Below are 55,717 nucleotides of genomic sequence, written 5' to 3'. Positions count from 1 at the left end.
GGATTTCCTCCAGCAAGGCAGACTGGTCGACATCCGCGCCCTTCGCCTTCAGTTGCAAGTAGCGCCTCCGGGCGCGTTCCTCGGCCGAGGCGGTGAGGAAGATCTTCAGCGGCGCGTCGGGAAACACCACGGTGCCCATGTCGCGTCCGTCGGCCACCAGTCCCGGCGCCTCGCGAAACGCCCGCTGGCGCTGCAGCAGCGCATCGCGCACGGCCGGCAGCGCCGCGACCTGGGAAGCGCCGGCGCCGACCTGCTCTGTGCGGATCACGTCGGTCACTTCCTCGCCTTCGAGGATGATGCGCTGTCCATGGCTATCGTCGGCGGCGACGAACTGCACGTCGAGGTGCGCGGCAAGGAGCTTGAGCGCTTCCTCGTTGGTCAGGTCAACGCCATGGTTGACCGCGGCGAAGGCCAGCAGCCGGTACAGCGCCCCGGAGTCCAGCAGGTTCCAGCCCAGGCGCCGGGCAAGCAGCCCGGCGACCGTGCCCTTGCCGGCGCCACTGGGGCCATCGATGGCGAGCATCGGTACAGCGGCGTTCATCAGTTGTTCTCCACGGCCACCCGGATACCGGTCTGGGCACACAGGGCAAGGAAGTTGGGGAACGAGGTGGCGACGTTGGCGCAATCGTGGATGCGGATCGGCGCGCTCGCACGCAGCGAGGCGACGCTGAAGGACATGGCGATACGATGGTCGCCGTGCGCCCAGACTTCGCCGCCACCGATCGGGCCGCCCTCGATGACGATACCATCCGGGGTCGGTTCGGCCTTCACGCCCAGGGTCTTCAGACCGTCGGCCATCACCTGGATGCGATCAGACTCCTTGACCCGCAGCTCCTCCGCGCCACGCAGCACGGTACGCCCTTCGGCGCAGGCGGCGGCAACGAACAGCACCGGGAACTCATCGATGGCCAGCGGCACCAGGTCCTCGGGAATATCGATACCCTTCAGCCGCGCGGAGCGTACACGGATGTCGGCGACCGGTTCGCCACCCACCTCGCGCTGGTTTTCCAGGCTCAGGTCGCCGCCCATCAGGCGCAGGATCTCGATCACGCCGACGCGGGTCGGGTTGATGCCAACGTGCTGCAGCACCAGTTCCGAACCCTCGGCGATGCTGGCGGCGACCAGGAAGAAGGCTGCCGAGGAGATGTCGGCCGGCACTTCGATATGGGTGGCGCTCAGCTTGTGCCCGGACTCGACTCTGGCGGTGCTGCCCTCGACCTCCACCGGATAGCCGAAGCCACGCAGCATGCGCTCGGTATGGTCACGGGTCGGCGCCGGTTCGGTCACCGAGGTTGCGCCGGCGGCGTAGAGGCCGGCGAGCAGCAGGCAGGATTTGACCTGGGCGCTGGCCATCGGCATGTCGTAGTGCATGCCGGTCAGGCGCTGGCCGCCACGAATGGTCATCGGCGGACGGCCCTCCGGGGCCGTCTCGATCACCGCCCCCATTTCCCGCAGCGGCTTGGCCACGCGGTTCATCGGTCGCTTGGAGAGCGATGCATCGCCAGTCAGGGTGCTGTCGAACGGCTGCGCCGCCAGCAACCCGCTGAGCAGGCGCATGGAGGTGCCGGAGTTGCCCAGGTAGATCGGCCCCGGCGGCGCCTGCAGGCCGTGCAGGCCGACGCCATGGACGGTGACGCGGCCGTTCTGCGGCCCCTCGATCACCACGCCCATGTCGCGGAAGGCCTGGATGGTAGCCAGGGCGTCCTCGCCCTCGAGGAAGCCTTCCACCTCGGTGGTGCCTTCGGCCAGGGAGCCGAGCATGATCGAACGATGGGAGATCGACTTGTCGCCCGGTACCCGGATGGTTCCGGACAGGCTGCCGCCCGGCTGGGCCAGATAAATCAGGTCGTTGTTGTGCATGGCGTCCACATAGGCCCGACGGGCCAGGATTTTGCTGAAATGCTCACGGGCCACCCGGGCGCGCGTGAAAACGCCCAACAACTGGTGCCCGTCCCCAGTGTCGACGGCCTCGCGCAGCGCGTCGAGGTCGTCACGAAAAACATCCAGTGTACGCAGCACGGCCTCGCGATTGGCGAGAAAGATGTCGTGCCACATCACCGGGTCGCTGCCGGCGATCCTCGTGAAATCGCGGAAACCGCCGGCGGCATAGCGGAATATCTCCAGATTCTCGCTGCGCTTGGCCAGCGAATCGACCAGCGTGAAGGCCAGCAGGTGAGGCAGGTGGCTGGTGGCCGCCAGAACCTCGTCGTGATGCTCGACCTCCATGTGCTCGACGTCCGCGCCCAGCGCGCGCCACAGGCTGTCGACCAGGGCCAGCGCGGCCGGGTCGGTTTCCGCGGAGGGCGTGAGGATCACCTTGTGCCGGCGGAACAGCGTCGCCTTCGCCGCGGTCACTCCGCTCTGCTCGGAACCGGCGATCGGATGCCCCGGTACCAGGTACGGCGGCATCCCGCCGAAGGCGGCACGCGCGGCGCGCACGATATTGCCCTTGGCGCTGCCGACATCGGTCAGTATCGCCTTGCCCAGGTCGAGCCCGGCCAGCTCGCCCAGCAGTCGTTCCATCGCCAGGATCGGCACCGCCAACTGGATCACATCGGCACCGACACAGGCCCTGGCGAGATCCTCCTCGCAGCGATCGACCACACCGAGTTCCACCGCCAGGCGGCAGGACTCGGCATTGCGGTCGACACCGACCACTTCATGGAACAGCCCCTTGGCCCGCAGCCCCTTGGCGAAGGAGCCGCCGATCAGGCCCAGCCCCACCACCACCAGGCGGCCCAGCTTAGGGCTCGACTGTTGCAGCGGCGTGACCTCAGTCATGCGCCAGCACCTTGCCCAGCGCCTGGAGGAAACGATCGTTCTCTTCCGGCAACCCGATGGACACGCGCAGGAAGGTCGGCATCCCGTAACCAGCCACCGGACGCACGATCACGCCCTCGCGCAGCAGCGCCTGGTAGACCGGGCCGGCATCGCGAGCCAGATCCACGGCGATGAAGTTGCCCTTCGAGGGAATCCAGGACAGGCCCAGCGCATGGAAACCATCCTCCAGCTGTGCCATGCCGGCGTCATTGAGATGGCGACTCCGCGCCAGGTAGTCATGGTCGTCCAGCGCCGCGCAGGCAGCCGCCAGGGCCAGGCTGTTGACGTTGAACGGCTGGCGTACACGGTTGAGCACCTCGGCCACCGCCTCGCTGGAAAGCGCGTAGCCGACTCGCAGCGAAGCCAGGCCAAAGGCCTTGGAGAAGGTCCTCGAGACCAGCAGGTTGGGATGGCCTGCCAGGTAATCCAGACCATCGGGCAGTTCGTCGGCCCCGGCGTATTCGATATAGGCCTCGTCCAGCACCACCAGCACGTCCGCCGGCACCCGGGCAAGGAAACGCTCCAGGGCGTCCGCGCCGAACCAGGTCCCGGTCGGGTTGTTCGGGTTGGCCACGAACACCACGCGGGTCTGCCCATCGATGGCGGCGAGCATCGCCTCCAGGTCATGCCCCCAGGCGCGCGCCTTGACCGCCCGCCCCTCAGCACCCACGGCCTGGGTGGCGATCGGGTAGACGGCGAAGGCGTGCTCGCTGAACACTGCATTCAGACCAGGAGCCAGGTAGGCGCGGGCGACCAGATCGAGAATGTCGTTGGAACCGTTGCCCAGGGTCACCTGCCCGGGCTGCACACCGCAGCGCTCGGCCAGCTTGCGCTTGAGCTCGAAGCCGTTGCCATCCGGATAGCGCGTCAGCTCCGCCAGTTCGGCGCGGATCGCCTCCAGCGCTTTCGGACTGGCGCCGAGCGGGTTCTCGTTGCTCGCCAGTTTCACGATCGCCGCCGGGTCGATGCCGAGCTCGCGGGCCAGTTCGTCGACCGGCTTGCCAGGGACGTAGGGCGACAGTTTTTGCACCCCCGGCTGGGCCAGGGCAAGGAAATCGGACATGGGTATTCAGCCTCGACGCGGGACGGACCGTCCATCGACGGCCCGTCGCTTCGGAATGGCGGCGCTCAGAGCACCGCTTTCGGGTAGGAGCCCAGGACTTTCAGGGCGACGGCTTCCTGGCCGATCTTCTCCAGAACGTCCTTGATCAGCGGTTCTTTATGGTGACCGACGAAATCGATGAAGAACACGTAGGTCCATTTGCCGCTGCGCGACGGACGGGTCTCGATGCGCGTCAGGTCGATGCCATTGTTGTGGAACGGCACCAGCAGTTCGTGCAACGCGCCCGGCTTGTTGCGCATGGAGACGATGATCGAGGTCTTGTCGTCGCCGGTCGGCGGCACTTCCTGGTTGCCGATGATCAGGAAACGCGTGGAGTTGTCCGGGCGATCCTCGATCTTCTCGTGCAGCTTGCTCAGGTCGTACAGGCTGGCCGCCATGTCGCCGGCGATGGCCGCCGAATTCCACTCGCTTTTCACCCGCTTGGCCGCGTCGGCATTGCTCGGCACAGCCACCCGCTCGACGTTCGGATAGTGCGAGTCCAGCCATTTGCGGCATTGCGCGAGGGACTGGGCATGGGAATAGATGCGGGTGATGTTGTCGGTCTTGGTGGTTTCGCCGACCAGCAGGTGATGGTGGATGCGCAGCTCGACCTCGCCGCAGATCACCATGTCGTGCTCGAGGAAGCTGTCGAGGGTGTGGTTGACCGCGCCCTCGGTGGAGTTCTCCACCGGAACCACGCCGAAGTTCACCGCGCCGGCGGCGACCTCGCGGAACACCTCGTCGATCGCCGCCATCGGCGTGCTGATCACCGCATTGCCGAAATGCTTCAGCGCCGCGGCCTGGGTGAAGGTGCCTTCCGGACCGAGGAACGCCACCTTCAGGGGCTGCTCCAGGGCCAGGCAGGACGACATGATCTCGCGGAACAGCCGCGCGACCTCCTCGTTGTCCAGCGGCCCCTTGTTCAACTGCATGATGTGCTTGAGCACCCAGGCCTCGCGCTCGGGCCGGTAGAACACCGGCGCCTCGCCTTCACCCAGGGTCTGGGTCTTCACCCGCGCCACGTCCTGGGCGCAGCGGGCGCGCTCGCTGATCAGCTCGAGGAGCTTCTCGTCGAGGCTGTCGATGCGCAGGCGCAAGGCCTTGAGCTGGTCCTGGTCCGCCATCAGCCGCGCTCCTTCTCGAACTCGGCCATGTACGCCACCAGCGCCTCGACGGCGTCCAGGCCAAGGGCGTTGTAGATGGAAGCGCGCATGCCGCCGACCGAGCGGTGCCCCTTGAGGTTGAGCAGGCCGCGCGCCTCTGCGCCCTCCAGGAATGGCTTGTCGAGGCGCTCGTCGGCCAGGCGGAACGGCACGTTCATCCACGACCGGGCGCTCGGCTGGATCGGGTTGGTGTAGAAGTCGCTGGCGTCGATGGTCTTGTACAGCAGGTCCTTCTTCGCCCGGTTGCGCCGCTCCATGGCGGTAACGCCGCCCTGCTCCTTCAGCCATTCGAAGACCAGGCCGGACAGGTACCAGGAATAGGTCGCCGGGGTGTTGTACATGGAACCGTTGTCCGCGGCGATCTTGTAGTTGAGCATGGTCGGGCAGGCGCTGCGGGCGCGGCCGAGCAGGTCCTCGCGGACGATCACCACCACCAGCCCGGACGGGCCGATGTTCTTCTGCGCGCCGGCGTAGATCAGGCCGAAGCGAGACACGTCGAGCGGACGCGAAAGGATGTCCGAGGACATGTCGGTGACCAGCGGCACGCCGCCGGTCTCGGGAATCCAGTCGAATTCGAGACCGCCGATGGTCTCGTTGGAAGCGTAGTGCACATAGGCCGCATCCTTGGTCAGATTCCACTCGTTCTGACCCGGAATGGCGAAGTAATCGTACTCCTTGGCGCTGGCGGCGACGTTCACCCGACCATAGCGACGGGCTTCCTCGATGGCCTTCTTCGACCAGATGCCGGTATCGATGTAGTCGGCGACACCATCTTCCGGCAGCAGGTTCAGCGGAATCTCGGCGAACTGCTGGCTGGCGCCGCCCTGCAGGAACAGCACCTTGTAGTCGGAGGGAATGTCGAGCAGGTCACGCAGGTCCTGCTCGGCCTTGCTGGCGATGGCCACGTAGTCGTCGCTGCGATGGCTCATCTCCATGACCGAAAGGCCCTTGCCCCGCCAGTCGAGAAGCTCGGCCTGGGCACGTTGCAGAACTGCGTCGGGAAGCGCCGCGGGACCGGCGCAGAAATTGAAGGCTCGCTTGCTCACATCCACTCTCGCTATAGGTAGGGCGGATAGCCGTGAGTTATCCGCCGACGTCATCGGCCGGGCGGGCGCCAGCGCCCGCCCCGAACCTTACTCTTCGTTGCCTTCCGCTTCCGCGGCGGGTTCGGACTCAACCGACTCGCCCAGCGCTTCGGCGCCTTCCTCGCCCTCCGGCAGCTCCTCGTCATCGCCACCCGACGGCTCCTGGACCCGCTCCAGACCGACCAGTACCTCGTCGCTGGCGAGCTTGATCAGGGTCACGCCCTGGGTGTTGCGGCTGGACAGGGAGACTTCGTCGACTCGCGTCCGCACCAGGGTGCCCTGGTCGGAAATCAGCATGATCTCCTCGCCTTCCTGGACCTGCACCGCGGCGATCAGCGCGCCGTTGCGCTCGTTGGTGACCATCGCGATCACCCCCTGGCCGCCACGGCCGCGGCGCGGGAACTTGCTCAGCGGGGTGCGTTTGCCGAAGCCGCGCTCGGAGGCGGTGAGGATCTGCGCCCCGGACTCCGGAATCAGCATGGAGATCAGCTGCTGCCCCTTGCCCAGGCGCATGCCACGCACGCCGCGGGCATTGCGGCCCATGATGCGGACCACGCTCTCGGCGAAGCGGATCACCTTGCCGGCGCTGGAGAACAGCATGACTTCCTTGGCGCCATCGGTGATCGCGGCGGCGATCAGGGTGTCGCCCTCCTCCAGCTTCAGCGCGATCAGGCCGCTGCTGCGCGGCCGGCTGAACTGCACCAGCGGGGTCTTCTTCACGGTACCGAAGGCGGTGGCCATGAAGATATAGGCGCCGGTCGGCTCGGCCACCAGTTCGGCGGTCTCGCCTTCGACTTCCTCGATCTCGGCGGCCTCGACCACCTCGCCCTCGAGCACCGCGCCTTCGGCTTCGTCGAGGTCGTCATCGGCGCCGCCGTTCTGCTGCAGCGCCTCCAGGTCGATCTGCAACATCGCGGTGATCCGCTCGCCCTCGTCCAGCGGCAGCAGGTTCACCAGCGGCCGGCCACGCGCGGTACGCGAGGCTTCCGGAATCTCGAAGGTACGCAGCCAGTAGACCTTGCCCTTGCTGGAGAACAGCAGGAGGGTCGCATGGCTGTTGGCCACCAGCAGGTGTTCGATGTAGTCCTCGTCCTTCATCCCGGTGGCGGACTTGCCCTTGCCGCCGCGGCGCTGCGCCTGGTAGGCGGCCAACGGCTGGGACTTGGCGTAGCCGCCGTGGGAGATGGTCACCACGCGGTCTTCCTCGGTGATCAGGTCGGCGATGGTCAGGTCCACCTGCGACGCGACGATCTCGGTGCGACGGGCGTCGCCGAACTCGGCCTTGACCGCTTCCAGCTCCTCGCGGATCACTTCCATCAGGCGCGCCGGGTTGGTAAGGATGCGGATCAGCTCGCCGATCAGGTTGAGGATTTCCTGGTATTCGGAGAGCAGCTTCTCGTGCTCCAGGCCGGTCAGGCGGTGCAGGCGCAGCTCAAGGATCGCCTGGGCCTGCTCGGGCGACAGGTAGTACTTGCCGTCGCGCAGGCCGTACTGCGGATCCAGGTCCTCCGGACGGCAGGCGTCGGCGCCGGCACGCTCGACCATCGCTTCCACCGCGCTGGACTCCCAGGCAGTGGCGATCAGCCGCTCCTTGGCCTCGGCCGGGGTCGGCGAGCTCTTGATCAGTTCGATCACCGGGTCGATGTTCGACAGGGCGACCGCCTGGCCTTCCAGGATGTGCCCGCGCTCGCGGGCCTTGCGCAGCTCGTAGACGGTCCGCCGGGTCACCACTTCGCGGCGGTGGCGGACGAACACTTCGAGCATGTCCTTGAGGTTCAGCGTGCGCGGCTGGCCATCGACCAGGGCCACCACGTTGATGCCGAACACGCTCTGCAACTGGGTCTGGGCGTAAAGGTTGTTGAGGACCACCTCGCCCACCTCGCCGCGACGCAGCTCGATGACCACGCGCATGCCGTCCTTGTCGGACTCGTCGCGCAGCTCGGAAATGCCTTCGATCTTCTTCTCTTTCACCAGTTCGGCGATCTTCTCGATCAGCCGCGCCTTGTTCAGTTGGTAAGGCAGTTCGGTGATGATGATCTGCTCGCGGCCGCCGCCCTTCTCCATTTCCTCGACGACGGCGCGGGCGCGGATGTAGATGCGCCCGCGGCCGGTGCGGTAGGCCTCGATGATCCCGGCGCGGCCGTTGATGATGCCGGCGGTGGGGAAGTCCGGACCGGGGATGTACTGCATCAGCTCATCGACGGTCAGGTCGGGGTTGTCCATCAGCGCCAGGCAACCGTCGATCACTTCGCCGAGGTTGTGCGGCGGGATGTTGGTCGCCATGCCCACGGCGATACCGCTGGAACCGTTGACCAGCAGGTTGGGAATCTTGGTCGGCATGACCGCCGGGATCTGCTCGGTGCCATCGTAGTTGGGCACCCAGTCGACGGTTTCCTTTTCCAGGTCGGCCAGCAGTTCGTGGGCCAGCTTGGCCATGCGCACTTCGGTGTATCGCATGGCCGCGGCGTTGTCGCCGTCCACCGAGCCGAAGTTGCCCTGGCCGTCGACCAGCATGTAGCGCAGCGAGAACGGCTGCGCCATGCGCACGATGGTGTCGTAGACCGCGGTGTCGCCGTGCGGGTGGTACTTACCGATCACGTCGCCGACCACACGGGCGGATTTCTTGTAGGGCTTGTTCCAGTCGTTGCCCAGCTCGCTCATGGCATAAAGCACACGGCGGTGCACCGGCTTCAGGCCGTCACGTGCATCCGGCAGGGCCCGCCCGACGATCACGCTCATCGCGTAGTCGAGATAGGACTGTTTCAGCTCGTCTTCGATATTGACCGGGAGAATTTCTTTGGCCAGTTCGCCCATGAGAAGCCTGGTTCCTTTTTCTGGTGGAACTTCGCCGCCTCGATCCTGAGGCAAACGAAGTAGGTCGGCGCATGCCCGAGCAGCGCCAACTCACTACAAATCAACGACTTGAGTCAAGGATTCGCGCACTCTCGAGGCCCCTCCGCGGGGCGCTCGAATAACCGTCGGAGCTTACCACAGCCCACGCCCCAGCCCAAGGCAAAGGCCCTGCTGGGAACGACCTCCAGTCGCCTGGCTCAATGCAGGCGCTTGCGGCTCATCAGGGCGGCCATGCGCTCGGCGTCGGGACGCTCGACCACCCCGCGCTCGGTCACGATGGCATCGATAAGATCGGCGGGAGTCACATCGAATACCGGATTGTAGGCATCGACCTCGGCCGCCACCCGCCGCCCGCCGATCTCCAGCAGTTCGCGACCGTCGCGCTCCTCGATCGGAATGTCCTCGCCGCTTTCCAGGTTCATGTCGATGGTCGAGCTCGGCGCCACCACCATGAAACGCACGCCGTGGTGCATCGCGTTGACCGCCAGCTGGTAGGTGCCGATCTTGTTGGCCACGTCGCCATTGGCGGTGATGCGATCGGCGCCGACGATGACCCAGGTGATGTTCTCGGTCTTCATCAGGTGCGCGGCGGCCGAGTCCACGTTCAGGCTTACCGGAATGCCTTCGTTGGCCAGCTCCCAGGCGGTCAGCCGCGAGCCCTGCAGCCAGGGCCGGGTTTCGTCGGCATGGATGCGGTTGACCAGGCCTTCCAGGTGGGCGGCGCGGATCACCCCCAGCGCGGTGCCGAAGCCGCCGGTGGCCAGGGCGCCGGTATTGCAGTGGGTGAGGATGTTCTGCGGGCTGCTCTGCTGCTTGCGGATCAGCTCCATGCCCAGCTGGGCCATGGTCAGGTTGGCCTCGCGGTCGCTGTCATGGATGGAGATCGCCTCGGCCTCCAGCACCGCCAGCGGCCGATCCCCCTCCTTCATACGCTCCAGGCGCTCGCGCATGCGGTTCAGCGCCCAGAACAGGTTGACCGCGGTGGGCCGCGAGTCGGCCAGCAGGCGGAAGTCTTCCTCCAGCGCCGCGCGCCAATCGCCGCCCCGGGCCAGGCGCGCGCGGGCGCCGAGGACGATGCCGTAGGCCGCGCTGATGCCGATGGCCGGCGCACCGCGCACGACCATGTCGCGAATGGCCTTGGCCACCTCGGCCGCCGACCCGTGGTCGAGCCAGACCTCCTCCTGGGGCAGCAGGCGCTGATCCAGCAACCGCAGCGTACCGTCCCGCCACTCGATCGCCTTGACCCGCTCGGCCGCCAGCAGTCGCTCTCGCATGCACACACCTCTCGCTGAATCAGGGAAAAGCTGCGGATTATAACGAGCCCCAGCCGCGGGCGCTCGGGTATACTTCCGGCTTCCCGCTCTGCGCCCAGGATGCGCCGCCATGTCCAACGTCCGTAACCCCTTCGACCTTCTCCTGCTGCCGACCTGGATCGTCCCCGTGGAGCCCGCCGGAGTGGTGCTGCGCGACCACGCTCTGGGCATCCGCGACGGCCGGATCGCCCTGGTCGCGCCACGCGAGCAGGCCATGCGCCAGGGCGCCACGGAAATCCGCGAGCTGCCCGGCATGCTGCTCGCCCCCGGGCTGGTCAACGCCCACGGCCACGCGGCGATGAGCCTGTTTCGCGGACTCGCCGACGACCTGCCACTGATGACCTGGCTGCAGGAGCACATCTGGCCGGCCGAAGGCCAATGGGTCAGCGAGGACTTCATCCGCGACGGCACCGAACTGGCCATCGCCGAACAGGTGAAAAGCGGCATCACCTGCTTTTCCGACATGTACTTTTATCCACAGGCCATCTGCGGCGTGGTACACGACAGCGGGGTACGCGCCCAGGTGGCGATACCGGTGCTGGACTTCCCGATTCCCGGCGCCCGCGACAGCGCCGAGGCGATCCGCCAGGGCATGGCGCTGTTCGACGACCTCAAGCATCATCCGCGCATCCGCATCGCCTTCGGCCCGCACGCGCCCTATACGGTGAGCGACGACAAGCTGGAGCAGATCCTGGTGCTCACCGAGGAACTCGACGCCAGCATCCAGATGCACGTCCACGAGACCGCCTTCGAGGTCGAACAGGCCTTGGAGCGCAACGGCGAGCGGCCGCTGGCCCGCCTGCAGCGCCTCGGCCTGCTCGGCCCGCGCTTCCAGGCGGTGCACATGACCCAGGTGGACGACGACGACCTGGCGATGCTGGTGGAAACCAACAGCTCGGTGATCCACTGTCCGGAATCCAACCTCAAGCTGGCCAGCGGCTTCTGCCCGGTGGAGAAGCTCTGGCAGGCCGGCGTCAACGTGGCCATCGGTACCGACGGCGCGGCCAGCAACAACGACCTCGACCTGCTCGGCGAGACGCGCACCGCGGCGCTGCTGGCCAAGGCGGTGTACGGCCAGGCCACCGCCCTCGACGCCCACCGCGCGCTGCGCATGGCGACCCTGAACGGCGCTCGCGCCCTGGGCCTGGAGCGCCTGGTCGGCTCCCTGGAAACCGGCAAGGCCGCCGACCTGGTCGCCTTCGACCTCTCCGGCCTGGCCCAGCAGCCGGTCTACGACCCGGTTTCGCAACTCATCTACGCCAGCGGCCGCGACTGCGTCCGCCACGTCTGGGTCGGCGGCCGGCAACTGCTCGACGATGGCCGCCTGACCCGCCACGACGAGCAGCGCCTGGTCGCCCGGGCCCGCGAATGGGGGGCGAGGATCGCCGCCAGCGACAGGTCCTGAGCGGTGGCGGGAAGCCCCGCTGCGACAAACTGACATACAGAGGTGGCCCGCTCCCGGCCCCATCCCTCCGCCAAAGCTGGCAACATGAGGGATTCCGCCATGGCGGCCCCTCCCAGGTTTCATCTTTCAACGGGAACGATTATGAGCAACGTCGACCACGCCGAGATCGCCAAATTCGAGGCACTGGCCCACCGCTGGTGGGACCGCGAGAGCGAGTTCAAGCCCCTCCACGACATCAACCCGCTGCGCGTCAACTGGATCGACGAACGCGCCGGGCTGGCCGGCAAGACGGTGCTCGATGTCGGCTGCGGCGGCGGCATCCTCAGCGAAGCCATGGCCCAGCGCGGCGCCAGCGTCACCGGCATCGACATGGGCGAAGCGCCGCTGGCGGTGGCGCGCCTGCACCAGCTGGAGTCCGACGTTGCCGTCGACTACCACCAGATCACCGCCGAGCAACTGGCCGAGGAAAGGCCCGGCCAGTTCGACGTGGTCACCTGCCTGGAAATGCTCGAGCACGTGCCGGACCCGGCCTCGGTGATCCGTGCCTGCCATCGCCTGGTCAAGCCGGGCGGCCAGGTATTCTTCTCGACCATCAACCGCAACCCCAAGGCCTACCTGTTCGCGGTGATCGGCGCGGAATACATACTCCAGTTGCTGCCGCGCGGCACCCACGACTTCCGCAAGTTCATCCGCCCGTCGGAACTGGGCGCCTGGTCGCGCAATGCCGGCCTGGAGGTCAAGGACATCATCGGCCTGACCTACAACCCGCTGACCAAACACTACAAGCTGGCCAACGACGTCGACGTCAACTACATGATCCAGACCTTGCGGGAGGAGTGAGGCGCATGCGGCTCAAAGCGGTACTGTTCGACATGGATGGCACCCTGCTGGACACGGCACCGGACTTCATCGCCATCACCCAGGCCATGCGCATCGCCCACGGCCTGACGCCGGTGGACGAGCAACTGGTGCGCGACGTGGTCTCCGGCGGCGCCCGCGCGATGGTCGCCGCGGCCTTCGGCCTGGCGCTGGACAGCCCGGAGCTGGAACCGCTGCGCCAGGAGTTCCTCGAGCGCTACCAGGAGCATTGCGCGGTTCTCAGCCGGCCCTACGACGGCATTCCCGAGCTGCTCGCGGCGATCGAGAAGGCTGGACTGATCTGGGGCGTGGTGACCAACAAGCCGGTGCGCTTCGCCGAGCCGATCATGCGGCGCCTGGGCTATGCCGAGCGCTCGAAGGTGCTGGTCTGCCCGGACCACGTGAGCCGCAGCAAGCCCGACCCCGAGCCGCTGCTGCTGGCCTGCAGCCAGCTCGGCATCGACCCGTCGGGCGTGCTGTTCATCGGCGACGACCTGCGCGACATCGAGTCCGGCCGCGATGCCGGGACCAAGACCGCGGCGGTGCGCTACGGCTACATCCACCCCGAAGACAACCCCGCGCACTGGGGCGCCGACGTGATAGTCGATCACCCGCGCGAGCTGATCGAGGTTCTCGACCGCGCGCTCTGCGATTGCTGAGCCGCAGTACCACTGAAATACAACGGTCCGCCGCCGGGCGGATCATGCAACCAAAGGATTCGACATGTTCCAGTACTCCGCCCGCCCCGACCTGCTGAAAGACCGCGTGATCCTGGTCACCGGCGCCGGCCGCGGCATCGGCGCCGCCGCCGCCAAGACCTTCGCCGCCCATGGCGCCACCGTGCTGCTGCTGGGCAAGACCGAGGAGTACCTGAACGAGGTCTACGACGCCATCGAGGCCGCCGGCCATCCGCAGCCCGCGGTGATCCCGTTCAACCTGGAAACCGCCCAGCCGCACCAGTTCGAGGAGCTGGCGGCGACCCTGGAGAAAGAATTCGGCCGCATCGACGGCCTGCTGCACAACGCCTCGATTCTCGGCCCACGCTCGCCGATGCAGCAGATTTCCGGGGAAAACTTCATGCGCGTGATGCAAGTGAACGTCAATGCGATGTTCATGCTGACCACCGCCATGCTGCCGCTGATGAAGCTCTCCAGCGACGCCTCGATCATCTTCACCTCCAGCAGCGTGGGCCGTAAGGGCCGCGCCTACTGGGGCGCCTACTCGGTCTCCAAGTTCGCCACCGAAGGGCTGATGCAGACCCTCGCCGACGAACTCGACGGCACCAGCGCGATCCGCGCCAACAGCGTCAATCCGGGCGCCACCCGGACCAGCATGCGCGCCCTCGCCTACCCCGGGGAAAACCCGCTGAACAACCCCACCGGCGAGGAGATCATGCCGGTCTATCTGTACCTGATGGGCCCCGACAGCACCGGCGTCAACGGCCAGGCCTTCGACGCCCAGTGACGCCCTTCCGGTCCCGCCGCCCGGTGGGACCGCCTCTCCCCTTGCGCCTGAACAGCCACGCCGCCCATCCGGGAGTCGGGATTCTTTTGGCATATTTTTCCCACTGAGTGGGAAAGTGGTTTCATTTTCCGGGAAAGCCCCTTCACCCTGTGGGTCAAGGAGTTCCCATGACCAAGCATTCCCCCACCGATCGCCTGCTGCAGATCCTCATCGCCCTCGGCCAGGCGCCGGACGCCCTGTCGGCCAAGGAGCTGTCGCTGACCCTGGAGCAGCCGCTGAGCAGCACCTACCGGCACCTGAAGACCCTGCTGCGCTGGGGCCTGGCCGAGGAACAGGCCGGCCAGGGCCGCTACCTGCCCGGCCCGGCCTGCCTGCAACTGGCGAAGAAGTTCGATCGCGACGCCTCGCTGATCGGCCTCGCCCGTCCGGAGCTCAAGCGCCTGGCCGACCTGAGCCAGGAGAGCGTCGCGCTGATGGTCGCCAGCAACCAGCAGGCGATCTGCCTGGAACTGTTCGACAGCCCGCAGCCACTGCGCTGCTGCTACCAGAAGGGGCTCGCCCAGCCGTTGCTCCACGGCGCCTCGGCCAAGGCTCTGCTGGCGCACCTGGAAGATGCCCGGCGCGAAGAGCTGTATCTCGCCCAGGAAATGTCCGGGGAGCGTATCGCCGCATTGGAAGCGGAGCTCCAACGGATCCGCGACCAGGGCTATGCCGTCAGCCAGGGCGAGATCGACGAAGGCGTCTGGGGTATCAGCGTGCCACTTCTGGACAGCCGCCGGCGCCTGCATGGCGCCCTCAGCCTGATGGCCCCGGCCCTGCGCGCCCAGGCGCGCAGCGAGCGTCTGCGCCAATGGACCCTCGACGCCGCCGCGCGACTTTCCGCGCGGCTGGACTGACCGATAGACAGGAGTACCGATGCACCCCGCCCCTGACATGAGCCTCTGGCAAGGCCGGATCGACAGCCAGGAAGGCGCCGGCGCCCTGCGCTGGCACCAGTGGATACGCCCCTATGACGAGAGCGCCGGGGCAGCCAGCGTGCTGCTGGGTTTCGCCAGCGACGAGGGCGTGCGCCGCAACCAGGGACGCCAGGGCGCGCGCCAGGGCCCACCGGCCCTGCGCCGGGCCCTGGCCAACCTGGCCTGGCACGGTGAACAGGCGCTCTACGACGCCGGCGACATCGAGGCTGCCGAAGACCTGGAAGGCGCCCAGGAGCGTTATGCCCGGCGCGTCGCCGAGTTGCTCGGGCGCGGTCACCAGGTGGTCGGCCTGGGCGGCGGCCACGAGATCGCCTACGCCAGTTTCTCCGGCCTGGCCCGCCACCTGGGGCGGGACGGGGGGACGCCACGCATCGGCATCCTCAATTTCGACGCGCACTTCGACCTGCGCCATGCCGAACAGGCCAGTTCCGGCACGCCGTTCCGCCAGATCGCCGAGCACTGCGAGTCCAGCGGCTGGCCATTCGCCTATTGCTGCCTGGGCGTCAGCCGCCTGAGCAACACCGCCGCGCTGTTCGACCAGGCCCAGCGCCTGGGCGTGCGCTACCTGCTCGACCGCCAGGTGCAGCCGTGGAACCTGGAGCGCAGCGAGGCCTTCCTCGACAGCTTCCTGCAGTCCATCGAGCACCTCTACCTGACCGTCTGCCTCGACGTCCTGCCGGCCGCCCAGGCGCCCGGCGTCAGCGCACCCTCGGCGCACGGCGTGGAGATGTCGCTGGTCGAGCACCTGGTACGCCGCGCCAAGGCCAGCGGCAAGCTGCGCCTGGCCGACATCGCCGAACTAAATCCGCAATTCGACAACGACCAGCGCACCGCCCGGATCGCCGCGCGCCTGGTCGACGCCCTGGTCAACTGAAACGCCCCTTCGCCCACACAACAACAATAGAGCCACGCCATGCCGACAATGCACCTGGACGCCCTGTCCACCACCGCCCTCGCCCTGCTCCTGCTCGCCATCGGCAGCCAGCTGAAGAAACGCAGCCGCTGGCTGACCCGTCTCTGCGTGCCCTCGCCGGTGATCGCCGGCTTCGGCTTCGCCTTCCTGGTCTGGCTGCTCAGGGACCGCGGCTGGCTCGACATCGGCCTCGACACCAGCCTGCAGACACCCCTGATGGTGGCCTTCTTCACCACCGTCGGTCTCGGTGGCAGCCTCGGTCTGCTGCGCAAGGGCGGCAAGACCCTGCTGGTCTACCTGGCGGCATGCTGGGCGCTGGCGATCCTGCAGAACCTGATCGGCGTCGGCAGCGCCGGACTTTTCGGCCTGGATCCGCTGCTGGGAATCATGGCCGGCGCGGTGTCGCTGGAGGGCGGCTTCGGCGCGGCGGCGGCCTTCGGACCGGTGGCGGAAGGCCTCGGCGCCCAGGGCGCGACCACCGTGGCGCTGGCCTCGGCCACCTTCGGCATGGTCGCCGGCGGCCTGCTCGGCAGTCCGGTGGCGCGCTGGCTGATCGAGCGCAATCGCCTGCTGGTGCGGGCGGAAAGCGACAGCGAGCTGGAAGCCCTCGGCCAGCAGGAACAGCGCCAGCACGCGGTGACCGCGCTGGACGGCAACCTGCTGCTGCGCCTGCTGACCTGCGTGCTGCTGGTGATGGTGCTCGGTTTCTGGCTGGGCGACGCGCTGCAGGAACGCCTGGGCCTGGTGCTGCCCAGCTACGTCGGAGCGATGTTCATCGCCATCGTCCTGCGTAACCTCGACGACCGGCTCGGCTGGCTGCGCATACCCGACCACGCCATCGGCACCCTGGGCGACGTCTGCCTGGGCATCTTCCTGACCATGGCGATGATGAGTCTGAAGTTCTGGGAACTGGAGAACCTCGGCCTGCCACTGCTCGGCGTGCTGTTCATCCAGGTCGTGGCGCTGCTGCTCCTGACCATCTTCGTGCTGTTCCGCCTGCTCGGCCGCAACTACGACGCGGCAGTGCTCTGCGCCGGCTTCCTCGGCCATGGCCTGGGCGCGACGCCGAACGCTGTGGCCAACATGGGCGCGGTCTGCGAACACTACCGGGTGTTCTCGCGCAAGGCCTTCATCATCGTGCCGCTGTGCGGAGCGGTACTGATCGACCTGGTCGCGATTCCGGCGATCACCTGGTTCATCAACGCCTTCAGTTGAGCCGATAGCGGCGCTCCGCCAGCGGAGCGCCAGCTTTCCGACGAGCACCAAGACACAGAGACATCAAAGCGCCATTATTTCGTCGAAATACTTCATTTTTTCCTACAGAATAGGGAAACCATTCCTAAGGAATCCGGTCAGTGCCACTGAATTACCCGTTCTTCGGTTGGCTGGCACGAAACTCGCCTCAGCCCTACTGTCGCCGTCTTTCGCGCCAGAGGTCCCGCGCATGGCTCCTCCCAAACAATCCAATACCATCGATTTCGATGCCGCCAAGCAAAAGCGCGGCGCGCAGCCTGGCGCCGGCGGAGTTCCCCGCGCCGGCAACCTGATGGAGTTGCGCCAGCAACTGACCCAGCAGTTGCAGAGCAGCCTCGAGGCGGAACGCATCCTCGGCCTGTTCTTCGAGGAGGTCCGCCAGTTGATTCCGCTGGACGCCCTCGGCTACCGCCATCCAGGCTCCGACCTGCGCCTGGAATTCGGCAGCAGCGCCAAGCACTCGGTGAGCTACCGCCTGAGCCATGACAGCGACTACCTCGGCGAACTGATCTTCCGCCGCCGCCAGCGCCTCGGCGAAGAGGAACAGCGGCAACTGGAAAGCCTGCTCGGCACCCTGCTGTTCCCGCTGCGCAACGCCCTGCTCTACCGCGCGGCGATCCAGACCGCCCTGCGCGACGCCCTGACCGGCACCGGCAACCGCATCGCCATGGACCAGGCGCTCGGCCGCGAACTGGAACTGGCCCGGCGCAACCTGCAACCGCTCTCGGTGCTGATGCTGGATATCGACCACTTCAAGCGGGTCAACGACCACTACGGTCACGCCGTCGGCGACGAAGCCCTCAAGGCGGTGGCGGAAACCATCAAGGACCACCTGCGCAATGTCGACATGGTGTTCCGCTTCGGCGGCGAGGAATTCCTCGTCCTGCTGTCCAGCACGCCGCTGCAGGCTGCCTGCATGGTCGGCGAACGCCTGCGCCAGGCGGTGGAGGAACTGGACTACCGGCATGCCGGCGAAACGCTGAAGCTGTCGATCAGCCTCGGTTGTGCCGACCTGCGGCCCGGCGAAGGCAGCGACGACCTGCTGCGGCGGGTCGACGAGGCGCTCTACGAGGCCAAGCGCGACGGCCGCAATCGCCTGCGCTGCGCCTGACGCCCGCCGGCCGGCGGAAGCGCGACGCGTTCGGAGGCCGGACTTCCTATGGCTGCACCGGCTCGTCAGGAGCGCCATAGGCCTGGCGCAGGCGGACGCGCTTCTCCAGCAGCCAGCCGCTGGCTTCCTTGCCGTCCCGGGCCACGTACATGACGTTCAGCCACTCGCCGCCCGGCTTGTAGACAGTGACGAAGTCGCCGGGAACCACGAAGAACCCGGTGACGCAATCGGCGCGCGGCGCGCTGTGGAAATAGGCGCGGCCCTTGTCGATCACTTCGCCCTCCAGTGGCGGCCTGAAATTATCCTCGGGAGCGGACGTCGCCTCGGCGAGCTCCGCGCACCCCTGCACCGGCGTCGCCCACTCCCCGGCCAGCCCGACGAGGCTCCACAGCGTGCCAAGCACGATCACCGCGATCCTGTGCATGTCACCACCTCCCTGTTCTGCGGGCGACCATTAGACACCGATTCCCAGGCATGAAAAAGGCCCCAGCAGGGGCCTTTCCACGGCGCCTTCCGCTCAGCGGCGGAAGCCCGGACGCATGCCATCGCCGGCCGGCTTCGGCCGCCGCTTGACCTGCGGCTTGCGCGCCGCCGGCTTGTCGCCCGGCGCGCCGGCCGGACGCTCGTCGCGCGGCTTGCTCGGGCGCGGCTTGCGGTTGCTCTCGCGGGGCCGCTCGGCGACTGGCGTTCCCTGCTCGCGCCCCTTGCGCTCGGCGCCCGGCTGCGGACCGCGCGAGGAACGCGAGGCCGGCGTGCGGCGGCCGGCGTTGTCGCCATCCTCGCGCCGCGGCGCGCGCTTGCGCCCGGCTTCCGGACGTTCGCTACGAGCCAGCGGGCGCGCCTGCTTGCGCTGCTGGCGCTCGGCCTTCTCGCGCGCCTTGGTGGTCATGCCCGGCAGCGCCACCGGCTTGAGGCCGACTTCCTCGCTGAGGATATCGATCTCGCGCTGGTCCATTTCGCGATAGCGGCCCATGGTCAGCTCGGAGGTCAGGAACACCGGACCGAAACGCACCCGCTTCAGGCGGCTGACCACCAGCCCCTGGGATTCCCACAGGCGGCGCACCTCGCGGTTGCGGCCTTCCATCACCACGCAGTGGTACCAGTGGTTGAAGCCTTCGCCGCCCGGCGCCTGCTGGATATCGCTGAACTTGGCCGGGCCGTCCTCGAGCATCACGCCATCGAGCAGGCGCTCGATCATCTCTTCGGTGACCTCGCCGCGCACCCGTACCGCGTACTCGCGGTCCATCTCGTAGGAAGGATGCATCAGGCGGTTGGCCAGTTCGCCATCGGTGGTGAACAGCAGCAGGCCGGTGGTGTTGATGTCCAGGCGGCCGACGTTGATCCAGCGCCCGGTGCGCAGGCGCGGCAGGCGGTCGAAGATGGTCGGGCGGCCTTCCGGGTCGTCGCGGGTGCAGACCTCGCCTTCCGGCTTGTTGTAGATCAGCACGCGACGGACGTTCTCGGCGGCCTCTTCGCGGCGGATCAGGTGGCCATCGACGGTGATCGCATCGTGGCTGTCGACCCGCTGGCCGAGGCTGGCCACGCTGCCATTGACATTCACCCGGCCTTCGGCGATCCACACCTCTACGTCGCGCCGGGAACCGACGCCGAGACGAGCGAGGACTTTCTGCAATTTTTCCCCGACCGGTACGTGGGGATTCTCTGGGGTATCGTTCATCTGGGCACCTCCCGGTGTGGCTGGCAACGAATCGAAGGGCGCGCATCATACGCGCTTCGTCAGGACAAAGCACCGTCCCCGGGCGGAAACCCGGGCAATCCCGCTAGACTAGGCCGGGTTCACCCACCCCGCCACCCGGAGGCCCCGGTGCACGATGTCCCCCCCTTCAGCGGCGCCAAGCTGGCGCTGTTCTACGGCGACCGCCTGGTCGTCTACAAACGCGACGAAAAACCCGGCATCCCCTTCCCCGGCTACTGGGACTTTCCCGGCGGCGGCCGCGAAGGCCTGGAAACTCCCGCCGAATGCGCCCTGCGCGAACTGGAGGAAGAGTTCTCGATCCGCCTGGAGGAACCACGCATCGAATGGTTGCGACAGTATCCGAGCACCAGCGGCAGCGCGCCCTTCGCCTATTTCCTGGTGGCGCGCCTGGAGGACCGCGAGTTCGAGGCCATCCGTTTCGGCGACGAAGGACAATACTGGCGATTGATGGAGGTGAACGCCTACCTCGCGCATGCCATGGCCGTGCCCTACCTGCAGAGCCGGCTCGGCGACTATCTGCGGGAACGCCGGCGCATCGGCGAATAACGCCCGCGGCGTTACCCACCCTATGCCCGGGGCGATCCCGGACGGCATAAAAAAACCCGGCCGAAGCCGGGCATGCCCAGGCGGGCAGTCTCAGTGTCTGCGGTGCTCGGCGAAGCGCGCCAGGGCTTCGCGACTGAGGCGCTCGACCTGGGCCCAGTCGCCGCGGTCGACCACGGCCCTGGGCAGCATCCAGGTACCGCCGACGCACATCACGTTGGGTACCGCCAGGTAATCGGCGAGATTGTCCAGGCTGACTCCCCCGGTGGGGCAGAAGCGGATATCGGGGAACGGTCCCGAGAACGCCTTCAGCGCCGCCGGGCCGCCGCTGACCTCGGCGGGGAACAGCTTGAAGCGACGATAGCCGTGGCGATAGGCGAGCATGATCTCGGAAGCGCTGGCCACGCCGGGCAACAGCGGGACTTCGCTGTCCAGGGCGAAGCGCAGCAACTCGTCGGTGCAGCCCGGGGTGACCACGAAGCTCGCCCCGGCCTTTTCCGCGGCGGCGAAGGTCTGCGGGTCGAGCACGGTGCCGGCGCCGATGCGCAGGTGCGGGCGCTCCTCGCTGAGGCGACGGATGGCGGTCAACCCATGCGCCGTGCGCAGGGTGATCTCCAGGGCGGTCAGGCCACCGGCGGCGAGGGCGTCGGCCATCGGCAGGATGTCCGCCTCGCGGTCGATGGTGATCACCGGGAGGATGCGCGCCTCCCGGCACAGCGTGTCGATGCGGGCGGTCTTCTGTTCAAGGTCGTGCATGGCTACAGCTCCGCCACTCAGGGATACCAATGGATCGTCAGGGGCGCGCGGAGGAAGGCGCGAACCGGCATCTGCCGTTCGTCCTCGACCGCCAGCGCGGCGTTCAGGGTGGCCAGCTTGGACTGGCCCTGGATCGCCAGCAGCTGCACCTTCGCCGCCGCCAGCACGGCGCGTGGCAGGGTCAGGCGCTGGTGCGGTACGCTCGGCGCCCACATCGGCAGGCAACGGCGCGTACCCCGGGGATCCATCGCCAGGTCCAGGCCAGGGCTGTTCGGGAACAGCGAGGCGGTATGGCCGTCGTCGCCCATGCCGAGAACCAGCACGTCGATCGGCAATGGCAGCTCGTGCAGGTGGTGGTCGGCCAGCTCGGCCGCTTCCTCCAGGCTCGCCGCCGGCTGGTAGAGGCCGATGAAGCGCGCCTTCGCCGCCTCGCCACGGAGCAGGTGGCGGCGAACCAGGCCGGCGTTGCTGTCGGCGTGCGACTCCGGCACCCAGCGCTCGTCGGCCAGGCTGACGGTGATCCGCGACCAGTCCAGCGGCTCCTCGCTCAAGGCTTCGAGGAACGCCACCGGGCTGCGCCCGCCGGACACCACCAGCAGCGCCTGGCCCTGCTCGGCCAGCGCCGAACGCAGGTGATCGGCGACGCTCGCGGCCAGGCCACGGGCCTGTTCGCTGGCGCTGCTCCAGGCCTGCAGGCCGACGCCCGCCGGCAACTTCAACTCAGAAATCGCCATACCAACTCCTCCCATCGCGGGCCACCAGGGCCACCGAGGCCACCGGCCCCCAACTCCCCGCCGGATACGGCTTGGGCGCTTCGCTCAGGCGTTCCCAGCCGGCGATCAGCTGGTCGCACCACTTCCAGGCGAACTCCACCTCGTCCTTGCGCACGAACAGGTACTGGTTGCCCTGGGTGACCTCCAGCAGCAGACGCTCGTAGGCATCCGGAACCCGCGCCGCATGGTAGGTCTCGGAAAAACTCAGTTGCAGCGGGCCGGTGCGCAATTGCATGCCCTTGCCCAGGCCCTGGTCCTTGGTCATCACTTGCAGGGAGATACCTTCGTCCGGCTGCAGGCGGATGATCAGCCGGTTGCTGATCAGCGAGCGCTGCTCGGGGGCGAAGATGTAGTGCGGCGGCTCCTTGAAATGGATGACGATCTGCGACAGCTTCTGCGGCATGCGCTTGCCGGTACGCAGGTAGAACGGCACGCCGGACCAGCGCCAGTTGCGGATGTCCACGCGCAGGGCGACGAAGGTTTCCGCGTCGCTGTCGCGATTCGCATGTTCCTCCTCCAGGTAGCCCGGCACCGCCTTGCCGTCGCTGAAACCGGCGGTGTACTGCCCACGCACCACGCGCGAAGCCAGTTGTTCGGCGGGGATCGGCTCGAGGGCGCGGAGCACCTTGACCTTCTCGTCGCGGATGCTGTCCGCCGAAAGGTCGCTGGGCGGATCCATGGCGATCAGGCAGAGCAGTTGCAACAGGTGGTTCTGCACCATGTCGCGCAGTTGTCCGGCCTGGTCGAAGTAGCCCCAGCGGCCTTCGATGCCGACCTTCTCGGCCACGGTGATCTCCACGTGGGAGATGTGGTTCTGGTTCCACTGGGTCTCGAACAGGCTGTTGGCGAAGCGCAGGGCGATCAGGTTCTGCACCGTCTCCTTGCCCAGGTAATGGTCGATCCGGTAGATGCGGCTTTCCGGGAAGAACCGGGCGACCGCCTCGTTGACCTCGCGGGACGACTCCAGGTCATGCCCGATGGGCTTCTCCAGCACCACCCGGGTGCGTTCGGCGAGACCGGCGGCGGCGAGGTTCTCGCAGATGCCGCCGAACACCGAGGCCGGCGTGGCGAAGTAGGCGACCAGCGGCAGTTCGTCGTCCACCGCCTCGCGCAGGCCGAGATAGGCCTGCGGGTCGAGGAAATCCATGCTCAGGTAGTCGAGCCGCTCGCGGAACCGCTGCCAGACCGCGTCGTCCCACTCCTTCGCCGGCACCGCCAGACGCAGGCGCTGCTCCAGCGTCGCCAGGTGTTCGGCGGCAGAGCCTTCGTCGCGGGCCAGGGCCAGGACGCGGGTATCGCGGTGCAGCAGGTTCTCGCGATCGAGTTGGTAGAGCGCCGGGAACAGCTTGCGCAGGGCGAGATCGCCCAGCGCACCGAACAGCGCTAACGTGCAAGGCAGAACGCGGACATCAGGCATTTGTTGTTACCAACCAAATATTGAGTGATATTGAGCCATCCACTGCGCAATTAAGACAAATATGTAGTAATTAAACAACATATTTTTCCCAGCCCGCCACGCTGTTGGTCGCATGCCGGCCTGACGTTAGGATAGGCGCCGCCGCCGGCCCTTCCCCGCCGGGCCGACAGAACACGAGGAACCCGGATGAAAAACCTGCTGGAGCAGATCCAGAGCCGCCTGGACGAACTGAACAAGGCGGAGCGCAAAGTCGCCGAGGTCATCCTGCAGAATCCGCAGCAGGCCACCCGCTTCAGCATCGCCGCCCTGGCCCAGGCGGCGGCGGTCAGCGAACCGACGGTGAACCGCTTCTGCCGCTCCTTCGGCATGAGCGGCTATCCGGAACTGAAGATCCAGCTGGCCCAGAGCCTGGCCAGCGGCGCCGCCTTCGTGACCCAGGCGGTGGCCGAGGACGACGGGCCGGAAGCCTATACGCGGAAGATCTTCAGCAACACCATCGCCTCCCTCGACAGCGCCCACAAGCTGCTCGACCCACGCGTCATCGACCGCGCCGTGGACCTGTTGATCCAGGCCCGGCAGATCCACTTCTTCGGTCTCGGCGCCTCGGCCTCGGTAGCGCTCGACGCGCAGCACAAGTTCTTCCGCTTCAACCTGGCGGTGAGCGCCCAGGCCGACGTACTGATGCAACGGATGATCGCCTCGGTGGCGCATACCGGCGACCTGTTCGTGGTGATTTCCTATACCGGGCGTACCCGCGAACTGGTGGAAGTGGCGCACCTGGCGCGGGAGAACGGCGCCTCGGTGCTCGGCCTGACCGCCGCCGGCTCGCCGCTGGCCAGGGCCAGCACGCTGTGCCTGGACATCCCGTTGCCGGAAGACACCGACATCTATATGCCGATGACCTCGCGGATCATCCAGCTCACCGTGCTCGACGTACTGGCCACCGGCGTGACCCTGCGCCGCGGCGTGGACTTCCAGCCGCACCTGCGGCGGATCAAGGAAAGCCTGGTACCGACCCGCTACCCCCTCGACGAGGACAACTGACCGCCAGCCTATTGCAGGCCGGCGGCGAGACTCAGGCGCATGCGTTCGCCGGGCGCCAGGATCAGCCCGCCGGGACGGTAGCCGGCGGCGCCGATACAGAGGAAGCGTTCCGCTTCGCCCGGCTCGACCTGCTCCACCGGGCGGCTGCCGGGGTGCCAGATCACGCTGCCGGCGCTGACGTTCTTGTCGATCCGCAGGCGGCGGTTCCAGCCACCGTCCTCCAGCACCAGCGATCCGGGATGATAGAGCACCTGCTTGACCGCGCCGCGCGGTATCCAGGTTCCCGGAATCCGCGAAGCGCCGCGCTGGCCGCGAGCCGACTCCAGCTCCATGCCGTGCACCACCACCCGGCTCAGCGCGCCGACCCGCCAGTAGGGCTGCAGGGCGAAGCTGAACAGGCAGTCGTCGTCCTCCTCGTGGTAGCTGCACAGCTCCAGTTCCAGGCGCTGGCCAAGGCGCGCGTCGAGACGCACGTGCCAGTCCTCCAGGTCCAGCTGCCAGCTCACCACCACCTTGCTCTCGTCGGCGTAGGCGTCGAGCAGGCGCCATTCGCGTTGCCGCGCCCAGCCCTGCTGTGGCCATTCGCTGCCGTTGGGATGACTGCCGAACCACGGCCAGCAGACCGGGATGCCACCGCGCACCGGCGCGCTGCTGAGCGCCGGCCATTCGCCGGCGCACCACAGCAACGGGCGTTCGCCCTGCGGCTGGAAATGCAGGAGCTGCGCCCCTTGCCGACTGAATACGGCCTGGCACAGCGGATGGTCGATCAACAGCAGATCGCGACGTTGGAAGCGTACCCAGTCGAACGGTCGCTTGGCCCGCATGGAATGAAAGAAACGCTGCAGCGGATGCTCAAGCATGTCCGATTGTCCTACCCTCTCCCCTTCCCGGAAAGCCCGGGCGTGCATCCGTGTAGTTTTACTACATTTCGCCCGCAAGCCCCAAATGATCGGCGCAGGAAAAGCGTAGTCGGTTTGTAACAGACGCGGGGCGGTGGCCGTCGCCGGGAAAACGGCCCGCCCCGGCGAGCGGGCGGGCCCAGGCACGCTATCGAAGCGCGCAGCGGGACCCTCAGAACACCGTCTGGATCTTGATCCCCGCCACCAGCGCATTGTCGACCTCGTCGACCCCACCCGGGCGCTTGATGTACTGCAGGTTCGGCCGCACCGTCAGCCAGTCGGTCACGTGCACCCCGTAGTACAGCTCGGCGTTGTACTCGGTGTCCTGCAGCGGCTGGTACAGCGGGTTGTCGTAGTCGTCGATGCCGTTCACCTGGTTCACCAGGCGCTGGCGCTTCTTCACATCGTCGTTGACGTGGATGCGCGCGATGCCCAGGCCGATGTCGTCCTTCGGCCGCGCATCGAACGGGCCCTTGTAGACCACCCCGAGCTGCTGGTAGTTGTCCACCACGTTGGTCGCCTTGTCGTGGACGGTCAGGTTGGCGAACAGGTTCAACCCGCGCGACGTATCGCCGTTGTGCGACGTGACCTGCTGCTGCGCCACCACCCACCAGCCATGCTTGCTGCCGCGCGACTTGAAGTCGTTGCCGGTCAGCCCCTGCGGCTGGCCGTCGACGTCGTCGTACACGTCGTCGGCCTTCGCCGTGCTGTAGTAGTAGCCCAGCCGGTACTCGCCCGGCAGTTGCTCGGCGCCGACCTTCGGCTGCCAGATCAGCTCCACCGGCAGCAGCGCGCCCTTGGTCCCGCTGCCGCTCATCTTGAAGCCATTGCCGGTCTCCAGGTTCGACGGGTTCTGCTCGTAGGCGCCGACCTGCACGTACCAGTCCGGCGCGAAGTTGTACTTCACCCGCAGCGCCCACTGGCTGACCGGCCAGTTGTACCAGATGCTCCCCGCCCAGTTGCCCACCTGCGAGCCGCAGAAGGCCAGGTTCTGGAAATCGCAGGGGAAGCTGTTGAAGTCCTCGCCCTCGCCGAAACGGCCGAATTTCACATCCAGCGCGCCGTCGAAGTACTGCTGCTTGAGCCACAGCTGGGTCAGCCGCCAGGTCTGCCCGCGGCCCCAGACCTCCTGCACCGAGCTGATGTGGCCGGCGCGCGGGTCGCCGATGCGGTCGTTGGAGAGGTTCTTGCCGTTGCGCTCGGTGACCATGAACTGGAACTCGGTGGCCTTCCAGCCGAAGATCTTCTCCAGGTCCATGTGCACGCCCAGGGCGAACTGGTCGGTGTAGCGCCCGGTCTTGTCGTCGTCATAGCCGCCATCGAGGTTGGCCGCCGCCTCGCCGACGTACTCCAGCTTGAAATCGTAGCCCTTCTCCAGCAGCTCGGTGCGCTTGCCGCCCCAGTCGCCGAGCATCCATTTCGAATTCGGGTCGAAGGCCTCGGCGGCGTGCGCCGCGTTTCCCAAGCCCAGGGCTCCCAGAGCGAACAGGCAGCCCACTGTCCTGGCGGCCGGCCTGGTTTTCTTGTTCTTGTACATTTCCAGCGTCCTCGTGGTTGTGGTCTAGGCAGTACGAAAGGATTCAGGAGTTCTTCTGGCGATTGCCGTTCAGCGCGGTGACCTTTTCCGCCGCCGCGCCCGCCATGCGCAGGGCCACGCGCTCGCCGCTCCGCGCATCGAACAGCAGGACCCGCGCCGGATCGAAACGCAGGCTCATGCCGCTGCCCGGCTGCGGCGCGACGTCCGGCGCCAGGCGGCAACAGACCTTGACCTGGTTGACGGTGACGAAGACCAGGGTGTCCGGCCCGGTCGGTTCGAGTACCTCGACTTCGGTACGCAGGTCATGGGCGGCGCTGCCATCGCCCAGGGCGACCTGCTCCGGGCGTACGCCGAGGATCAGCTCGCGCCCTTCCTCCAGGTCGACCGCCAGCTCCAGCGGCAGTTCGATCCGATCCTGGCCACTGTCGAGCAGGCCGATCCAGCGTCCGTCCCGGCGCTGCACGCGCAACGGAATGAAGTTCATCGGCGGCGAACCGATGAAGCTGGCGACGAACAGGTTGGCCGGGTCGTTGTAGATCTGCTGCGGCGTGCCGAACTGCTGGATGACGCCGTCCTTCATCACCGCCACCTTGTCGCCGAGGGTCATGGCCTCGATCTGGTCGTGGGTGACATACACGGTCGTGGTCTTCAGCCGCTGGTGCATCAGCTTCAGCTCGGTGCGCATTTCCACCCGCAGCTTGGCATCGAGGTTCGACAGCGGCTCGTCGAACAGGTAGACCTTGGGCCGCCGTGCCAGCGCCCGGCCCATGGCCACCCGCTGCTGCTGGCCACCGGAGAGCTGCGAGGGCTTGCGTTCGAGCAGGTGCTCGATTTGCAACAACCTGGCCACCCGCGCCACCTCCTCGTCGATGGCGGCCTGGGGCATCTTGCGGATCTTCAGGCCGAAGGCGATGTTCTCGCGCACGCTCATGGTCGGGTACAGGGCATAGGACTGGAAGACCATGGCGATGTCGCGGTCCTTGGGGCTCATGCCGCTGATGTCCTGGCCGTCCACCAGGATCGCACCGCCGGTGATGCTCTCCAGCCCGGCGATGCAGTTCATCAGGGTCGACTTGCCGCAGCCCGAGGGCCCGACGAGGATCAGGAATTCGCCGGAGTCGATCTTCAGCCGGATGTCCCTGAGGGTGTCGGCCAGGCCGCTGCCGTAGCTCTTGTGCAGGTTGCGCAGTTCGAGGGTTGCCATGTTTCGTTCGTCTCCGGGGTCAGCGACCCGTCTCAGCCTTTCACCGCGCCGGCGGTGAGGCCGCGCACGAAGTACTTGCCGGCCAGTACGTAGACCACCAGCGTGGGCAGCGCGGCGATCATCGCCGCGGCCATGTCGACGTTGTATTCCTTGACCCCGGTGGTGATGTTCACCAGGTTGTTCAGGGCCACGGTGATCGGTTGCGAGTCGCCGCTGGCGAACACCACGCCGAACAGGAAGTCGTTCCAGATCTGGGTGAACTGCCAGATCAGGCAGACCATCACGATGGGCGTGGACATCGGCAGCAGGATGCGCAGGAAGATGGTGAAGAAACCGGCGCCATCCAGGCGCGCGGCCTTGACCAGGGCATCCGGGATCGCCACGAAATAGTTGCGGAAGAACAGCGTGGTGAAGGCCAGTCCGTAGATCACATGGACCAGCACCAGGCCACTGGTGGTATTGGCCAGGCCGAGCTTGCCGAGGGTGAAGGACATCGGCAGGAGGATCACCTGGAATGGCAGGAAGCAGCCGAACAGCAGCGCGCCGAAGAACAGCTGGGAGCCGCGGAAGCGCCACATCGACAGCACGTAGCCGTTCAACGCGCCGATGAAGGTGGAGATCAGCACGCCGGGCACGGTGATCAGCACCGAGTTCCAGAAGAACGCGCCGACGCTGTCCCAGGCCTTGAGCCAGCCGATGATGGTGAAGGTGTCGGGCAGCGACAGCAGGTTGCCGGTGCGGATGTCGTCGGGCGTCTTGAAGCTGGTCAGCAGCATCACCAGCAGCGGCACCAGGTAAAGCGCGCAGGCGCCCCAGAGGGTCAGGTGCACGGCCAGGCGGCTGACGCTGAAGGTCGGGTTCGGGGACGCGTCACGCATGGCGCTTGCCTCGCAGCTCGGAATACAGGTACGGCACCACGATCGCCAGCACCGCGCCGAGCATCAGCATCGCGCTCGCCGCGCCGAGCCCCATCTGGCCACGGGTGAAGGTATGCGCATACATGAACATCGCCGGCAGGTCGGAGGAATAGCCCGGCCCGCCAGCGGTCATCGCCGCCACCAGGTCGAAGCTCTTGATCGCGATATGGGCGAGGATCATCAGTGCGCTGAAGAACACCGGGCGCAGGCTCGGCAGGACGATGCGCAGGTAGATGGTCGGCAGGCTCGCGCCGTCGACCTGGGCGGCGCGCACGATGGCCGGGTCGACCCCGCGCAGGCCGGCGAGGAACAGCGCCATGACGAAGCCGGAGGCCTGCCACACGGCGGCGATGACCAGGCAGTAGACGACCCGCTCCGGGTCCACCAGCCAGTCGAAGCGGAAACCTTCCCAGCCCCAGTCGCGGAGCAGCTTGTCCAGGCCCAGGCCGGGATTGAGCAGCCATTTCCAGGCGGTGCCGGTGACGATCATCGACAGCGCCATGGGATACAGGTAGAGGGTGCGGATGAAGCCTTCGCGGCGGATGCGCTGGTCCAGCAGCACCGCCAGGAACACTCCGAGCACCAGGCAGATGGCGATGAACGAGCCGCCGAAGAGCAGCAGGTTCTTGCTCGCCACCCACCAGCGGTCGTTGTCCCACAGGCGCTGGTACTGGCTCAGCCCGGCCCACTTGTAGCTGGGCATGAAGCGCGAGTTGGTGAAGGACAGCAGCAGCGTCCAGCCGATGTAGCCATACATGCAGAACAGCACCACCACCACGCTTGGCGCCAGCACCAGCTTCGGCAGCCAGCCTTGCAGACGATCGAGCGGCGAGACGCGACGAGGCGCTACCGGAGCCGTGGGATGGACAGGGGAATTGATCGCCATGCGTTTTCTCGCGCGCGAAGGAACCCACCCGTGCCGCACGGCGGCACGGAGCCAGTCGGGAGGATCGAGCGGAGCCCTGGCCGGGCTCCGCGCCAGGGACTTACTGCGCCGCCGCCTCGATGGCGGCCGCCAGCTGCTGGGCGGCCTTCTGCGGATCCGCGGCGGGGTCGTTGAAGAAGTTGGTCACCACGTCGAAGATCGCCCCCTGCACATAGCTGGAGGCGGCCATGCTGTGGGCCATGCTGGGCACCAGGTTGCCGTCCTCGGAGGCCTGCTTGAAGTCCTTCATCGACTGCTGGGAGCAGCTGTCGAACGGCGTCATGTCGGCGTCCAGGCGGACCGGGATGGACCCCTTGTTGAGGTTGAAGTCCTTCTGGAAGGACGGGTCGAGCACGCTGCGCGCCAGGTCTTCCTGGGCCTTGCGGTTCTCCGCGTTGTTCAGCTTGAACATCACCAGCGAGTCGATGTTGTAGTCGAAGGCCTTCTGCGTGCCGGGGAACGGCAGGCACTGGTAGTCCTTGCCCGGCACCTTGCCGGCGGCAGTGAACTCGCTCTTCGCCCAGTCGCCCATGATCTGCATCCCGGCCTTGCCGTTGATCACCATCGCCGTGGCCGCGCTCCATTCGCGGCCGGCGGCGTCGGCGTCGACGTAGCCGCGGAGCTTCTTCAGCGCGGCGAACACCTCGACCATCTGCGCCCCGGTGAGGGTCGCCTTGTCCTGTTCGACGAAGGCCTTGCGGTAGCCCTCCGGGCCCATCTTGCTCAGCACCAGGTTCTCGAACACGGTGCCGTCCTGCCACGGCTGGCTGCCATGGGCCAGCGGCGTGAAGCCGGCGGCCTTGAGCTTGTCGGCGGCGGCGAACAGTTCGTCGAGGGTGGTCGGCGGGGTGGCGCCGGCCTTCTTGAACACTTCCGGGTTGATGTAGAGCCAGTTCACCCGATGTACGTTGATCGGCACTGCCACATAGTCGCCGTCGTACTTCATGATCTGCGCCACCTGCTTCGGCAGCAGGCTGTCCCACTTGCCTTCGGCGGCCACCGCGTTGAGGTCGGCGAGCAGGCCCAGTTCGCCCCACTCCTGGATATCCGGCCCCTTGATCTGCGCCGCGGCCGGCGGATTGCCGGACACCGCGCGGGTCTTCAGCACGGTCATCGCCGCCTCGCCGCCGCCGCCGGCAACGGCGAAATCCTTCCAGGTATGGCCTTTGGCCTCGACCAGCTTCTTCAGGGTTTCGGCGGCGCGCTTCTCACCGGCGGAGGTCCACCAGTGCAGCACTTCGACTTCGCCAGCCTGGGCCAGCAGCGGGGAGAGACAGAGCGAGGAAAGACAGATGACGGCAGAGAGGCGACGGATCGCATTCATGGGGAAAACCTTCTTCTTGTTATTCGGAGCAAGTCTGCGCTTGCAATGTTCCGAGTCTATTCAAGCGTTCCGCGTCGCGGGTAACGAAGCGATCCGGGTTTGTCACGGGATGGTTACATTGGGATTGAGGCAGAGCAGGAAGATCCAGGCTTGGACGCGGCAAGGCCGCTTCGCGATAGAAACCTTCTACAACACGAGCAGTAGGTTCCTTCGTGCCGTCCGCCTCTCCAGCCAGGCATCCCGCAACCTATCGGCCGGCGAATCCTCGTGCTGCCCGCCATCCAGCGCGATCACCAGCATCCGCTCATGGCAGCGGAAATCGACGATGTACGGCCCGAGAATCTTCTGTCGACGAAACTTCAGCCCGAGCAATCGTTGCCCGCGCAAACACAGCCATAACGCCCGCTCCGCCTCTGTCTGCCGCTGCCGCGGAACACGGCAAAACCCGCCCCGGGAAAACCTCATGCCTACCTGCCTCGTTCAAGCGCCCGGCAGGCCTGCCCATCACTCCAGCCCCAGGCGCGGCAAGCGCAGGCTTACCCGCAGGCCGCCCTCGCGACGGTTCTGCAAACTGACTTCGCCGCCATGGGTGTGCGCGATGTTGCGCGCGATGCCCAGCCCCAGCCCGTAGCCCTGGCCGCGCGGGGACAGGCGGAAGCGCGGCTCGAAGATCTGCTCCAGGCGCTGCTCGGGCACGCCGGGGCCGTCGTCGTCGACGTGCAGCACCACCGCTTCCGGCCCATCCTCCAGGCACAGGCGGGCGCGTTCGCCGTATTTCAGCGCATTGTCCAGCAGGTTGCCGATACAACGCTTGAGCGCCAGGGGCTTGCCCGGATAAGGCTCCGCGGCGCGGCCGACCACCTCCACCCGGCCGTCGGCCAGGTAGGGCTCGGCAATGTGCTGGAGCAACAGGTTGAGGTCGACCGGCTCGACGTTCTCGTGGATATCGGTGTCCTTCACGCACTGCAGCGCTCCCTTCACCAGCAGTTCCAGTTCGTCAAGGTCGCGACCGAACTTCTCCTGCAAGCGCTCGTCTTCCAGGAGTTCCACCCGCAGGCGCAGGCGGGTGATCGGCGTGCGCAGGTCGTGGGAAATGGCGCTGAACAACTGCCCGCGCTCGTTCAGGTAGCGGTCGATGCGCTCGTGCATGGTGTTGAAGGCGCGTGCCACCTCCACCAGTTCGCTGGCGCCGCGCTCCTCCAGCGGCACCGACGGACCGCCCAGGGCCAGATCGCGCGCGGCACGCGCCAGGCGCTTGAGCGGACGGCTCTGCCAATGCATCAGCAAACCGGTGAAAAGCAGCAGCAACAGGCTGGTGAAGACGATCGAGAGCACTTGCTGCGGTTGCAGTCCCTCGGGTTCCAGGCTGACGTACGGCGCCGGCATCAGGCTGGCGATGTACAGCCACTCGCTGTCGCCGATGCGGATCTGGGTGACCAGCACCGGCGGGTTCACCGGCTCCAGGGTCAACGCATAGTGCGCCCAGGAGCGCGGCAGTTCGTCGAGCTTCAGCGCACCGTTGAACAGGCGCAGTTCGTCGGGACTGATGAATTCGACCTGCAGCTCGACCTCCTTGCCCAGGCGCTGGTGCAGCACGTCCTGGACGATCTCCAGCACCGCCTGCTTGTTCGGCGTGTCCGGCAAGGCGCGCATCTCCAACGGCCGCTCGTTCAACGAGACGAAGAAGCGCGTGCCGCCCATGCTGCGCAACTGGTCGAGGACCAGCGGCCGGTAGCCGAGCGGCAGGGAGCGGAAGTAGCTGACGCTGGCCGCCATCGAATAGGCCAGGCTGCGCGAACTGGTAAGCAGGCCCTCGCGCTGGCTGGAACGCAGGTGCGACAGCCAGAACAGGCTGGAAAGCCCTTGCGCGACCAGCAACGCGAGCAGGGTCAGGAGCAGCATGCGACCGAGCAGCGAGCGCGGCACCGGCGACCAGCGCCGCCGTTCGCTCATGGCTGCAGGTGCGGCCGCACCTGTGCCGCCAGCAGGTAGCCGCTGCCGCGCACGGTCTGGATCAGCCGCGGCGCCTTGCCGGTGTCGCGCAGGCGCTGGCGCAGACGACTGACCGCCATGTCGACGATACGCTCCAGCGGCAGCACCTCGCGGCCACGGGTGGCACTGGCGATGGTATCGCGGTCGAGAATCTGCTGCGGATGATCGAGGAACAGCTTGAGCAGCGCGAAGTCGGCGCCGCTGAGGAAGAACTCCTCGCCGTCTTCATGGAACAGTCGATGGCTGACGGTATCCAGTCGCCAGTCCTCGAAGGCCAGCACGTCGCCGCCGCGTACCTGGGTGAACTGCGCGCGACGCAGCAGGGCCTTGATCCGCGCGAGCAACTCGCGCGGACTGAAGGGCTTGCCGAGGTAATCGTCGGCGCCCAGTTCCAGGCCGATCACCCGGTCGGCCTCGTCGGAACTGGCGGTGAGCATGATGATCGGCATGCAGGCCAGGCGCTGGTGCGAGCGGATCCAGCGGCACAGGCTGAAACCGTCCTCGTCCGGCAACATCACGTCGAGGATCGCCAGGATCGCCTCCTCCTCGCACAGCGCCTGGCGGAAGTCGGCGCCGCGCGAAACGCTGCGGACCTGGAAGCCGGCGCGGCTGAGGTAGGTTTCCAGCAGTTCGCGGATCTCCTGGTCATCGTCCACCAGCAGGATCGATCGTCCGTTCGCGCTCACGAGGCTCCTCCTTATGCGGTTGCTCTCACACCGGTTCGGCTCTCGGCGTCCAGGGCCTGCTGCAAGGCAACGCCGGCGCCGAGCAGGCCCGGATGCTCGGCGGTCATGATCCACACCGGCACGTCCTGCAGGTAGGCGCCGCTGGTCTTGCCGCGGCTGGCGAAGGCCCCGGCGAACCCACTGGCGAGGAAGCGTTCGCGGAAGCGCGGCACGATACCGCCGGTGATGTAGACGCCGCCGAGGGCGCCGACGGTGAGCGCGGCATTGCCGGCGACTCGCGCCAGCCACAGGAAGAAGTGTTCCAGCACCGCGTCGGCCTGGGCGTCGCCGGCCAGCGCCAGTGCGCCGACCTCCGCCGCACTGGTCGCGCGAACAGGAATCCCGTCGAGGGCGCAGCTGATCTCATAGAGGGCGAGCAGGCCGTTGCCGGACAGCACGCGCTCGGCGGAGACATGTCCGTAGCGCTCGCGCAGACTTTCCCAGACGGCGAAATCGCGCGCCGAGGTGACCGGCAGGTCGACATGCCCGCCCTCGCAGGGCAGCACCTCCCAGCGCCCCTCCCCCAGCGGCAGCAGGCTGCCGACGCCCAGGCCGGTACCGGGGCCGATGATCAGCCGCGCGCGGTCCGCCTGGGCGCTGCCGGGGCGGACCTGCACCAGTTCGTCCGCGCCCAGCCGCGAGGCGGCCCAGGCCATGGTGCTGAAGTCGTTGACCAGCAGCAGGTGATCCAGCCCCAGTTCCTCGCGAAACGCGGCGCGGTTGATCGACCAGTGGTTGTTGGTGAAGCGGAAATCGCCCGCGCCGACCGGACCGGCGCAGGCCAGGCAGACCGAGTCGATGTTCGCCAGCGACTCGCCGACCCGCGCCAGGTAGTCGCGCACGGCCAGTTCCGGCCGCGGGTAATCGGCGCAGGCGAGCACCGCGATGGATTCCAGGCGCTGCCCGCGCCAGAGCGCGAAGCGCGCATTGGTGCCGCCGATATCGCCGACCAGGGCGAGGCCAACGGAACTTCCGTTCTTGTCGTTATTCATCGTCGTTCGAACCGCAATGCCCCGCGCCAGGCGGGACGGTCGGCAGATCTTGCCGGAGAGACCTGCGCCAGCCAAGCGCCGGCGAAGGTCGACCTATCAGAACTAGCGCCAGCCGTTGAGGCTCTCGGTGAAGCTACAGGCACCCTCTTCCGCGCTGCTCATGGCGTTGCGCATGAAGGCGAACAGCTCGCGGCCGCAGCCGAGATTGCCGTCCTGCGGCGCCGGCTCCAGGCTACGCGCCTGCCACTCGGCCTCATCAATCAGCACCCGCAATTCGCCGCTCACTCCGTCGACCCGCACCCGGTCGCCGTCGCGCAGGCGCGCCAGGGGACCGCCGGCGATGGCTTCCGGACTCACATGGATGGCCGCCGGCACCTTGCCCGAAGCCCCGGACATGCGTCCGTCGGTGACCAGCGCCACCTTGAAGCCACGATCCTGCAGGACTCCGAGGAACGGCGTGAGCTTGTGCAGCTCCGGCATGCCGTTGGCGCGCGGGCCCTGGAAACGCACCACGGCGACCAGGTCGCGCTCCAGCTCGCCGGCCTTGAAGGCCGCGGCCAGGCTGGCCTGGTCGTGGAAGATCCGCACCGGCGCCTCGACCACCTGGTGTTCCGGCGCCACCGCCGAGACCTTCATCACGCCGCGACCGAGATTGCCTTCCATCAGGCGCAGGCCGCCCTCGGCCGAGAACGGTTTGTCCAGTGGACGCAGGATCGCCTCGTCGAGGCTCTGCTCCGGGCCTTCGCGCCAGACCAGCCGGCCGTCCTCGAGGAACGGCTCACGGGTATAGCGGCGCAGGCCGGGGCCGGCGACCGTCTGCACGTCTTCGTGGAGCAGACCGCCGTCGAGCAGCTGGCGAATCAGGAAGGACATGCCGCCGGCCGCCTGGAAGTGGTTGATGTCGGCCTGGCCGTTCGGATAGATGCGCGCCAGGGTCGGCACCACATGGGACAGCTCGGACATGTCCTGCCAGGTCAGCTGGATGCCGGCCGCCTGGGCGATCGCCAGCAGGTGCAGGGTGTGGTTGGTCGAGCCGCCGGTGGCGAGCAGCGCCACCACCGAGTTGACGATGGCCTTCTCGTCGACGATTTCCGCCATCGGCACGTAGTTACCGTTCTCCGGGGTCAGCCGGCTGGCCTGGCGCGCCGCTTCGCGGGTGAGTTCGTCGCGCAGCGGGGTGTTCGGGTTGACGAAGGAGGCACCGGGCAGGTGCAGGCCCATCACTTCCACCAGCAACTGGTTGGTATTGGCGGTGCCATAGAAGGTGCAGGTGCCGGGTGCATGGTAGGAGGCCATTTCCGAGGCCAGCAGCTCTTCGCGAGTGGCCTTGCCCTCGGCGAACAGCTGGCGCACCGCGGCCTTTTCCTTGTTGGAGATGCCGGTCGGCATCGGCCCGGCCGGGACGAACACGGTGGGCAGGTGGCCGAAGCGCAGCGAGCCGATCAGCAGGCCCGGCACGATCTTGTCACAGACGCCCAGGCACAGCGCCGCATCGAACATGTTGTGCGACAGCGCGATGGCGGTGGACATGGCGATCACGTCGCGGCTGGCCAGCGACAGTTCCATGCCCGGCTCGCCCTGGGTCACCCCGTCGCACATGGCCGGCACGCCACCGGCGAACTGGCCGACCGAGCCGATCTCGTGCAGCGCCTCCTTGATCAGCCCCGGAAAGCGCTCGAACGGCTGGTGCGCCGAGAGCATGTCGTTGTAGGCGGAAACGATGGCCACGTTGGCCTGGTTCATCAGCCGCAGGGTCTGCTTGTCGCTTTCGCCGCAGGCCGCGACCCCGTGGGCGAGGTTGCCGCACGGCAGGGTGCCGCGGTGCGGCCCCTTGCTGGCCGCCGCCCGGACCATCTCGAGATAGCGCTGGCGAGTGGCCGCGCTACGGGCCTGGATGCGGCGGGTGACTTCGAGCACACGAGGGTGCATGGCAGATTCTCCTACAGACTATCAATTGTTGTTTTTACAACATAATCATCGGTTGAAGGATGTTTACTTTTCTTTCTGGACGAAATGTAATGGTTTTTACCACAACAATAGAAAAGAGACGACCTCATTATGACTATCCGCCTGGCCATCAACGGCTTCGGCCGCATCGGCCGAAACGTTCTTCGCGCCCTGTATACCGGCCACTACCGCGAGCAGTTGCAGGTGGTGGCGATCAATGACCTCGGCGACGCCGCGGTCAACGCCCACCTGTTCCAGCACGACAGCGTTCATGGACGCTTTCCCGGCGAGGTCGAGCACGATGCCGAAAGCCTGCGGGTGATGGGCGACCGCATCGCCGTCAGCGCCATCCGCAACCCGGCGGAACTGCCCTGGAAGAGCCTCGGCGTGGACATCGTGCTCGAGTGCACGGGGCTCTTCACCAGCCGCGACAAAGCCGCCGCCCACCTGCAGGCCGGCGCCGGCAAGGTGCTGATCTCGGCGCCGGGCAAGGGCGTCGACGCCACCGTGGTCTACGGCGTCAACCACCAAGTGCTGCGCGCCTCCCATCGGATCGTCTCCAACGCCTCCTGCACCACCAACTGCCTGGCACCGGTGGCCCAGGTACTGCATCGCGAGCTGGGCATCGAGCACGGCCTGATGACCACCATCCACGCCTATACCAACGACCAGAACCTCTCCGACGTGTACCACCCGGACCTGTATCGCGCCCGTTCGGCGACCCAGTCGATGATCCCCACCAAGACCGGCGCCGCCGAGGCGGTCGGCCTGGTCCTGCCGGAACTCGCCGGCAAGCTCACCGGGCTGGCGGTGCGGGTGCCGGTGATCAACGTGTCGCTGGTCGATCTCACCGTACAGGTGGCCCGGGATACCAGCGTAGACGAGGTCAACCGCCTGTTGCGCGAGGCCAGCGAGGGCTCTCCGGTGCTCGGCTACAACACCCTGCCGCTGGTGTCGGTGGATTTCAACCACGACCCGCGCTCGTCGATCTTCGACGCCAACCACACCAAGGTCAGCGGTCGGCTGGTCAAGGCGATGGCCTGGTACGACAACGAGTGGGGCTTCTCCAACCGCATGCTGGACAGCGCCCTGGCGCTGGCCGCCGCCCGCGACTGACGCGCCTCAGCGGAACTTGCGCCGACCGCGCGCCTGCAACGCCAGCAGGCGCAGGTCGGCTTCGGCGAGGATCAGCCGCTGCTCGGCCTTGTCCGCGCGCTTCCAGACGCGGATTTCCTGGCGCGTGCGACCGCAGCCACGGCACACGTCGGCGTCGAACTCACAGATATTGATGCAAGGACTCTTCAAGCGTTCCCCCTTTTTCGGCGCGGACCGGATGCGCTCCTCGCCCACCACTTCACGCCAGGCGGCGGGCCGGCGTCCAGGCGGAAATGCCTATCGGGCCGATCGAGCGGCCCGAATCCTCACTCGGCCCCGGCGTCGCGCAGGCTTTCGTAGGCCGGCGCGGCATAGATGCCGGCCTCGACGCAGAGCGCCATGACCCGCGGCAGGTCCTGGGTATAGACCAGCACCGCCTGCAGCTCGTCGTCCAGCGGCTCGCTGAAATCCACCAGCACGTAGCCGCCCTTTTCCGGATACATGCTGCTCAGTTGCACCTGGATACGGTTGAGGGCGACCAGCGGCTCGGTCTTGAGCAACTGCTTCGGCTTGATGTTGAACGCCACGTCCTTGCCGAAGGAGGCGACGATCCGGGCGAACAGCTCGGCATAGGTGTCGGCCTGGAACAGCACGATGTCCGGCAGGCTACCGACCACCACCCATTCACCGAGCGGGATCGGGAAGCTGTCGTCGTAGTTGATGTCCGGGTTGGCGGCGAGGAACGCCTCGGGGTCGGCGTAGGCCCGGGCCGCCTCGTCGGCGATCCGCTGGATTTCCTCGGCGCCCATGCAGCCGGTGCTGATGAGGGTGATCAGTTCGTTCAGGGTGTCTTTCATGGGCGGGTTCCAGGGTCGATGAAACGGAGCGGACCGGCCTCGACGGCGCGTCCGGGAGAATTCTACAGGGCGGAACGACGCTCAGCGGCGCGGCCAGTCGTCGGAATCCAGCGCCTCGCGCTCTTCGCGCATGGCCTCGGCCAGGGCACGCTCCTCGTCGTCAGCGTCCATGACGGGCGGAGCAGGCGGCGGTACTGCGGCGGGCCCGGCCTGCGCCGCCGGCTCGGGTGCTTCGGCGGACGCCTGCGAGGAGTCCGGCGGGTCGAGCAGGTCGTCGAAATCGGTCTTCAGGCCCTGCTCCATCTCGTCCAGCTCCAGCAGCAGGCTGCGGAAGCTGGTTTCTTCGCGCGGTTTCTCCGGCGCGCCGGTCTCGCCCTCGATTTCCTCGAGGCTTTCCCCGGCCTCGGCGATGGCGCGGTCGGCCAGGGCCTGGATCGAGGCGGGAATCGCATCCTCGTCGAGGTCGTCGCGCGGTGGCGGCGATACGGCTTCCAGGACCGGTTCCGGTTCGGGCTCCATCTCGCGCAACGCCGACAGCGGCGGCAGTTCGTCGAGGCTCTTCAGGTTGAAATAGTCGAGGAACGCCTTGGTGGTCGCCAGCATCGCCGGACGCCCCGGCACCTCGCGGTAGCCGACGATGCGGATCCACTCGCGTTCCATCAGGGTCTTGACGATCTGGGTGTTCACCGCGACGCCACGGATCTCCTCGATCTCGCCGCGAGTGATCGGCTGGCGGTAGGCGATCAGCACCAGGGTTTCCAGCAAGGCCCGCGAATAGCGTTGCGGACGCTCCTCCCAGAGCCGGCCGACCCAGGGCGAGAAGCGCTCGCGGATCTGCAGGCGGTAGCCGGACGCCACTTCCTTCAGCTCGAACGCCCGTCCCGTGCAGGACAACGCGAGGATCGCCAGGGCGTCGCGGAACTGCCCCGGCTCCGGCCGCTCGGCCTCGTCGAACAGCTCGGCCAGGCGCTCCAGCGAGAGCGGCTTGCCGGCGGCGAGGAGGATGCCTTCGAGCAGGGTGGCGAGTTCGTGGGGATCGGACAGGTTCATCGTCGCAACGGATACCGGAGCCAGGAGAAGTGGAAAGATAGTGGAGCCAGGCGCGCACAGCTTAACAGGACGCGCGCCGGGACGAAGCCGGCGCGACGGAAAAGCCCGTCGGGCGCCCGGCGACGGCAGCGAATGCGGTCACTCGAAATCGTCCTCCAGGGCCTCTTCCAGCGCCTCGCCCTCTTCCGCCCCGGCGGCCACCCGCAGGCGCACGTGGATGGCTCCGAAGGCCTCGTTCTGTACCAGCTCCACCAGTTGTTCCTTGACCAGTTCGAGGATCGCCATGAAGGTCACCACCACGCCGAGCTTGCCCTCCTCCAGGGTGAACAGCTGGATGAACGGCACGAAGGCGCCGCCTTTCAGGCGCTCCAGCACTTCGCTCATGCGCTCGCGGGTGGACAACACCTCGCGGGTCACCTGGTGGCTCTCGAACAGGTCGGCGCGACGCAGCATCTCGCCCATCACCAGCATCAGTTCCTGCAGCGCCAGCTCCGGCAGCAGCTTGCGCGCCCGCGCCTCGGGCGCCGCCACCAGCGGCACCAGCACGTCGCGGCCGACCCGGGGCAGCTCGTCGAGGTCTTCCGCGGCCTTCTTGAACCGCTCGTACTCCTGCAGGCGGCGGATCAGCTCGGCGCGCGGGTCCTCCTCTTCCTCCTCGGCCTCCGCCGAGCGTGGCAGCAGCATGCGCGACTTGATCTCCGCGAGCATCGCCGCCATCACCAGGTACTCGGCGGCCAGTTCCAGGCGCACCGCCTTCATCAGCTCGACGTAGCCCATGTACTGGCGGGTGATTTCCGCCACCGGTATGTCGAGGATGTCGATGTTCTGCTTGCGGATCAGGTACAGCAGCAGGTCGAGCGGGCCTTCGAAGGCCTCGAGGAAGACCTCCAGCGCGTCCGGCGGGATATAGAGGTCCTGCGGCAGTTCGGTGACCGCCTCGCCGTAGACCAGCGCCAGTTGCACCGGCACCCGCTCGGCGGCGGGCCCGGTTACGGGGGAGTCGGCGTTGGCCGGGAGATCGTCCTGCATGGGTCGGCTCATGGTGTACGGAATTCGGACGGCGCTCAGGCCGGCTGCATGAACGGCGCCGGATCGCCACAACCCACGCGGATCACTTCCGGATCCGTGTCGGTCAGGCTGATCACGGTGGAGGCCTCGCCGCCGCCGTAGCCGCCGTCCACGATCAGGTCGACCTGGTGTTCCAGGACCTGGCGCATTTCATAGGGATCGTTCAGCGGCTCGCTGCTGCCGGGCATGATCAGGCTCACGCTCATCAGCGGCTCGCCCAGCTCCTCCAGCAGCGCCCGGGCGATCGGGCAGTTCGGCACGCGCAGGCCGATGGTGCGGCGCTTGGGGTGCAGGAGCATGCGCGGCACTTCGCGGGTGGCGCTGAGGATGAAGGTGTAGGGACCGGGGGTGTGCGCCTTGAGCAGGCGGAACAGCCCGGTGTCGACCTTGGCATAGACGCCCAGCTCGGAAAGGTCGCGGCAGACCAGGGTGAAGTTGTGCTTGTCGTCCAGCTGGCGAATGCGGCGGATGCGATCCACCGCGGTCTTCTCGCCGATGCGGCAGCCCAGGGCGTAGGACGAATCGGTGGGGTAGACGATCACCCCGCCCTGGCGGACGATCTCCACGGCCTGCTTGACCAGCCGTGGCTGAGGATTTTCCGGATGGATCTGGAAGAACTGGCTCATTCGGCCCCCTTGGCTTCGGAATGACGTTCGGTATCGCGAAAATGCCTGGCGAAACGCGGCCACATGACCGGCAGGTCCTCGGGGACCGCACGGTACATGCCCAGCTCGGACCAATCGCCCGGCGCGTGGAAGTCGCTACCGGCGGTGACCATCAGGCCGAACTCGCGGGCCAGGATCGACAGGGTACCGACCTGCTCGGCCGGCTGCACGCCGTTGACCACCTCGATGGCGTGCCCGCCGGCCTGGAGGAAGTCGGCGACCAGGCGGCGACGCTTGGTGCGGGTGAAATCATAATGGTACGGATGCGCCAGGCTGATCCAGGCGCGCGCCTCGCGCAGGCAACCGACCACCTCCTCCAGGGTCGGCCAGTGCTGCTTGACGTCGCCCAGCTTGCCGGCACCCAGCCACTTGCGGAACGCCTCGGCCCGATCCTTGACCCAGCCGCCCTGGACCAGGAACTCGGCGAAATGCGGTCGCGCCGGCGCGTTGCCGCTGTCGCCCAGGGCCCGCTGGATCGCCCGCGCGCCGTGCAGGGCGCCGGGCATGCCCTTGGCCGCCAGGCGCCGGTCGATTTCCTCGGCGCGCGCCCAGCGCCCCTGGTGCAGGGCCTCGGTGGCCCGGCGCAGGGGCTCGGCCTCCAGAGCGAAGCCATAACCGAGCACGTGGATGGTGGCACCGCCCCAGGTACAGGACAGTTCGACGCCGTTGACCAGCTCGATACCGAGCCGGGTCGCCGCCGCATGGGCTTCCGGCAGGCCCTCCAGGGTGTCGTGGTCGGTCAGCGCCAGCAGCCCGACGCCCTTCTCATGGGCTCGCTGCACCAGGGCGGCGGGCGCGAGAACGCCGTCGGAGGCGGTACTGTGACAATGCAGATCGACACGCATGGCTGAATCCTGATTCCAATGAATAACGATGAAGCAGCGCCGGTTCGCTGCCTCGCGGTATCGAGACGTACCGTTCATGGGTTCGTGGAGCCCGCTCCACCTGGCGAACGCGCGGGCGCGGCGGGCCTGACGCATTCGGAAAGACAGGATGACTGTTTCAGAACATCCAGAGGTTGCTATTATGCCGCTTCAACCGTGTCCTGACTGCCACCATGAAGCAATTCATCGATTTCATCCCCCTGATCCTGTTCTTCATCGTCTACAAGATAGACCCTCAGAACGTCGAGTTCGCCGGGTTCAATCTGAGTGGCATCTACGGCGCGACCGCGACCCTGATCCTCGCCTCGGTGATCGTCTACGGCGCTCTCTGGCTCAAGCATCGCCACCTGGAAAAGAGCCAGTGGTTCACCCTCGGCGCCTGCCTGGTGCTCGGCGGCCTGACCCTGGCCTTCCATGAGGACACCTTCCTCAAGTGGAAGGCGCCCCTGGTCAACTGGCTGTTCGCCCTGGCCTTCGCCGGCAGTCACTTCATCGGCGACAAGCCGATGATCCAGCGCATCATGGGCCACGCCATCCAGTTGCCGCAGGGCCTCTGGGTACGCCTGAACATCGCCTGGGTGGTGTTCTTCCTGGTGTGCGGCTTCGCCAACCTGTACGTGGTCTTCACCTATCCGAGCTTCTGGGTGGACTTCAAGGTATTCGGCAGCCTCGGCATGACCTTGCTGTTCCTGATCGGCCAGGGCATCTTCCTGGCTCGCCACCTGCACGACGCCGATACCGGCGAAAAGCCCAAGGACTGACATGCTCTACGCGATCATCGCCCGTGACATCCCCGCCTCCCAGGAACGCCGCCTGGCCAGCCGTCCGGCCCACCTGGCGCGCCTCGAACAGCTGAAGGAAGAAGGCCGCCTGGTGCTCGCCGGCCCGCATCCGGCGATCGACAGCAACGACCCGGGCGCCGCCGGCTTCACCGGCAGCCTGATCGTCGCCGAGTTCGACTCGCTGGCCGCCGCGCAGAGCTGGGCCGAGGCCGACCCCTACCGGGCCGCCGGGGTGTACGCCGAGGTGGTGGTCAAGCCGTTCAAGAAAGTCCTGCCCTGAGGCAACCGGCCGAGCGCCGCCGCCGCGAGGCCCGGCGCCAGCCGCAACGCGGCCAACCGGCCTGACGGTTTGCGGTGACCCGGGCAGACAGTGCGATCCGTCGCTTCATCGGTACAAGGAGTCACGATGCGTCCCTCGACTGCCCAATGCCTGCTGCTGAGCCTGGGCCTGGCGGCCTCCCTGGCCCAGGCCGAAGACCCCGTCGCTCCGCCCACCGCGCCGGTCGCGCCGCAGGCCACGCCGTCCGTCGCCACAAGCCCGGTCGAACTGGAACGACGCCTGGCGGAAACGGAACGCCAGCGCGACGAACTGGTCAGTCGTATGCGCCAGGAGAACCGCCAACTGCGCGAGCAGCTGCGGATGGCCCGGGCGCAGCAACAACCGCCGCTGCTCAGCGAAGAACAGACCTGGTATGTCGCCGGCGCCGCCACCGCCCTGCTCGCGTTCGTTCTCGGCGCCCTGAGCCGAGGCCGCCGGCGACAGCGACGCGAATGGATCAATTGAGCGACACCCGATGAGCGAACTGCTGTTGATCGACGATGACCGGGAGCTCTGCGAGCTGCTCGGTACCTGGCTGGTCCAGGAAGGGTTCTGCGTGCGCGCCAGCCACGACGGCGCGCAGGCCCGCCGCGCCCTCGCCGAGCAGACCCCGGACGCCGTGGTGCTCGACGTCATGCTGCCCGACGGTAGCGGCCTGGAACTGCTCAAGCAACTGCGCGGCGATCATCCCGACCTGCCGGTGCTGATGCTGTCCGCCCGCGGCGAACCGCTGGACCGCATTCTCGGCCTGGAGCTGGGCGCCGACGACTACCTGGCCAAGCCCTGCGACCCGCGCGAGCTGACCGCGCGCCTGCGTGCCGTGCTGCGGCGCAGCCATCCGGTGCAGCCGAGCGCGCAGATGCAGCTGGGCGACCTGTCGCTGAACCTGACCCGCGGCGTGGCGCAGATCGACGGCCAGGAAATCAGCCTGACGCTCTCCGAGAGCCGCATCCTCGAAGCGCTCCTGCGCCAGCCCGGCGAGCCGCTGGACAAGCAGGCCCTGGCGCAACTGGCGCTGGGCCGCAAGCTGACCCTCTACGACCGCAGCCTGGACATGCACGTCAGCAACCTGCGCAAGAAGCTCGGCAGCCACCCCGACGGCAGCCCGCGCATCCTCGCCCTGCGCGGCCGCGGCTACTACTACAGCCACTGAGCGGGTTTCGTCAGCCTGACGGCAGCCGCTCTTTACCCAAGCTTTACCCAGGGTTGACCGCGCTTGACCTTGACCTCCCTAGACTGGGCTCATCCGGTAAATGGCCGGACCCAGAAAGGAGAAACACCATGCGCAAGACGCTAACCGCCCTGTTCATCGCCGCCGCCCTGCCGACCTTCGCCATGGCCGCGCCCGCCGCCAACGACCTGCCGCCCCCGCCGATGGAAGGCGGCCACATGATGGGCCAGCACGGTCCCCGGCATGGCGGACCGATGAAGGAACTGAACCTGACCCGCGAGCAGCGCCAGCAGATGGGCAAGCTGATGGGCGAGCAGATGAAGGCCCGCCACGAGATCACCCAGCGCTACCTGGCCAAGCTGCCGGCGGCCGAGCAGAAGGCCCTCAAGGACGAACTCAAGGCCAGCCACGAGAAGACCCAGAAGGACATCCGCGCCCTGCTCACCCCCGAGCAGCAGAAGAAGTTCGACGAACTGCAGAAGAAGCGCGAGCAGCGCAAGGCAGAGTGGGCCGAATTCCAGCAATGGAAGGCCGACAAGAAGTCCAACTGACGTCCGAGCCACCGCTACCGGGTTCTCCGGTAGCGGTCTTCCGTCCAGCCGGAATCGCATATCCTAGGGGTTTACCCACGCGGCCGGCCCGACATGCGATTCAACAGGAAAACCATGCGTTCACTCTTCTGGCGAATCCTCGCCGCCTTCTGGCTGGCCCTGCTGCTGGTCGCCGGGCTGTCCATCCTGCTGGGTCGTGCGCTGAACCAGGACACCTGGATCATCGCCCGCCATCCTGGCCTGAAGGATCTCGCCGAACAGTGGACCGCCCTCTACGAAGAACAGGGCAGCTACGCGGCCCAGGGCTTGCTGGAGCAACGCCGCCGTGACTACGGGATTTCCATCCAGGTGCTCGATGAAAGCGGCCAGCGCCTGGTCGACGGCACCTACCTGCCGCGCCCGCACCATCGCCCGCCGCGCACCAGCGACCGCAACCTGCCACGCTTCCCCTGGCGCCAGTTGAGCCAGGAATACGTCAGCCCGCAGAGCAACCATACCTACCTGTTCATCTATCGCATCCCGCACCCGGAGCTGGAGGCCTGGCACCGCGGCAGCCTGCTCTGGCCGCTCAGCGCGCTGGGCATCGCGCTGGTGGTGCTGACCCTGTTCAGCCTGCTGCTGACGCTGTCCATCACCCGTCCGCTGAACCGCCTGCGGCGTGCCGTGCACGACCTCGGCCAGACCGCCTACCAGAAGGACAGCCTGGCCCGCCTGGCGCGGCGCGGCGATGAACTGGGCACCCTGGCGCGCGATTTCAACCGCATGGGCGAACGCCTGCAAAGCCTGATCGGCAGCCAGCGTCAGTTGCTCCGCGACGTCTCCCACGAACTGCGCTCGCCGCTGGCGCGCCTGCGCATCGCCCTGGCCCTGGCCGAACGCGCCGAACCGGAAGCGCGGGCACAGATGTGGCCGCGCCTGGAACAGGAATGCGACCGCCTGGAAGCGCTGATCGGCGAGATCCTCGCCCTCGCCCGGCTCGACGCCGAGCCCGGCGCCAGCCAGCGGATCGACCTGCTGCCCTTGCTTCAGCGCCTGCGCGAGGACGCCCTGCTGCTGGCGCCGGAACAGGACATCCGCCTGGAAGTGGCCGACGACCTGAGCATCGACGGCTGGCCTGACATGTTCGAACGCGCGGTGGACAACCTGCTGCGCAACGCCGTGCGCTTCAACCCCGTCGGCCAACCGCTGGAAGTGCGTGCCAGCAGCGCCGGCGACTACCTGCGCCTGAGCGTCCGCGACCATGGACCGGGGATTGCCGCCGAGCTGCAGGAACAATTGGGCGAACCCTTCTTCCGCGCCCCCAACCAGAGCAGCCCGGGTCACGGCCTCGGCCTGGCCATCGCCCGCCGCGCCATCGAGCGCCACGGCGGGCACCTGCGCCTGGGCAACCATCCCGACGGCGGCTTCATCGCCACCCTCAGCCTGCCGCTACGGCGCAAGGCGACCGAATGACGCCGCGCCCGGACGCGCGGCAATTCCCCAGGAGCATCCGGCATGACTCTTCCCGCTTCGTTGTTCCTCGATGAACTCCCTCTCGCCCAGGCCATCGCGCCGCCGCCGGAACCTCCCGGCGACGAGCCGCAATCGCTGGTTCTGGCGGTCGAACTGGGGCAGGTCGCCCAGCAACTGCGGCAACGCTGGACGCGTCTGGAACTGAGCCTGCCGGAGCGCGGCACCTGGCCACTGGAAAGCTGGCGCCCGGCCTTGCACGAAGCGCTCTACAGCCTGCTCGGCGGCGCCGCACAGGCGCGCCCGTGGCAGCGCATCACGCTGAGCCCGCTACTGGACGCCCGCCGTGGCCGCCTGCGCCTGGACATCCTCGGCCAGGCGGAAGAAGGCCAGCGCTGGCTGCCCGCGGCCGTCGAGGCGGCCCGACGCCTGGCAGGCTGGCAGGGCGGCCGCCTGCTCTGGCACGTCCGGGGCGCGCGCTGGTGCGTGCGCCTGCTGTTGCCACTCAGCCCGGCCAGTTGTTGACGAAGGCTGCCGGATCGAGCTGCGGCGGGGTGCGCAACTCGCCCAACGGCGTGCCCAGGTAGACGAAACCGATGATCCGTTCCTGTTCGTTGAGTCCCAGGCCGGCATGCACCACCGGATCGGTGGCCATCTCGCCGGTCCGCCACATCGCCCCCAGTCCCTGGGCATAGGCACCCAGCACCAGGCCATGGGCGGCGCAGCCGGCGGCCAGCAGTTGCTCGCCGTGCGGCACCTTCGGATGGTCCTGCAGGCAGGCGACCGCCACCAGCAGCAGCGGTGCCCGCAGCGGCATGTTGCGGGCCTTGGCCAGCGCCTCTTCGGTGGCGTCCGGCTGGCGGGTCGCCAGGGCGCGGGCGTACAGGTCGCCGAGAGCCTTGCGGCCTTCGCCCTGCACCACGATGAAGCGCCACGGCCGCAGCTGGCCATGGTCAGGCGCGCGCAGGGCAACCCGCAGCAGCCGGTCGAGCTGCTCCGGCGAGGGCGCGGGGTCGCTCAGGCGGGCGTGGGAAACGCGATTGAGCAAGGCGTCGAGGGCCTCCATGGACGAACTCCTGTCGAAGACGAAATCGCCATTGTAGACGCAATCGCCGGGCCCCCGCCCAGTATCAGGCGACCCGCCCCGGCGCCAGGTGCGGTTGCAGCGGTGGCGTCAGCGGCGGCAGGCCGTAGGCGGCGCGCGCGGCGTCGCAAGCGGGGTTCGGCTGGCCGTTGGCCCAGGCCGCCTCGAACTCGCGGCAGGTGCTGGAGCGCTGCTCGTAGACGGTGCAGCGCACGCCACAACCGACCTCGCCGAGCAGGCCGACGCAGCGCACCGGCCTGCTCTCGGTGCCGCTCATGGCGACCATCTGCGGGTTGACCTGGACGGTCAGCTCATCGGGCACGACGCCGCCCGCGGAACGGCATTCCCCCCAGTAGAAGGACACACGGAAATGCGCACAGCAGGCGCCGCAGGTAAGACACGGATTGTCAGTGGACATGGTTGGCAGAACACCAGAGAAACCGGCGAGCGCCGGCGGGCGAAGCGAGATTCTAGCGATTTCGCGGCGGCTGTGAAGAGGGGCGCAGCGGCGGATTTACTCTGCGCGGACGGCTGGTAGAATGACCGGTCCGCCACCGCCCAGAGCCCCACGATCCATGGCCTTGCCGACCCTACGCACCCTCGGTTTCATCATCGGCATCTTCCTGATCACTCTGGCCGCCAGCATGCTGGTCCCGATCCTCACCATGCTCGCCTTCGACCGTACCGAAGGCATCCAGGCCTTCATCTGGTCCAGCGTCGCCACCTTCGTCAGCGGCCTCGGCCTGGTCCTTCCCGGTCGCCCCGAGCACGTCCACCTGCGTCCACGGGACATGTACATGCTGACGGTGTCGAGCTGGGTGCTGGTATGCATCTTCGCCGCCCTGCCGTTCGTCCTGCAGCAGCACATCAGCTACACCGACGCGTTCTTCGAGAGCATGTCGGGCATCACCGCCACCGGCTCCACCGTACTCAGCGGGCTGGACGACATGTCGCCGGGCATCCTCATCTGGCGCTCGCTGCTGCACTGGCTCGGCGGCATCGGCTTCATCGCCATGGCGGTGGCGATCCTGCCGATGCTGCGGATCGGCGGCATGCGCCTGTTCCAGACCGAGTCCTCGGACCGCTCGGAAAAGGTCATGCCGCGCTCGCACATGGTCGCCAAGTACATCGTCGCCACCTATGTCGGCATCACCCTCCTCGGCAGCCTGGCCTTCTGGGGCGCCGGCATGAGCCCGTTCGACGCGGTCAACCACGCCATGTCGGCGATTTCCACCGGCGGTTTCTCCACCTCCGACCAGTCCCTGGCCAAGTGGAAGCAGCCGGCGGTGCACTGGACCGCGGTAGCGGTGATGATCCTCGGCAGCCTGCCGTTCGCGCTCTACGTCGCCACCCTGCGCGGCCACCGCCGGGCGCTGATCAAGGATCAGCAGGTGCGCGGCCTGCTCGGCCTGCTGCTGGTGACGTGGCTGCTGATGGGCACCTGGTACGCGCTGACCTCCAGGCTGCCCTGGATGGACGCCTTCCGCATCGTCGCGGTGAACGTCACCTCGGTGGTCACCACCACCGGCTTCGCCCTTGGCGACTACAGCATGTGGGGCCACTTCTCGATCATGCTGTTCTTCTACCTCGGCTTCATCGGCGGCTGTTCCGGCTCCACCGCCGGCGGCATCAAGATCTTCCGCTTCCAGGTCGCCTACACCCTGCTCAAGGCCAACCTCTACCAGCTGATCCACCCGCGCGCGGTGCTCAAGCAGAACTACAACGGCCACCGCCTGGACGAGGAGATCGTCCGCTCGATCCTGACCTTCTCGTTCTTCTTCGCCATCGTCGTCTGCCTGCTCGCCCTCGGCCTGTCGCTGATCGGCCTGGACTGGATGACCGCGCTCACCGGCGCCGCCAGCACCGTGGCCGGCGTAGGGCCGGGGATGGGGCCGATCATCGGCCCCTCGGGCAACTTCGCCAGCCTGCCGGACGCCGCCAAGTGGCTGCTGGCCGCCGGCATGCTGCTCGGCCGCCTGGAAATCATCACCGTGCTGGTCCTGCTGACCCCTGCGTTCTGGCGCCACTGAGCGGCGGACCCTGGCCGCAATGTCTCTACTCAGGGACTGAAAAGCCGGTGTAAGCTTCTGCACCATGACGACTCAGCCGCAACCCGGCCACGTGAGCCTGGATAGCTCCACCCAGCCCGCCCGCGTCAGAGCCATAGGTGATTGGACGCTCGCCCACTACACGGCCCTGGAGCGCGAGGTGACGCGCCTGCGCAGCCAGGTGGCGGGCGACGCCAGCTTCGACCTCAGCCAGCTCGGCGCCCTGGATACCGCCGGTGCCGCGCTGCTCGCCGAGCTGCTCGGCGCCGAACGCCTGGCCGACCTCGCCGAGCTGGAGCCTGGCCTGCCGCGTGAGCGCCAGGCCCTGCTGAAGACCGTCGGCCACGCCCTGCACGATTTCTGCGAACCGGAAAAACCCAAGCCGCCGACCACCGCCATCGAACTGCTGGCGCGCATCGGCTGTGCCATGGAGACCTTCTGGCTGCACCTCAAGGCGCTCCTCGGCTTCATCGGCCTGACCCTGGAAACCCTGCTCCGCAGCCTGGTCCGCCCGGCCAGCTGGCGGGTCACGCCGCTGGTGGCGAACATCGAGAAGAGCGGTCTGGACGCGGTGCCGATCATCGCCCTGCTGACCTTCCTGGTCGGCGCGGTGATCGCCTTCCTCGGCGCCACGGTGCTGGCCAACTTCGGCGCGACCATCTACACGGTCAACCTGGTGGTGTTCTCCTTCCTCCGCGAATTCGCCGTGCTGCTCACCGCGATCCTCATGGCCGGCCGCACCGCCAGCGCCTTCACCGCGCAGATCGGTTCGATGAAGGCCAACGAGGAGATCGACGCGATCCGCGCCCTCGGCCTCAACCCCATCGAACTGCTGGTGCTGCCGCGGGTGCTGGCGCTGCTGGTGTCGCTGCCGATGCTGACCTTCGTCGGCATGCTCTGCGGCATCGTCGGCGGCATGACGGTCTGCGCCTGGTCCCTGGACATCCCGCCGGCGATGTTCCTGTCGATCATGGAGGACGGCATCGGCGTCCAGCATTTCCTGGTCGGCATCAGCAAGGCCCCGCTGTTCGCCTTCCTGATCGCCGTGATCGGCTGCCTGGAAGGCTTCAAGGTCAGCGGCAGCGCGCAGTCGGTGGGCGAGCACACGACCACCAGCGTGGTCCACTCGATCTTCGTGGTGATCCTGCTCGACGCCCTCGCCGCGCTGTTCTTCATGGAGATGGGCTGGTGAGCCAGGACAACCCGCAGGCGATCATCCAGGTGCGCGACCTGTGCAACCGTTTCGGCGCCCAGACCGTGCACGAGCACCTCGACCTCGACGTCCGCCGCGGCGAGATCCTCGGCGTGGTCGGCGGCTCCGGCACCGGCAAGTCGGTGCTGCTGCGCAGCATCGTCGGCCTGCGCCGGCCGACCTCGGGCAGCGTGCGGGTGTTCGGCGAAGACCTGCTGCAACTGCCGGAAGAGCGCCGTTCGCTGGTCGAGCGGCGCTTCGGCGTGCTGTTCCAGCAGGGCGCGCTGTTCTCCTCGCTGACCGTGGTCGAGAACGTCGCCCTGCCGCTGATCGAGAACGCCGGCCTGCCGCGCGCCGACGCCGAGCACCTGGCCCAGGTCAAGCTGGCCCTCGCCGGGCTGCCGGCCAATGCCGGCGACAAGTATCCGGCCTCGCTTTCCGGCGGCATGATCAAGCGCGCCGCCCTGGCCCGAGCCCTGGCGCTGGACCCGGACATCCTGTTCCTCGACGAGCCCACCGCCGGCCTCGACCCGATCGGCGCGGCCGCCTTCGACAACCTGATCCGCACCCTGCGCGACGCCCTGGGACTGACCGTGTTCCTGGTCACCCACGACCTCGACACCCTGTACACCATCTGCGACCGGGTCGCCGTGCTGTCGCAGAAGAAGGTCCTGGTGGTCGATACCCTGGAGCGGGTCGCCGCCACCGACGACGCCTGGGTCCGCGAGTATTTCCACGGGCCGCGCGGGCGCGCCGCCCACCAAGCCGCCGCCGTGCTGGAGAACCACTGAGATGGAAACCCGAGCCCACCATGTGTTGATCGGCCTGTTCAGCGTGATCGTGATCGGCGCCGCCCTGCTCTTCGGCCTGTGGCTGGCCAAGTCAGGCTCCGAGGGCAAGTTCAACTACTACGACATCGTCTTCAACGAGGCGGTCAGCGGCCTGTCCCAGGGCAGTTCGGTGCAGTACAGCGGGATCAAGGTCGGCGACGTCGCCTTCCTCCGCCTCGACCCGCAGGACCCGCGCAAGGTCTGGGCGCGCATCCGGGTGGTGGCCAGCGCGCCGATCAAGCAGGACACCACGGCCAAGCTGGCGCTCACCGGGATCACCGGCACCTCGATCATCCAGCTCAGCAGCGGCACGCCCTCCAGCCCGATGCTGGAAGGCAAGGACGGGAAGATCCCGGTGATCGTCGCCACGCCCTCGCCACTGACCCAGTTGCTGAGCAACGGCGAGGACCTGATGGGCAATATCAACCAGCTCATCGCGCGTTTCAGCAACCTGCTTTCCGAAGAGAACAGCGCCCGCATCAGCCGCACCCTGGATCATCTCGACCAGGCCACCGGCGCGCTTTCCGCCGAGCGCGAGAACGTCAGCGCGGTGATGCAGCAACTGGCCCAGGCCAGCAAGCAGGCCAACGCCGCCCTGGCCCAGGCCAGCGAACTGATGCGCAACGCCAATGGTCTGCTCAACGAGCAGGGCAAAGGGATGCTGGAGAATGCCAGCAAGACCATGGCCTCGCTGGAACGCACCAGTGCCACCCTCGACCAGTTGATCAGCGAAAACCGCCATTCGCTGGACGGCGGTATCCAGGGCATCGCCGAGCTCGGTCCGGCGGTCAGCGAACTGCGCGACACCCTGGCGGCGCTGCGCGGGATCAGCCGGCGCCTGGAAGAAAACCCGGCGAACTACCTGCTGGGCCGGGAAAAAACCAAGGAGTTCACCCCATGATGGTCGCCCTTCGCCCGCTGCGTCGCCTGTCCCTGGCCGCCGGCCTGGTCGTGTTCGCCACTCTCGGCGCCTGTTCGATCCTGCCGGAGGCGCAGGTCCTGCAGGTCTACCTGTTGCCGGTGCACAACCCGCCGGCCAGCGCCGCCGCGCGGCCGGTCGACTGGTCGCTGCGGATCGCCCGGCCGCGCACCAGCCTGGTGCTGGAGAGCCCGCGCATCGCGGTGCGCCCACAGGGCGACGAGATCAGCGTGTACCAGGGCGCGCGCTGGAGCGACCCGGCGCCGGCGCTGCTGCGCGATCGCCTGATGCAGGCGTTCCAGGCCGACGGCCGGGTCCGTGGCCTGAGCAGCGACGACAGCAACCTGCAGGCCGATTTCGAACTGGGCGGCGACCTGCGCGCATTCCAGACCGAATACCCGAACGGCCAGGCCACCGCGCTGATCCGCTACGACGCGCGACTGGTGCGCAGCGACGACAAGCGGGTGATCGCCAGCCGGCGCTTCGAGGTACGCCAGCCGGTGGATGGCAGGAAGGTTCCGGAAGTGGTCAGCGCCTTCGGCAAGGCCGCCGATACGCTATCGGCCCAGGTCCTCGACTGGACCCTGCGCCAGGCCGCTGCACAACCCTCCGCGCAGCCCTGAACCGCGTGGACTGGCCGGCTACCCCGGCCCGTCCTGCCAGCGCGCGCGGTATTCGCTGGGCGTGCAACCGAACCAGCGGCGGAACGCCCGGAAGAAATTGCTCGGATCGGCGAAACCCAGCAGGTAGGCGACTTCCAGCAAGGTCAGGCCAGGCTGCTGGAGATACTGTCCGGCCATCTCCCGGCGCGTGTCGTCGAGCAGTTGCTGGTAGCTGGTGCCTTCTTCCTGGAGGCGTCGTTGCAAGGTGCGCTGCGACAGGTGCAACGCCTGCGCCACCCGCTCGCGCCTGGGCTCGCCCTGCGGCAGCAGCCGGCACAGGGTCTGCCGGGCCAGGTGGGTGATGCGACTGCTGGCGAAGCGCGCCAGATAGTCGCCGGCGAAACGGTCGTGCAATTGGGCCAGCGCCTCGTTGGCAGAGGGGAGCGGGGCCTCCAGGTCGGCGCGGGAGAACACCAGCGCGTACTCCTCGGCATGGAAACGCAGCGGCGCGCGGAACAGCTCGCTGTAGGGCGCCAGCGGCTCGCGCGGCGCGCCGGGCAGCTCCACCAGCAGCGGGTCCAGCGCGCGACCGGTGATCCAGCGGACCATGTCCACCAGGTAGGCCAGCGAGCATTCGGCGCTCTGCGGCGGCGCCGGCAGTCGATCGCCATGCACCGTGACGCCCAGCCGATAGCCCTGTGGCGTGCGGCGGAAAGTCAGGTCGGACGCTTCCGCGATGATCCGCTGGTAACGTTCCAGGCGAGCGAAGCCTTCGGCCAGGTTGCGACTCGACATCAGCGCATAGCCCACCACGTGGAAGGCCGGCCGGCGGACCCGGGCGATGTTCAGGCCGATCGCCGGATTTCCGCTGAGCGCTACTGCCCGCTGCCACAGGCGGCTCATCGCGTCCTGAGGAAAGCGCGCGTCGGGATCCTGCAGGGCCTGGTAGTCGAGGCCCAGCTCGGCGAACAGCTGGCGCCCGTCGAGGCCTTCCAGCTCCAGGGCGAGGACGATGCCCTGGACCCAACTGGACAAGGTAGTACGTTCCGGCATCGGTCTCTTCTTGTTCTGGGGGGCACAATGCCGGCCATCGGCTGGCCTGGCGGCCCAAGGATACTAAACTGGCCCTGTATGTCATCCGTGGTATCGGCCTGCCCGCCTACACTGGACCGACACAACGAGAGGAGGCATCCCATGAGCAGCCCCGACGTCCAGCGTTTCCAGAGTTTCGCCGAGTTCTACCCCTATTACCTGCAGGAGCACAGCAATGCCGTCTGCCGTCGCCTGCACTACGTCGGCAGCCTGCTGGTGCTGGCGGTGCTCTTCCACGCGCTGGCCAGCCAGCAGTGGCTGTGGCTGCTGGCGCTGCCGCTGGTCGGCTACGGCTTCGCCTGGGTCGGCCACTTCGTCTTCGAGAAGAACCGCCCGGCCACCTTCAAGTATCCGTTGTGGTCGTTCATGGGCGACTGGGTGATGCTCAAGGACGCCTTCACCGGTCGCATCCGTTTCTGACCCCCGCGCGGCCGGCCCCCCTGGCCGGTCGCCCTCCCGGCACGACCGTCGGTCCCGGGCGCACGTGCATTCCTGAACAATCGATCAGCTGTCACTGGCCGCCACGCAAACGCTTGGTTAAGATTCCGCCAGCAACCTGGCCAGCCGCCATTCCCCGGCGGAGCGCTCACGAGGCAGAGCCGGGACGAAAATACACAGGGACCCTCTCCAGCGCATGAAGCCCACCCTCCCCGACCGCTCGCCGACGAGCCGGTCCGTCGCATCCATGCGCGAATACTATTCGCGCGTGCTGGCTTATATCGCGTGTGGCGCCAGCATCGCGGCGGGAACCTACACCCAGTATTTCAGCTACGGCATCCTCTGGATGGTGCCGTACGCCCTGCTCTACCCGCACCTGGCCTACCATCTCGGCCAGCGCTTCCGCCAGCACGATCCGCGCAAGGTGACCCGCATCCTGCTCGCGGTCGACGCCGCGCACTGCGGCCTGGGCATGGCCCTGCTCGGCTTCTCGGTGGTCCCCAGCCTGATGTTCCTGCTGGTGCTCAGCTTCACCGCGCTGGTCATCGGTGGCCTGCGCCTGCTCGGCATGGCCCTGCTGGTATCCGCCAG

57 protein-coding genes (2 of these 57 only partly in view) are annotated in these 55,717 nt (G+C 67.5%); 25 read left to right on the top strand and 32 right to left on the bottom strand.

Going from position 1 to position 55,717, the window contains the following annotated elements; all coding sequences use genetic code 11:
* The 7 genes from cmk to mtnA all read right to left on the bottom strand — a co-directional run.
* A protein-coding gene (gene cmk, locus B7D75_RS09190) for a (d)CMP kinase (RefSeq protein WP_012075023.1) crosses the window boundary here: on the bottom strand, positions 1-541 show its 5' portion. The gene continues 149 nt to the left of window position 1, outside the view; 541 of the gene's 690 nt are visible here — the first part of the coding sequence; the start codon lies at positions 539-541; the stop codon falls past the left edge of the window.
* Complete coding sequence (locus tag B7D75_RS09185; protein ID WP_058130119.1) at positions 541-2,781, bottom strand: bifunctional prephenate dehydrogenase/3-phosphoshikimate 1-carboxyvinyltransferase; 2,241 nt, start codon at positions 2,779-2,781, stop codon at positions 541-543. The genes cmk and B7D75_RS09185 overlap by 1 nt, the downstream gene beginning before the upstream one ends.
* On the bottom strand, positions 2,774-3,883 hold the full coding sequence (gene hisC / locus B7D75_RS09180; RefSeq protein WP_107113935.1) for a histidinol-phosphate transaminase: 1,110 nt from the start codon (positions 3,881-3,883) through the stop codon (positions 2,774-2,776). The genes B7D75_RS09185 and hisC overlap by 8 nt, the downstream gene beginning before the upstream one ends.
* A gap of 65 nt (positions 3,884-3,948) precedes the next feature.
* Complete coding sequence (gene pheA / locus B7D75_RS09175; protein ID WP_003151401.1) at positions 3,949-5,046, bottom strand: prephenate dehydratase; 1,098 nt, start codon at positions 5,044-5,046, stop codon at positions 3,949-3,951.
* Positions 5,046-6,131, bottom strand: a complete 1,086-nt coding sequence (gene serC, locus B7D75_RS09170) for a 3-phosphoserine/phosphohydroxythreonine transaminase (protein ID WP_003151404.1) — start codon at positions 6,129-6,131, stop codon at positions 5,046-5,048. Before serC ends, pheA begins: the two co-directional genes overlap by 1 nt.
* 87 nt (positions 6,132-6,218) lie before the next feature.
* Entirely contained in the window at positions 6,219-8,984 is a 2,766-nt protein-coding gene (gene gyrA / locus B7D75_RS09165; protein ID WP_034078359.1) for a DNA gyrase subunit A, read from the bottom strand.
* 236 nt (positions 8,985-9,220) lie between these two features.
* A complete protein-coding gene (gene mtnA / locus B7D75_RS09160; RefSeq protein ID WP_003151406.1) occupies positions 9,221-10,297 on the bottom strand; it encodes an S-methyl-5-thioribose-1-phosphate isomerase in 1,077 nt (358 codons plus the stop codon).
* Positions 10,298-10,406: 109 nt separating this feature from the next.
* Between mtnA and B7D75_RS09155 the strand changes: the two genes are divergently transcribed.
* From B7D75_RS09155 to B7D75_RS09120, 8 genes are all read left to right on the top strand, one after another.
* Positions 10,407-11,741 (top strand): TRZ/ATZ family hydrolase, encoded by a 1,335-nt coding sequence (locus B7D75_RS09155; protein ID WP_043104351.1) that lies wholly within the window; start codon positions 10,407-10,409, stop codon positions 11,739-11,741.
* A 141-nt stretch (positions 11,742-11,882) separates the two neighbouring features.
* Positions 11,883-12,581 carry a bifunctional 2-polyprenyl-6-hydroxyphenol methylase/3-demethylubiquinol 3-O-methyltransferase UbiG gene (gene ubiG, locus B7D75_RS09150; RefSeq protein WP_107113934.1) on the top strand — a complete coding sequence of 233 codons (699 nt, stop codon included), beginning with the start codon at positions 11,883-11,885 and terminating at the stop codon, positions 12,579-12,581.
* Positions 12,578-13,258, top strand: a complete 681-nt coding sequence (gene mupP / locus B7D75_RS09145; RefSeq protein ID WP_079741280.1) for an N-acetylmuramic acid 6-phosphate phosphatase MupP — start codon at positions 12,578-12,580, stop codon at positions 13,256-13,258. Before ubiG ends, mupP begins: the two co-directional genes overlap by 4 nt.
* Positions 13,259-13,322: 64 nt before the next feature.
* Positions 13,323-14,063, top strand: coding sequence for a YciK family oxidoreductase (locus tag B7D75_RS09140; RefSeq protein WP_003151411.1), 741 nt, complete (start codon positions 13,323-13,325; stop codon positions 14,061-14,063).
* A 167-nt stretch (positions 14,064-14,230) separates the two neighbouring features.
* A complete protein-coding gene (locus tag B7D75_RS09135; protein ID WP_034078356.1) occupies positions 14,231-14,959 on the top strand; it encodes an IclR family transcriptional regulator in 729 nt (242 codons plus the stop codon).
* 19 nt (positions 14,960-14,978) lie between these two features.
* Positions 14,979-15,914 (top strand): formimidoylglutamase, encoded by a 936-nt coding sequence (gene hutG, locus B7D75_RS09130; protein WP_058135327.1) that lies wholly within the window; start codon positions 14,979-14,981, stop codon positions 15,912-15,914.
* 39 nt (positions 15,915-15,953) lie between these two features.
* Positions 15,954-17,168, top strand: coding sequence for a sodium/glutamate symporter (gltS, locus tag B7D75_RS09125; RefSeq protein ID WP_012075014.1), 1,215 nt, complete (start codon positions 15,954-15,956; stop codon positions 17,166-17,168).
* 229 nt (positions 17,169-17,397) lie between these two features.
* Entirely contained in the window at positions 17,398-18,318 is a 921-nt protein-coding gene (locus B7D75_RS09120) for a GGDEF domain-containing protein (RefSeq protein ID WP_012075013.1), read from the top strand.
* Positions 18,319-18,364: 46 nt separating this feature from the next.
* On the opposite strand, the gene B7D75_RS09115 is transcribed toward B7D75_RS09120, so the two are convergent.
* The gene (locus B7D75_RS09115) at positions 18,365-18,742 is read right to left on the bottom strand and encodes a hypothetical protein (protein WP_107113933.1); all 378 of its coding nucleotides are present in this window, start codon (positions 18,740-18,742) and stop codon (positions 18,365-18,367) included.
* 93 nt (positions 18,743-18,835) lie between these two features.
* Positions 18,836-19,996 (bottom strand): 23S rRNA pseudouridine(2605) synthase RluB, encoded by a 1,161-nt coding sequence (rluB, locus tag B7D75_RS09110; protein WP_034078352.1) that lies wholly within the window; start codon positions 19,994-19,996, stop codon positions 18,836-18,838.
* Between the two features lie 147 nt (positions 19,997-20,143).
* Between rluB and B7D75_RS09105 the strand changes: the two genes are divergently transcribed.
* Positions 20,144-20,581 carry an NUDIX hydrolase gene (locus tag B7D75_RS09105; RefSeq protein ID WP_107113932.1) on the top strand — a complete coding sequence of 146 codons (438 nt, stop codon included), beginning with the start codon at positions 20,144-20,146 and terminating at the stop codon, positions 20,579-20,581.
* Between the two features lie 90 nt (positions 20,582-20,671).
* On the opposite strand, the gene B7D75_RS09100 is transcribed toward B7D75_RS09105, so the two are convergent.
* Genes B7D75_RS09100 through zwf form a run of 3 tightly spaced genes read right to left on the bottom strand, consistent with a single transcriptional unit; the run spans position 20,672 to position 23,524 of the window.
* Entirely contained in the window at positions 20,672-21,334 is a 663-nt protein-coding gene (locus B7D75_RS09100) for a bifunctional 4-hydroxy-2-oxoglutarate aldolase/2-dehydro-3-deoxy-phosphogluconate aldolase (RefSeq protein ID WP_034078351.1), read from the bottom strand.
* 17 nt (positions 21,335-21,351) lie between these two features.
* Positions 21,352-22,068, bottom strand: a complete 717-nt coding sequence (gene pgl / locus B7D75_RS09095) for a 6-phosphogluconolactonase (protein WP_058135324.1) — start codon at positions 22,066-22,068, stop codon at positions 21,352-21,354.
* Positions 22,055-23,524: a glucose-6-phosphate dehydrogenase gene (gene zwf, locus B7D75_RS09090; protein WP_003157411.1), complete on the bottom strand. Its 1,470-nt coding sequence runs from the start codon at positions 23,522-23,524 to the stop codon at positions 22,055-22,057. The genes pgl and zwf overlap by 14 nt, the downstream gene beginning before the upstream one ends.
* Positions 23,525-23,710: 186 nt before the next feature.
* On the opposite strand from zwf, the gene B7D75_RS09085 reads away from it, so the two are divergent.
* Positions 23,711-24,568, top strand: a complete 858-nt coding sequence (locus tag B7D75_RS09085; protein WP_034078349.1) for a MurR/RpiR family transcriptional regulator — start codon at positions 23,711-23,713, stop codon at positions 24,566-24,568.
* A gap of 8 nt (positions 24,569-24,576) precedes the next feature.
* Here the strand turns inward: B7D75_RS09085 and B7D75_RS09080 are convergent, their stop codons facing one another.
* The 11 genes from B7D75_RS09080 to edd all read right to left on the bottom strand — a co-directional run bounded on the left by B7D75_RS09080 (position 24,577) and on the right by edd (position 37,012).
* A complete protein-coding gene (locus B7D75_RS09080; protein ID WP_003157409.1) occupies positions 24,577-25,428 on the bottom strand; it encodes a D-hexose-6-phosphate mutarotase in 852 nt (283 codons plus the stop codon).
* Between the two features lie 211 nt (positions 25,429-25,639).
* Positions 25,640-27,004: a carbohydrate porin OprB gene (oprB, locus tag B7D75_RS09070; RefSeq protein ID WP_012075008.1), complete on the bottom strand. Its 1,365-nt coding sequence runs from the start codon at positions 27,002-27,004 to the stop codon at positions 25,640-25,642.
* Positions 27,005-27,047: 43 nt separating this feature from the next.
* Complete coding sequence (locus B7D75_RS09065) at positions 27,048-28,208, bottom strand: ABC transporter ATP-binding protein (protein ID WP_003148555.1); 1,161 nt, start codon at positions 28,206-28,208, stop codon at positions 27,048-27,050.
* A 32-nt stretch (positions 28,209-28,240) separates the two neighbouring features.
* Entirely contained in the window at positions 28,241-29,086 is an 846-nt protein-coding gene (locus B7D75_RS09060) for a carbohydrate ABC transporter permease (RefSeq protein ID WP_107113931.1), read from the bottom strand.
* A complete protein-coding gene (locus tag B7D75_RS09055) occupies positions 29,079-30,011 on the bottom strand; it encodes a carbohydrate ABC transporter permease (protein ID WP_034082113.1) in 933 nt (310 codons plus the stop codon). The genes B7D75_RS09060 and B7D75_RS09055 overlap by 8 nt, the downstream gene beginning before the upstream one ends.
* 100 nt (positions 30,012-30,111) lie before the next feature.
* The gene (locus B7D75_RS09050) at positions 30,112-31,374 is read right to left on the bottom strand and encodes an ABC transporter substrate-binding protein (RefSeq protein WP_012075005.1); all 1,263 of its coding nucleotides are present in this window, start codon (positions 31,372-31,374) and stop codon (positions 30,112-30,114) included.
* Positions 31,375-31,560: 186 nt separating this feature from the next.
* Positions 31,561-31,839, bottom strand: coding sequence for an endonuclease domain-containing protein (locus B7D75_RS09045; RefSeq protein WP_107113930.1), 279 nt, complete (start codon positions 31,837-31,839; stop codon positions 31,561-31,563).
* 39 nt (positions 31,840-31,878) lie between these two features.
* On the bottom strand, positions 31,879-33,300 hold the full coding sequence (gene gtrS / locus B7D75_RS09040) for a two-component system sensor histidine kinase GtrS (protein ID WP_079383585.1): 1,422 nt from the start codon (positions 33,298-33,300) through the stop codon (positions 31,879-31,881).
* 23 nt (positions 33,301-33,323) lie between these two features.
* Positions 33,324-34,052: a two-component system response regulator GltR gene (gene gltR, locus B7D75_RS09035; protein ID WP_012075002.1), complete on the bottom strand. Its 729-nt coding sequence runs from the start codon at positions 34,050-34,052 to the stop codon at positions 33,324-33,326.
* A gap of 11 nt (positions 34,053-34,063) precedes the next feature.
* Complete coding sequence (locus B7D75_RS09030) at positions 34,064-35,083, bottom strand: glucokinase (protein ID WP_053813637.1); 1,020 nt, start codon at positions 35,081-35,083, stop codon at positions 34,064-34,066.
* A 102-nt stretch (positions 35,084-35,185) separates the two neighbouring features.
* Complete coding sequence (gene edd, locus B7D75_RS09025) at positions 35,186-37,012, bottom strand: phosphogluconate dehydratase (RefSeq protein ID WP_034082108.1); 1,827 nt, start codon at positions 37,010-37,012, stop codon at positions 35,186-35,188.
* A 129-nt stretch (positions 37,013-37,141) separates the two neighbouring features.
* Between edd and gap the strand changes: the two genes are divergently transcribed.
* Positions 37,142-38,146, top strand: coding sequence for a type I glyceraldehyde-3-phosphate dehydrogenase (gene gap / locus B7D75_RS09020; RefSeq protein ID WP_003155487.1), 1,005 nt, complete (start codon positions 37,142-37,144; stop codon positions 38,144-38,146).
* A 6-nt stretch (positions 38,147-38,152) separates the two neighbouring features.
* Here gap and B7D75_RS09015 read toward each other — a convergent pair whose 3' ends face one another.
* The 6 genes from B7D75_RS09015 to B7D75_RS08990 form a co-directional block, all read right to left on the bottom strand.
* Positions 38,153-38,335, bottom strand: coding sequence for a DUF1289 domain-containing protein (locus B7D75_RS09015; protein WP_043099339.1), 183 nt, complete (start codon positions 38,333-38,335; stop codon positions 38,153-38,155).
* Between the two features lie 116 nt (positions 38,336-38,451).
* Entirely contained in the window at positions 38,452-38,982 is a 531-nt protein-coding gene (locus B7D75_RS09010) for a hypothetical protein (protein ID WP_053813634.1), read from the bottom strand.
* A gap of 81 nt (positions 38,983-39,063) precedes the next feature.
* Positions 39,064-40,032 (bottom strand): SMC-Scp complex subunit ScpB, encoded by a 969-nt coding sequence (gene scpB / locus B7D75_RS09005; protein ID WP_058129966.1) that lies wholly within the window; start codon positions 40,030-40,032, stop codon positions 39,064-39,066.
* Positions 40,033-40,170: 138 nt separating this feature from the next.
* Positions 40,171-40,923 (bottom strand): segregation and condensation protein A, encoded by a 753-nt coding sequence (locus B7D75_RS09000; protein ID WP_074197261.1) that lies wholly within the window; start codon positions 40,921-40,923, stop codon positions 40,171-40,173.
* Positions 40,924-41,096: 173 nt separating this feature from the next.
* Positions 41,097-41,726, bottom strand: coding sequence for an L-threonylcarbamoyladenylate synthase (locus B7D75_RS08995; RefSeq protein ID WP_012074997.1), 630 nt, complete (start codon positions 41,724-41,726; stop codon positions 41,097-41,099).
* Complete coding sequence (locus tag B7D75_RS08990) at positions 41,723-42,610, bottom strand: PHP domain-containing protein (RefSeq protein ID WP_012074996.1); 888 nt, start codon at positions 42,608-42,610, stop codon at positions 41,723-41,725. Before B7D75_RS08990 ends, B7D75_RS08995 begins: the two co-directional genes overlap by 4 nt.
* A 212-nt stretch (positions 42,611-42,822) precedes the next feature.
* On the opposite strand from B7D75_RS08990, the gene B7D75_RS08985 reads away from it, so the two are divergent.
* From B7D75_RS08985 to B7D75_RS08955, 7 genes are all read left to right on the top strand, one after another.
* Positions 42,823-43,410, top strand: a complete 588-nt coding sequence (locus tag B7D75_RS08985; RefSeq protein ID WP_058145611.1) for a septation protein A — start codon at positions 42,823-42,825, stop codon at positions 43,408-43,410.
* Between the two features lies 1 nt (position 43,411).
* A complete protein-coding gene (locus tag B7D75_RS08980; protein ID WP_003091489.1) occupies positions 43,412-43,711 on the top strand; it encodes a YciI family protein in 300 nt (99 codons plus the stop codon).
* Positions 43,712-43,837: 126 nt separating this feature from the next.
* Positions 43,838-44,215, top strand: a complete 378-nt coding sequence (locus tag B7D75_RS08975) for a hypothetical protein (protein ID WP_012074994.1) — start codon at positions 43,838-43,840, stop codon at positions 44,213-44,215.
* Between the two features lie 10 nt (positions 44,216-44,225).
* On the top strand, positions 44,226-44,903 hold the full coding sequence (locus B7D75_RS08970; RefSeq protein WP_012074993.1) for a response regulator transcription factor: 678 nt from the start codon (positions 44,226-44,228) through the stop codon (positions 44,901-44,903).
* A gap of 128 nt (positions 44,904-45,031) precedes the next feature.
* Complete coding sequence (locus tag B7D75_RS08965) at positions 45,032-45,472, top strand: Spy/CpxP family protein refolding chaperone (protein WP_003091492.1); 441 nt, start codon at positions 45,032-45,034, stop codon at positions 45,470-45,472.
* Positions 45,473-45,586: 114 nt separating this feature from the next.
* Positions 45,587-46,924, top strand: a complete 1,338-nt coding sequence (locus B7D75_RS08960; protein ID WP_058136325.1) for a sensor histidine kinase — start codon at positions 45,587-45,589, stop codon at positions 46,922-46,924.
* 42 nt (positions 46,925-46,966) lie between these two features.
* On the top strand, positions 46,967-47,446 hold the full coding sequence (locus B7D75_RS08955) for a hypothetical protein (RefSeq protein ID WP_053813631.1): 480 nt from the start codon (positions 46,967-46,969) through the stop codon (positions 47,444-47,446).
* Here B7D75_RS08955 and B7D75_RS08950 read toward each other — a convergent pair.
* Both B7D75_RS08950 and B7D75_RS08945 read right to left on the bottom strand, forming a co-directional pair.
* Entirely contained in the window at positions 47,427-47,987 is a 561-nt protein-coding gene (locus B7D75_RS08950; RefSeq protein ID WP_053813630.1) for an NAD(P)H nitroreductase, read from the bottom strand. The two genes, B7D75_RS08955 and B7D75_RS08950, sit on opposite strands and share 20 nt — an antisense overlap.
* A gap of 64 nt (positions 47,988-48,051) precedes the next feature.
* Positions 48,052-48,423 carry a YkgJ family cysteine cluster protein gene (locus B7D75_RS08945; protein ID WP_033996518.1) on the bottom strand — a complete coding sequence of 124 codons (372 nt, stop codon included), beginning with the start codon at positions 48,421-48,423 and terminating at the stop codon, positions 48,052-48,054.
* A gap of 157 nt (positions 48,424-48,580) precedes the next feature.
* Between B7D75_RS08945 and B7D75_RS08940 the strand changes: the two genes are divergently transcribed.
* From B7D75_RS08940 to B7D75_RS08920, 5 genes are all read left to right on the top strand, one after another.
* Positions 48,581-50,035 carry a TrkH family potassium uptake protein gene (locus B7D75_RS08940; protein WP_012074989.1) on the top strand — a complete coding sequence of 485 codons (1,455 nt, stop codon included), beginning with the start codon at positions 48,581-48,583 and terminating at the stop codon, positions 50,033-50,035.
* Between the two features lie 64 nt (positions 50,036-50,099).
* Positions 50,100-51,245: an MlaE family ABC transporter permease gene (locus tag B7D75_RS08935; protein WP_012074988.1), complete on the top strand. Its 1,146-nt coding sequence runs from the start codon at positions 50,100-50,102 to the stop codon at positions 51,243-51,245.
* Positions 51,242-52,036, top strand: coding sequence for an ABC transporter ATP-binding protein (locus B7D75_RS08930; protein WP_003157541.1), 795 nt, complete (start codon positions 51,242-51,244; stop codon positions 52,034-52,036). The genes B7D75_RS08935 and B7D75_RS08930 overlap by 4 nt, the downstream gene beginning before the upstream one ends.
* Before the next feature lies 1 nt (position 52,037).
* A complete protein-coding gene (locus B7D75_RS08925) occupies positions 52,038-52,976 on the top strand; it encodes an MlaD family protein (RefSeq protein ID WP_003157542.1) in 939 nt (312 codons plus the stop codon).
* Positions 52,973-53,617 carry an ABC-type transport auxiliary lipoprotein family protein gene (locus B7D75_RS08920; RefSeq protein WP_043100703.1) on the top strand — a complete coding sequence of 215 codons (645 nt, stop codon included), beginning with the start codon at positions 52,973-52,975 and terminating at the stop codon, positions 53,615-53,617. The genes B7D75_RS08925 and B7D75_RS08920 overlap by 4 nt, the downstream gene beginning before the upstream one ends.
* An 18-nt stretch (positions 53,618-53,635) precedes the next feature.
* On the opposite strand, the gene B7D75_RS08915 is transcribed toward B7D75_RS08920, so the two are convergent.
* On the bottom strand, positions 53,636-54,649 hold the full coding sequence (locus B7D75_RS08915) for an AraC family transcriptional regulator (protein WP_107113929.1): 1,014 nt from the start codon (positions 54,647-54,649) through the stop codon (positions 53,636-53,638).
* A gap of 141 nt (positions 54,650-54,790) precedes the next feature.
* On the opposite strand from B7D75_RS08915, the gene B7D75_RS08910 reads away from it, so the two are divergent.
* Together B7D75_RS08910 and B7D75_RS08905 are read left to right on the top strand one after the other, a co-directional pair.
* On the top strand, positions 54,791-55,108 hold the full coding sequence (locus tag B7D75_RS08910) for an Mpo1-like protein (protein WP_003157543.1): 318 nt from the start codon (positions 54,791-54,793) through the stop codon (positions 55,106-55,108).
* A gap of 214 nt (positions 55,109-55,322) precedes the next feature.
* Positions 55,323-55,717, top strand: partial view of an adenylate/guanylate cyclase domain-containing protein gene (locus B7D75_RS08905; RefSeq protein ID WP_034082079.1) — the 5' portion only. It continues 997 nt past the right edge of the window; the window shows 395 of its 1,392 coding nt (coding positions 1-395); it begins with the start codon at positions 55,323-55,325; its stop codon lies beyond the right edge, outside the window.

Source organism: Pseudomonas paraeruginosa, assembly GCF_003025345.2.
In the GTDB taxonomy this organism is placed as follows: Bacteria; Pseudomonadota; Gammaproteobacteria; order Pseudomonadales; family Pseudomonadaceae; genus Pseudomonas; species Pseudomonas paraeruginosa.
Note: the sequence above shows the minus strand (reverse complement) of the source record. Positions and strands in the feature narration are given on the sequence as shown.

Coding starts and splice junctions, on each gene's coding strand:
- B7D75_RS09155 (WP_043104351.1), top strand. CDS start 10,407: ATGTCCAACGTCCGTAACCCCTTCGACCTTCTCCTGCTGCCGACCTGG.
- B7D75_RS09135 (WP_034078356.1), top strand. CDS start 14,231: ATGACCAAGCATTCCCCCACCGATCGCCTGCTGCAGATCCTCATCGCC.
- B7D75_RS09100 (WP_034078351.1), bottom strand. CDS start 21,334: ATGCACGACCTTGAACAGAAGACCGCCCGCATCGACACGCTGTGCCGG.
- B7D75_RS09030 (WP_053813637.1), bottom strand. CDS start 35,083: ATGAATAACGACAAGAACGGAAGTTCCGTTGGCCTCGCCCTGGTCGGC.
- B7D75_RS08925 (WP_003157542.1), top strand. CDS start 52,038: ATGGAAACCCGAGCCCACCATGTGTTGATCGGCCTGTTCAGCGTGATC.
- B7D75_RS09060 (WP_107113931.1), bottom strand. CDS start 29,086: ATGCGTGACGCGTCCCCGAACCCGACCTTCAGCGTCAGCCGCCTGGCC.
- B7D75_RS09085 (WP_034078349.1), top strand. CDS start 23,711: ATGAAAAACCTGCTGGAGCAGATCCAGAGCCGCCTGGACGAACTGAAC.
- hutG (WP_058135327.1), top strand. CDS start 14,979: ATGCACCCCGCCCCTGACATGAGCCTCTGGCAAGGCCGGATCGACAGC.
- B7D75_RS09185 (WP_058130119.1), bottom strand. CDS start 2,781: ATGACTGAGGTCACGCCGCTGCAACAGTCGAGCCCTAAGCTGGGCCGC.
- B7D75_RS08915 (WP_107113929.1), bottom strand. CDS start 54,649: ATGCCGGAACGTACTACCTTGTCCAGTTGGGTCCAGGGCATCGTCCTC.
- oprB (WP_012075008.1), bottom strand. CDS start 27,004: ATGTACAAGAACAAGAAAACCAGGCCGGCCGCCAGGACAGTGGGCTGC.
- B7D75_RS08960 (WP_058136325.1), top strand. CDS start 45,587: ATGCGTTCACTCTTCTGGCGAATCCTCGCCGCCTTCTGGCTGGCCCTG.
- B7D75_RS08950 (WP_053813630.1), bottom strand. CDS start 47,987: ATGGAGGCCCTCGACGCCTTGCTCAATCGCGTTTCCCACGCCCGCCTG.
- B7D75_RS09055 (WP_034082113.1), bottom strand. CDS start 30,011: ATGGCGATCAATTCCCCTGTCCATCCCACGGCTCCGGTAGCGCCTCGT.
- B7D75_RS09080 (WP_003157409.1), bottom strand. CDS start 25,428: ATGCTTGAGCATCCGCTGCAGCGTTTCTTTCATTCCATGCGGGCCAAG.
- pheA (WP_003151401.1), bottom strand. CDS start 5,046: ATGGCGGACCAGGACCAGCTCAAGGCCTTGCGCCTGCGCATCGACAGC.
- B7D75_RS08945 (WP_033996518.1), bottom strand. CDS start 48,423: ATGTCCACTGACAATCCGTGTCTTACCTGCGGCGCCTGCTGTGCGCAT.
- B7D75_RS09115 (WP_107113933.1), bottom strand. CDS start 18,742: ATGCACAGGATCGCGGTGATCGTGCTTGGCACGCTGTGGAGCCTCGTC.
- B7D75_RS09140 (WP_003151411.1), top strand. CDS start 13,323: ATGTTCCAGTACTCCGCCCGCCCCGACCTGCTGAAAGACCGCGTGATC.
- gltS (WP_012075014.1), top strand. CDS start 15,954: ATGCCGACAATGCACCTGGACGCCCTGTCCACCACCGCCCTCGCCCTG.
- scpB (WP_058129966.1), bottom strand. CDS start 40,032: ATGAACCTGTCCGATCCCCACGAACTCGCCACCCTGCTCGAAGGCATC.
- B7D75_RS08995 (WP_012074997.1), bottom strand. CDS start 41,726: ATGAGCCAGTTCTTCCAGATCCATCCGGAAAATCCTCAGCCACGGCTG.
- rluB (WP_034078352.1), bottom strand. CDS start 19,996: ATGAACGATACCCCAGAGAATCCCCACGTACCGGTCGGGGAAAAATTG.
- B7D75_RS09065 (WP_003148555.1), bottom strand. CDS start 28,208: ATGGCAACCCTCGAACTGCGCAACCTGCACAAGAGCTACGGCAGCGGC.
- B7D75_RS09045 (WP_107113930.1), bottom strand. CDS start 31,839: ATGAGGTTTTCCCGGGGCGGGTTTTGCCGTGTTCCGCGGCAGCGGCAG.
- ubiG (WP_107113934.1), top strand. CDS start 11,883: ATGAGCAACGTCGACCACGCCGAGATCGCCAAATTCGAGGCACTGGCC.
- B7D75_RS09050 (WP_012075005.1), bottom strand. CDS start 31,374: ATGAATGCGATCCGTCGCCTCTCTGCCGTCATCTGTCTTTCCTCGCTC.
- B7D75_RS08920 (WP_043100703.1), top strand. CDS start 52,973: ATGATGGTCGCCCTTCGCCCGCTGCGTCGCCTGTCCCTGGCCGCCGGC.
- hisC (WP_107113935.1), bottom strand. CDS start 3,883: ATGTCCGATTTCCTTGCCCTGGCCCAGCCGGGGGTGCAAAAACTGTCG.
- pgl (WP_058135324.1), bottom strand. CDS start 22,068: ATGGCGATTTCTGAGTTGAAGTTGCCGGCGGGCGTCGGCCTGCAGGCC.
- B7D75_RS08935 (WP_012074988.1), top strand. CDS start 50,100: ATGACGACTCAGCCGCAACCCGGCCACGTGAGCCTGGATAGCTCCACC.
- B7D75_RS08940 (WP_012074989.1), top strand. CDS start 48,581: ATGGCCTTGCCGACCCTACGCACCCTCGGTTTCATCATCGGCATCTTC.
- zwf (WP_003157411.1), bottom strand. CDS start 23,524: ATGCCTGATGTCCGCGTTCTGCCTTGCACGTTAGCGCTGTTCGGTGCG.
- B7D75_RS08965 (WP_003091492.1), top strand. CDS start 45,032: ATGCGCAAGACGCTAACCGCCCTGTTCATCGCCGCCGCCCTGCCGACC.
- B7D75_RS08990 (WP_012074996.1), bottom strand. CDS start 42,610: ATGCGTGTCGATCTGCATTGTCACAGTACCGCCTCCGACGGCGTTCTC.
- gyrA (WP_034078359.1), bottom strand. CDS start 8,984: ATGGGCGAACTGGCCAAAGAAATTCTCCCGGTCAATATCGAAGACGAG.
- B7D75_RS08955 (WP_053813631.1), top strand. CDS start 46,967: ATGACTCTTCCCGCTTCGTTGTTCCTCGATGAACTCCCTCTCGCCCAG.
- B7D75_RS08910 (WP_003157543.1), top strand. CDS start 54,791: ATGAGCAGCCCCGACGTCCAGCGTTTCCAGAGTTTCGCCGAGTTCTAC.
- mtnA (WP_003151406.1), bottom strand. CDS start 10,297: ATGCGAGAGCGACTGCTGGCGGCCGAGCGGGTCAAGGCGATCGAGTGG.
- B7D75_RS09010 (WP_053813634.1), bottom strand. CDS start 38,982: ATGAAAGACACCCTGAACGAACTGATCACCCTCATCAGCACCGGCTGC.
- B7D75_RS08985 (WP_058145611.1), top strand. CDS start 42,823: ATGAAGCAATTCATCGATTTCATCCCCCTGATCCTGTTCTTCATCGTC.
- edd (WP_034082108.1), bottom strand. CDS start 37,012: ATGCACCCTCGTGTGCTCGAAGTCACCCGCCGCATCCAGGCCCGTAGC.
- B7D75_RS08970 (WP_012074993.1), top strand. CDS start 44,226: ATGAGCGAACTGCTGTTGATCGACGATGACCGGGAGCTCTGCGAGCTG.
- B7D75_RS08975 (WP_012074994.1), top strand. CDS start 43,838: ATGCGTCCCTCGACTGCCCAATGCCTGCTGCTGAGCCTGGGCCTGGCG.
- B7D75_RS09120 (WP_012075013.1), top strand. CDS start 17,398: ATGGCTCCTCCCAAACAATCCAATACCATCGATTTCGATGCCGCCAAG.
- B7D75_RS08980 (WP_003091489.1), top strand. CDS start 43,412: ATGCTCTACGCGATCATCGCCCGTGACATCCCCGCCTCCCAGGAACGC.
- gap (WP_003155487.1), top strand. CDS start 37,142: ATGACTATCCGCCTGGCCATCAACGGCTTCGGCCGCATCGGCCGAAAC.